Source organism: Streptomyces sp. NPDC006643 (assembly GCF_042870175.1).
In the GTDB taxonomy this organism is placed as follows: Bacteria; Actinomycetota; Actinomycetes; order Streptomycetales; family Streptomycetaceae; genus Streptomyces.
In genome coordinates, this window is sequence record NZ_JBIAHA010000032.1 from 1 (window position 1) to 56,757 (window position 56,757).

Here is a 56,757-nt window from a genome sequence, read left to right on the forward strand (position 1 = left end):
GGGGGTTGGGGGGGGGGGGGGGGGGGGGGGGGGGGGGGGGGGGGGGGGGGGCCGGGGGGGGGGGGGGGGGGCCCCCCCCCCCCCGGGGGGGGGGGGGGGGGGGGGGGGGGGGGGGGGGGGCGGGGGCCCCCCGCCCCCGGGCGCGGGGGCCCCCCCGGGCGCGGAGATCGGACACGGTCCGGCGCAGGGAGGGGCACCGGTGGAACGCGTTCTGCCGGTCAGCGTTTCTTCGGCGGAGGGATCGTGGTTACCAGCTCCGCGGGAGAATCCGTCAGCCGATGTTCACGTCGATGCACGTGTAGAACGCGTTCACGGTGTCCGCGATGTTCCAGACCGCGAGAACCTTCTGCTTGCCCGAGATACCGCCGAAGTTGACGTTGTGGGTGACCGTCGCCCCGGGCTGCGCGCCGCCGTCGTTGAATTCGGCGACCTTCTGACCGCCCACGAAGTACTGCCAGGTGCTGGTGGCGTGCCGCGCGGTGATCTTCCAGTTGAAGTTCTGGCTGGAGCCGATCGGGGTCACCGCCCAGCCCTTGTTGTCGTCGTCCAGTTCGCCGAAGCGGGAGTTCCCGCCGCTGCAACTGGTCAGACCCTTGGGGCCTTCGACGCTCTGGGGCTCGTACTTGATGTCACCGCAGCTGACGGTTCCGGCGGCGCACTGGGCCTGCCGGCTCGGCGGGTCGGAGATATATCCGTGGGCGCTCGCGGAACCCGCCGGAAGGCTTATCGCGACGATCGGCGCGATCACCGCACCGAGGGCGACGGCCATCTTCCTTTTCGAGTGCATGCGTTACTCCTTCACATCAGGTCTTCCCGTGCCGCAGCAGTCCGTGGGGGACATGAATACGGCCCGGGCGGGCCTCTCAGGTGTGGGGCCAAGAGGCGCGAAGGGCGGTGGTGGGCGGCCTTGTCCGAAGGCGGTCATTGGCGCCCGCATTCGGCAAAGGTCTTTACCACTTGGCCTAGACCATACAGGCCGCCGCGTTCACGTCAATAGCCCTGTGTGAAAGATCAGTTGGGCCGCAGGTACGTCACGGCCCTACCCGGTCGCACGGGTGAGGGGGTACGGCGAGGGGTACTGCGACACGACCGTCCCCCGCTCGTGGCCGGTGACAGACCGCGAACGGGGGACGGGGTGTGAGGTGCGGATTCTCAGGCGTCGTTGGCGATGCCCGCCGATCGCGCCGGCCTCCGCAGCCCCTGCTGAATCGCCTTCTGGACCGCCTTCTGACGGAGCGTCAGGGCGATGCCGGAGAGCACCAGGGCGATCGCGGCGCAGCCCACCGCCACCGGACTCGCCCAGCCGAAGTCCGCGCCCAGACTGCTCCGGAGCAGATCGACGGTGCCGAGGCCCGACAGGGCGTGGGCCGCGATGATCCCGACGGCCGTGGCCGCGCCCGCCGCCCAGATCCGCGCCGAGTCGGCCACCGCGAGCCACACACCGAACACCAGGCAGAGCAACGTGACGACGAGCGAGACGGCGTCCGCGTAGCCACCGGACCGCAGACCGGCGAAGTCCGTCGGCAGATGGATCGCACCGCAGGCGAACAGCGCGGCGGCGGCGGGCCAGCGCAGCGGGGACCGCACGGAGGAGCGCAGGGTGAACGACTCCGTCGACTCCGTGCCGCGGTTTTTCGAATCCGTACGGCGGTTCCTCGGCCCGGCACCGGAACGGCCGCCGGCGGCCGGGGCCAGGCGCGGAACCTCGGGCGGCGGACCGGCCGGGGCGCTCGTCCACGGCGCGACGTGCTGAGGCGCGGGCTGCGGCTCGGCGGCGCGCGCCGCGTGGGCCGCGTGGTCGTCGAGGCTGTCGAGGTCCGCGCGGTCGTCGCGCTCGTCCCGCTCAGGGGGACCCGCGTACGCGTCACGCCGGTCCTGTTCGCCGCGCCGCCCGAACAGGGTCGGCGCCGGCTTCCCGCGCGCGGCGTCGCGGTGGGCGGTCGCGAACGGCGGCTCGTTCTCATGGGTGCCGAGGAACGACACCAGCTGGGCCACTTCCTCGATCGGCCGGCCGACGGCCGCCGCGCGCAGCGTCGTATCGGCCTCGTCGATCTCGTGCGGCGGCTCGTTCAGCATCGCGACGAGCTGCATGACCTCGTCTATCGGACGGGCCACGGCGGCGACCCGCAGGGCCTCGTCGCCGGGGTTGGGCACTTCGCCGGTCCGCTTGAGCAGCATCACCAGCGCGGCCACCTCCTCCAGCGGCCGGTAGGTGGCGGCCGTCCAGAGCAGCGTGCGTATGGGCTCCTCGCCGGCCTCGTCGACCGGGTCCCGCGATCCGGTGCGCCTCTCGGCGTCCGGGTGGATCGGCTCCTCGTAGTGGTGGTCGTTGTTGGTCGGGGTGGTGGGGTCGAGCGGCATGGCGCGGCTCCCTTGCGTCGAACTTCACGGGTGGGCACACACCGTGTAGGTCACGGTGCGTGATCAGCACGCACGCGTTGCTACAACAAACCCACACCTGTCCGTGTTGCGCCATTCGGAACGCGGATATGTGCGGCATAAGAGGGGTCCCCGGCCGCACACCCGCCCCCGCCGTCCCCCGACGGCACGCTCAGTACGCGGAGACCGAGGCGAACAGGGCCTCGGCCTCGGCGACCGAACCGGCCAGCTCCCCGGGGTCCGCGCTCAGCTCCGACGTGATCATGTCGACGTCCCGCAGTCCCGCCCGCCGCAGCAGCGTCTTCTCGTTCGTCACCCACTCGCCGCGCGCCGCCAGTACGGCGTGCGCCGTCTGCGTCGCCGCGATGGCGAGATTCCCGACGACCTCGGTGAGCCGGCCGTACGGGACATGGTTGGCCTTCGTGTACGCGAGCGTCATACGCGCGTTTCCGAGCCAGCGCTCCGGTGCGGTCCGGCGCAGCGCCGGCGGATAGTCGGGGCGGGGGAGTTCACCCCGTAGCACCCGGTTGATGCCCAGCTCGGCGACGACCAGATAGCTGGGGATACCCGCGAGATGGAACATCAGCGGCTCCAGATGGAAGCGCCCCTCCCGCGCCTCGGCCAGTTCGTGCTCGACGACGGCGAGATCGCGGTAGTGCACGTCGACGCTCCGGCCCTCGACCGTCAGCCACGCCCCGCCGTTGAACACCCCGCCGCCCCAGCCACCGATCTCGGAGACCTCGCCGGGCCAGCCGACGGCCCGCAGATCGGCGGGGTCGAAGTCCCCCTCGTCCCCGCCCTCGTAGTAGACGGCCATGTCCCAGTCGCTGTCGGGGCGTTCGGTGCCCTGGGCACGCGAGCCGCCGAGCGTCACGGCTTTGACGGCGGGCAGCGCGGCGAGGACGTCCGCGGTGCGGTCGAGGAAGGCGCTGTCGCTGTCGCCGGCGGTGGCACTGACTGCGTTCATGAGGCGGGGAACCTATCCGTGGTGCGTGCGAAGGAGCGGAGGGGCGGTCGGGGTTGAGTGATCGATCCGGGCATCCTTACGTTCTACACGGCGTACGTGGGTGGGTGGGCCGTTCTCGCAGATCAGCGGGCGGCACGCGAAAATGGTTCGGGCCGTCGCCGTCGCGATGGTCCACGGCCCGGCCGCCGGCCTCGACCTGCTGGCGACCCCCGCGAGCGCCTACCGCGAGGCGGCCCGGCGCACGACCGGCGGCCCCGAGTGCCGCCATCTCACCGAACCGGCCCACCGGTTGGAGTCCGGGCCTGACCGCGTCCGTATGTGTGTTTCCGCGCGGGCCGGACAGCGTGGAACAGAGCGCGGCAGAACGATCCGTCGATGATCGAGGTCCGGCCCCGGGCTCTTCGGGGCCCGACCGGGAAGGACGGCCATGAGCGACGCGACCGGCGCGAAGGAAGCCAACGGGGCGGACGGCAGGGGGACGGACGGCAAGGGCAAGGACAGCAAGGGGACGGAAGGAAATGCCGAGTACGGCAGGAAGCCCTTCAAGCGGTCCAGGAGTCATTTCGCCGACCGCGTCACCGCCGACGGCCGGGACGGCTGGCCGGTGGAGGCGGGCCGCTATCGCCTGGTGGTCAGTCGCGCCTGCCCCTGGGCGAGCCGCGCCGTCGTGTCACGGCGGCTGCTCGGCCTGGAGGACGCGCTCTCCCTCGCGATCGCCGACCCGATCCAGGACGACCGCAGCTGGCGCTTCACCCTGGACCCCGACGGCCGCGACCCGGTCCTGGGCATCCGCTTCCTCGCCGAGGCGTACGACGCGCGCGAGACGGGCTACCCCGGTGGTGTCAGCGTGCCGGCGATCGTCGACGTACCGAGCGGGCAGCTCGTCACCAACGACTACCAGCAGATCACACTCGACCTCGCGACCGAGTGGACCGCCCTGCACCGCCCCGGCGCGCCGGATCTGTACCCGCAGCCGCTGCGGGACGAGATCGACGAGGTGATGGAGGGCATCTACCGGGACGTCAACAACGGTGTCTACCGGGCCGGTTTCGCCACCGAGCAGAAGGAGTACGAGCGCGCCTACCGGGATGTGTTCCGGCGGCTCGATCTGGTGTCGGAGCGGCTGGCGGGCCGGCGCTATCTCGTCGGGGACACCATCACCGAGGCCGACATCCGGCTGTTCACGACGCTGGTGCGCTTCGACGCCGTCTACCACGGGCACTTCAAGTGCAACCGCGCCAAGCTGACCGAGGACCCGGTGCTCCAGGCGTACGCGAAGGATCTCTACCAGACGCCCGGTTTCGGTGACACCGTCGACTTCGATCACATCAAGCGGCATTACTACCAGGTCCACACCGGTGTGAACCCCACCGGCATCGTCCCCCTGGGGCCCGACCTCTCCGACTGGCTCACCCTCCACCACCGCGAGGAGCTGGGCGGCCGGCCCTTCGGGGACGGGACCCCGCCGGGGCCGGTGCCGGCGGGCGAGGAGGTCCCGCCGACGGGACGCCCTTGACGGCGGTACGCCGTGGGCCTGCCGCGCCCCCCGTGGGCGCGGCAAACCGGGTCGCCCGTTCCTAGGGCGTGTCCTTCTGAGCCGCGACGATCGCCGCCAGCGCCTCCGAGACGAACGCCTCGGCTGTCGCCTTGTCGATACCGAGCCCGCTGAGCACCCCCTCGCCGTCCTCCAGTTCCAGCAGGGCGAGCAGGATGTGCTCGGTCCCGATGTAGTTGTGCCCCATGCGCAGGGCCTCGCGGAAGGTGAGCTCCAGGGCCTTCTTCCCGCCCGCGTCGTACGGGATGAGGTCGGGCACGTCCGGCACGGCGGGCGGCAGGACCGCCTCCACCGCGTCGCGTACGGCTTCCACGGTCACACCCTGCGCGGTGATGGCCAGCACGCCGATGCTCTTGGGCTCGCTCAGCAGCCCCAGCACGAGGTGTTCCGGCCGGGTCCGGTCGTTGCCCGCCGCGCGGGACTCCTCCTGGGCGGCCGTCACCACCTGCCTGGCCCGGTCGGTGAAGCGGCTGAACTCCTGGCCGGCGTCGAAGTCCGCCCCCTCGCCCGGCTTCGCGACGAACCGCTTCTGGGCGGCCTGCCGGGTGACCCCCATGCTGCGGCCGATGTCGGTCCATGAGGCGCCGGAGCGTCGTGCCTGATCCACGAAGTGACCGATCAGATGATCGGCCACATCGCCCAGATGATCCGCGGCGATGACCGCGTCTGAGAGCTGGTCGAGAGCGTCGGTGTGAACCTTCTTGATGGCGTCGATCAGATCGTCGAGCCGGATGGGATGCGTCATGTGTCAACCATAGGTTGACAACATCGGAGGCGTCAACCCGAAGTTGACGCTTGCGTGGGTTGGCGGAACCGGCGGAAGAACGCGCGTACGTCATCGGTGAACAGTCCGGGCTCCTCCAGTGCGGCGAAGTGGCCGCCACGGTCGAACTCCGACCAGTGCACGATGGTGTTGTCACGCTCGGCGAGCCGCCGTACGGGGCGGGCCTGATCGGCGGCGAAGACCGCCACTCCGGTGGGTGTCGTGAGCCGTCCGCCGCGTGGCGGGCGGGACGGGTGCGCGGCCTCCCAGTAGTGACGGGCGGACGATCCGGCGGTCGCGGTCAGCCAGTAGAGCATCACGTTGGTGAGCAGCCGGTCACGTGGCACCGCGTCCCGTGGCACCCCGTCGAGCGGCCTCCGCCTGGAGTCCGTCCACTCCGTGAACTTCTCCGCGATCCAGGCGAGTTGACCGACGGGGGAGTCCGTCAGGCCGTACGCGAGAGTCTGCGGCCGGGTCCCCTGGATCTTCGCGTAGCCCGACATCTCCGGCTCCGCGGCCAGCAGTTGGTCCAGTCGCGCGCGGTCCTCGGCGGTGAGGGCGGCTGCCTCGGCGGGGTCGTCCGGCGGAAGGGTGAGCAGCGTGTTGAGGTGGATGCCGACGACATGGTCACCGTCGACCGCGGCCAGTTCGCGGGTGATCGCGTGCCCCCAGTCACCGCCTTGCGCGCCGTAACGGCCGTACCCCAGCCGCCGCATCAACTCGGCCCAGGCCGCGGCCACTCGGTGCACGTCCCAGCCGCCCTCGCGGGTCGGTCCGGACAGGCCGTAGCCCGGAATGGACGGGATGACGAGGTCGAACGCGTCGGCCGCGTCGCCGCCGTGCGCGCCGGGGTCGGTCAGGGGGCCGATGACGTCGAGGAATTCGACGACGGATCCGGGCCAGCCGTGGGTGATCAGCAGCGGCAGAGCGTCGGTGGCGGCGGCGGAACGGATGTGCAGGAAGTGGACCGTGGCGCCGTCGATGACGGTCGTGAACTGCGGGAACCGGTTGAGGTGTGCCTCCTGTGCCCGCCAGTCGTACTCCGTACGCCAGTACTCGGCGAGCGCCTGGAGGTAGCGCAGCGGCACCCCCTGGGACCAGTCGGCGCCCGGGAGTTCGTCGGGCCAACGGGTGGCGGCGAGGCGGGCGGCCAGATCGTCCAGGTCGGCCTGCGGCACGTCGACGACGAACGGTTCGATCGCGGCCGTGGCGGGCGTGACCGCCGTGCGGGGACGGCTCATCGGGTGCCCTCGCCGTCCGGCTCGCCGGCCAGTTCGCGGGCGGCTGTCACCTCGTCCGCGTCCCAGCCCCAGTGGCCGGCGTCGGACTCCCGGGCCTGTTCGTCGATCCACCGGTTGTGCGCCTCCCAGGCGGCCTGCTTGCTGGTGCCGAGGGCCGCGCCGATCTGGGACCACGAGGCGCCGGCCCGGCGGGCGGAGCGTACGGAGAGCTGTCGTCCGTACCCCGCCTTGCGGGCGATCACCTCCCCGAGCGCGAGCAGTTCCAGCGACTCGCCGCGGGTGAGCGCGTCCGCGTCCGGGGGCGCGGAGTCGTCCTCGTCGGCGGGGGACGACAGGGCGTCGCGTGTCCGCAGCGCGTCGTAGCGCGCGACGGCGCCGGGCAGCGTGTACCGGCGTTCCAACTCGTCAGGTGTGGACATGGCCCCATCCTTTTCGTCAGGCAGCCTTGACGTCAAGACTGCCTGACGAAAAGGAACGGGATCCGAGCCCTCCGCTCAGCCGTCCAGGACCGTCAGATCGAGCCGGTCCAGCCGCTCGGGATCGTTGAGGATCGCGATGGACGCGATCCTGCCGTCCGTGATCGTGAACGCCATGACCGAGATCGGCCGCCCCTCCGCCGTCGCGACCACCCCCGCCGCGCCGTTGACGAGCGCGGGCCGCGACACCTCGGCGAACCGGGCCGCGAAGATGGCCCCGCCCGCGACCGCCGCCGCGCCGCGCACCAGCCCTCCCGGACGCAGTGCGCCGCCGTCCGAGCGCACCACGATGTCCGGGTCGAGCAGGGCGACGAGCGCGTCGAAGTCGCCGTCCCGCGCCGCCGCGAGGAACGCGTCCACGACCTCGCGCTGCTTGGTGATGTCCGGGTCGGGGGCCGGCGCCGCGCCCTGGACCCGCCGCCGGGCCCGGCTGGCGAGCTGACGCGTGGCGGCCGGGGAGCGGCCGACGACGGGGGCGATCTCCTCGAAGGGCACGGCGAACAGGTCGTGCAGGACGAAGGCCAGCCGCTCGGCGGGAGCCAGCGCTTCGAGCACCACGAGCAGCGCGAGGCCGACCGAGTCCGCCAGCAGCGCCTCCTGCTCCGGATCCACGCCGTCCACGCCGCTGATGATCGGATCGGGCAGCCGTACGCGCTCCTCCAGCGGGTCCTCACGCCGTGCGGTGCGCGAGCGCAGCATGTCCAGGCAGACGCGGCCCACGACCGTCGTCAGCCAGCCGGCCAGATTCTCGACCTCGCGCGTGTCGGAGCGGTGGAGCTTGAACCACGCCTCCTGGACCGCGTCGTCGGCCTCGCTCACCGAACCGAGCATCCGGTAGGCCACCGCCCGCAGATGGGCGCGGTGCGCCTCGAAGCGCCCCGCCAGGAACTCGTTCTCGTCCATCGTCGTACCTCTCGACCCGTCCCGTCGTTGCGTCCCTCACCGTGATGACGGAAGGAACGCGGTCGATGTGACGAGAGGGCGCCCGATCATCTCCGCCGGTTCACCGGCCGTCGCCGCGCGACAGCCGGGCGAGCCAGGGATGTGCGCCGTACGCCAGGGAGATCGCCCCCGCGAGCCAGTCACGCCGGTCGCCGGTCAGCAGCGGCAGTACGGCGGTGAAGTCCTCCTCGTCCTTGGGGCGCGGCGCCTTCGCCTTGTAGTAGAGCTGCACCTCGGGTGTCAGATACGGCACACCGTCGGCGGAGGCCGTGCCCAGCTCATGGACGGGCCGGCGCACCCGTGGATCACGGCGCGAGATCCATTCGCCGTCCTGCGATTCGTCGAGCATCAGCTGGATACGCCAGGGGGCGCCGGGCCCGGGGCGGCACCAGATGTCATGGACACCGGCCGGCAGCAACTCGCCCGCGGCCCACGGGCGCAGCGTCCCGGGCGGATCGGCGGCCCACCACTCCCACCCGGCCAGCACCCGTTGCGCCGCGAGCTGGTCGCGGCGCAGCAGCAGGACGTCGATGTCCCCGTGCGGCCGGAAGACATGGCCCACGGCCAGCTCGATCGCGTGCCCGCCCGCGATCCACCACGGGCACCGCAGGCCGGAGAAGAGCCGCACCACCTCGGCGAGCGGCGCGGGTTCCCAGATGCCGAGCGATGTGCCGGGGCCGGAGCCGTGCTCCGGGCCGGGATGCGCCACGGCGGTCAGTCCTCCGGGCTCGGCGGCAGCCCCATCGCGTCGGCGAGGGCGTCGATCTCGGACCTGAGCAGGGTGCTGCCACGGTGGCCCATGCCCGTGAACTGCCCCTGGATCTCCAGGCTGACCGCCCCGTGCATCCGCGACCAGACGGTGACCGCGCCGGCGAGGGCCGGGCCGGGATCGGCGCCGGGGGCGTACGCCCGTACCCATTCGGCGACCGCGGGGTTGTCCTCGTCCCAGGCGCCCAGCTCGGACTCCAGTGCCCCGGCCGCTGACCTGGGCGCCCCCTGCGCGAGCACCGTCAGGAACGGGCCGAGGACGGCCCGCGCACTGTCGACCGTCTCGCTCGGGGCCTCGTAACCGGGCGACGGCGAGCCCGCCAGCAGCTGATAGAGATGCGGGGCCTTGACGGCCCAGTTCCGGTACGTGGCGGCCAGGGCGTGCAGCCGCTCCCGGGCCGGCCGGTCGGCGGTGCGGGCGGCCTCGGCCCGCACCGCGCCGGCGACGTCCTCGTAACCCTCGATGATCAACTCGGTGAGCAGGGCGTCCCGGCTGCCGAAGTACTTGTACAGCGCCGGGCCGGTGACCCCCAGCTCCTTGGCGATCGCGTTGAGGCTCAGCGACGCCGGGCCGCCGTCCCCGATCTGCCGCAGCGCGGCCTGCTTGATCTCCGCGCGTACATGATCGCGGTAGCGCTGGCGAGGGGTGTCCTTGCCGACCGGCACGGGAGCGGCCTTTCGTTACTTAGAGGCTATAGCTTTTCATTGCAACTGTAGCTTTTGTGAGTCGGACTGGACAATCCCGGCCATCAGGCGGGAGACACCGGCCGTCGCCAGGGCGAGAACCATGAGCGCCGCGCTCACCCACACCGGGGACCGGAAACCGAGACCCGCGTCGATGGTGAGGCCGCCGAGCCACGGGCCGGCCGCGGCCCCGACGTTGAACGCGGCCGTCGCGAAGGAACCGGCCAACGTCGGCGCGCCGGGCGCCAGTTGGAACACCTGCGAGATCATCGCCGAACCGGTGCCGAACGCGAGCATCCCCTGGACGAGGACAAGCGCGATCACGGCCGGGGGACTCGCCGCGCTCAGCGCCAGCGCGGCCCAGCCGAGCACGAGGGACACCATGCCGGCCACCACGAACGTGCTCCTTCGCGCGTCCGCGACGCGGCCCGAGAGGGTGACGCCGACCAGTGATCCCACGCCGAAGAGGGCGAGCAGGGCGGGCACCCAGCCGGCGCCGAGCCCGGTGACACGGGTGGCCAGCGGTTCGAGATACGAGAAGGCACAGAAGGTCGCGCCCTGGACGAGCGCCATCGTCAGCAGCGTGAGCAGTACGCGGCGCCCGGTGAGAGCGCGCACCTCCTCGCGCACGGTGGGCGATCCGGTGTCCCTCGCGTTCGTCGAGTTCATCGCTTTCGCCCGGTTGGCCGCGGGCCGCTCACCCGGGACCGACAGCACGATGGCGACGAGCGCGGGCAGCGATACGAGGGCCACCGCCCAGAACGCGGCCCGCCACCCCAGGTGTTCACCCAGGAGTGCCCCGGCGGGTACGCCCACCACACAGGCGATGGTCACACCGCCGACCACGACGGACGTGGCGCGCGCACGCGCGGCCGGCTCGACCATCGCGATGGCCGCGACCAGGGCGACCGCCCAGAATCCGGCGTTGGCCAGCGCCCCGACGATCCGGGTCGCCAGTAGTACCTCGTAGCCGGGGGTGACGGCGCCGACGACATGCGCGGCGATGAAGGCGGACAGGAAGACCAACAGGGCGCGGCGGCGCGGCCACTTACGGCTGAACAGCGCCATCAGCGGGGCGCCGATCACCATCCCCACGGCGAACGCCGAGGTCAGAAGACCGGCGGCGGGGATGGACACCTGTAGATCCTCGGCGATGCCCGAGACGAGCCCGGAGAGCATGAATTCGGAGGTGCCTTGGGCGAAGACGGCGAGCCCGAGCACATAGACGGCGAATGGCATGAAGGAACCCCAAGGAAGACAGCGGGAGTTGACGGACGGTGCGGTGGTGCGGAGGGGGAGGTGGGCCGCGCCCGTACGGCATGACGGTTCGTCACGGCGCGGGGCGACGCGGCGGAGACCGCCGACCGGCGCATCGTCCGGAGAGTTCACGGACGCGGTGGCACAGGACCGGTCGGGCGGATCAGAGACGCGGAGAGAAGCGGCCCACACGACGGTGGACCGGCGGCAACGGCCGTACCGAGCACTCGCCCACGACCCACACGGCCGTACGGCGTCAACTCGACAGCGGATCAGCCACCGGGCGACCGGCGGCTAGAGTCTGTCGGACTCGGGGCTGCTCATGATCGGCAAACTACCAGCCGCGGCTCGCGCCCTCCACCCGTTTAACGAAGTGCGGGTACGGCGGCGAGCCACTACCTTCGCGGGCATGGAAGAACGACCCGCGGGAATCCAGGACTCCGAGGTGCGCCACGCGCTCAAGGCGTGGGGGATCGACCCCGTCAGCTGGGAGTACGCCCCCGTCGGCTTCGGCGACTACCACTGGACCACCACCGACACCCGGGAGCGCCGGTGGTTCGTGACCGTGGCCGACCTGGCTGCCAAGAGCTGGTACGGGGACGGGCCGGAGGCCGCCTTCCACGGTCTGCGGGACGCCATGGACACGGCGGTGGCCCTGCGCGGCACGGACCCGGACGGCCTGGACTTCGTCGTGGCGCCGGTGCGGACGGCCGAGGGCGAGACGGTACGCGAGGTGGGCGCCGGACACGCGGTCAGTGTGTTCCCGCTCGTCCCGGGCACACCGGGCCACTTCGGCGAACCCCTCACCGCGCGCGACCGCGGCCTGGTGCTGGACCTGCTCGCGAGGCTGCACCGAACCACTCCGCCGGCCTCGGCCCGCGTTCTGCCGCCCGAGTTCGCGACGCGCCCCCAACTGGAGGGCGCGCTGCGGGAGATGAACCGTCCCTGGGACGGCTTCGGGCCCTACGCCGAACCCGCCAGGCAACTCCTCGCGATCCACGGCGACGCCCTGCGCGGGCGGCTCGACGAATTCGACCGGCGGGCGGGGGAGTTGAGGGCGAGCGACGCGCCGCTCGTCGTCACGCACGGGGAACCGCACCCCGGCAATCTGCTGCGGGCGGGGGAGCGGCGGCTGCTGCTCGACTGGGACACGGTGGGCCTCGCGGTGCCCGAGCGCGACCTCTGGCTGGTCGCGGGGAGCACGGGGAGCACGGAGAGTACCGAGGGCGCGGACGGCGCGGACGGCGCGGACGGCCTCGTACGGTACGAGGAGGCCACCGGCCGGAAACCGGACCCCTCCGCCCTGGCCCTCTACCGCCTCCGCTGGGCCCTGAACGACGTCGCCGAATTCCTCACCTGGCTCCGCGCACCGCACGCCGCGACCCCGGACGCCCGGCAGGCGTGGGACGCCCTGACCAGCACGGTGGAGAGCCTCGCCGCCGAGGCGTAGGCACCGGCCGACGCGCATGGGCCGATCCGGTGAGCGCGTCGGCGTGGGCGCCGCCGGCCCCGTCCCGAGCGGCTATAACCGCCTCATGCTCTATCACTTCGCCGTACTGGAAAACTGGCTGGCCGAACCGGACCGGCCCTACGCGCCGCCGTCACTGGCCCGCGACGGCTCCGTCCACGCGTCCCCGACACGGGAAGCGGTCCTCAAGGCCGTCGCGCGCTTCCACCAGGACACGGCCGGTCTCGTCCTGGTCATCGACGAGACCAGGCTCGACGTCCCCGTCGAGTGGGTGACCCCGCCGCCCGACTCGCCCATGGCCCAGGAGCCCGGATTCCGGACGGCACGGCTCCGGGGGCCCCTCAACCGCGACGCCGTGGTTCAGCTGTTGGACATCGTCCGCCCGGAGGCCGGCCGGGACTGGGGACTGATCGCGCGGGACGCCTCCTCGGCGCACTGACGACCGGCGCGCGCCGGCCCGGTGGGGGGACGGAATCTCGCTGGTGGGGCCTTCGGCGGCGCACCTAGTATCGACCGATGACGTCCAGGGACGAAGTACTCGACGACGCGCTCCGCCGGGCCGGCGTCCGTCGGCCGGCCAGGCTCCTGGACCCCGCCGACTGCGCGCCGGACGTCTTCGAGCGGCTGCTGCGGCACGAGGACGCGCGCGTACGGTCGCTGGGGCTGACGCTCCTCGGCGAGCGCGTCGCGGACGGCCGATCGGCAACGCTCGCCGCCCTGTTGCCCGCCGCCCTGTCGGCCGCGGGTGACGGGGCGACGGCGGAGGACGCGCTCGTCGCGGCCGATCTGTACGCGCGGCTCGGACCATGGGTGCCAAAGCCGTACGCCGTGGCCGGCCATGCCCCGCCCTGGCGTACGGCCGGGTTCCCCGTACGCGTACAGATCGCCTTGCTGCGCGCTGAGATCGCCAACGACCCGACGACCGTCCGCCGGGAGCCCGCCTCCGAACTGCTCCACCAGGCCGTACGTGAGACGGGCATCGGCCTCGCCGCTCGGCCGGACCGGCTGGTGGCGGAGCTGGCGGACAGCGGCGACCGGGTGCTCGTGGACGAGTCGTTGAGACTGGCGCGGGAGGGGCTGCACGCGGGAGTTCTGACGGCAGGCCTTGTCCGCGCCCATCTGTCGCGGCTTCTCGATCTCGATCTCGACTGCGGCTCCGACTCCGGCTCCGACGGCGGCTTCAACAGCGACTCCGACGGCGCCGTGGCGGCCCGGACCGTCGCCGCCGCACTGGACGAACTCGCCGAGCCCTGGGCGGCGTTGGAGCCGCTGCCGCCCGGCCGGCTCGACGCCCGGCTGACCGCCGCCGCGGTCGCCGCACGACCCGAGGTGGCGGAGGCCGCGCTCACCACCCTCGCCCGGCACGGTCACAGCGGCGTACTGCGGCGCGTCATCGACGACCAGGACCTGCCGCCCCGGCTGCGACGCCGTGCGCTGGAACTGCTCGGATCGCTCGCCACACGCCACGACATCGGCGAACTGACCGCCGTCGCCGCGCGCGACCCGCTGCTGTTCGGCGAGCCTGCCGTGGCCTGCCTGCGCGGGCTCCACCGGCGCGGACACTTCGTGACCGGCGCCGACGTCCCCGCCGTCCTCGCACTCGCGCTGGCCGACCACGCCGTCGCGCCGCGTGACGTCGCGACCGTTCTGTTCACCTGCCGCCAGGACATGTTCCGGCTGCTGACCGATGCCCCCGCCGACGATCCGGGCTGGCCACGCAGGCTCGCCCTCCTGGTCGCGCTGGCCGCACAGGGCACGGGCGGCCCGGGCGAACTCCCCGTAGGAGACGCCATCACCCGTGCGCTGGTGGCGACTTCCGCGCCCCGGCCCTTCCTCGACGCACTGCGCGCGCTCCGGCACACGGCTGCCGAGGAGGCCGTACTTGCACATCTGGTGACCGAGCCCGCCGCCGCGCTCGACACCCTGGAGGCCATCGGCGGCCGGCCGACGGTCCAGGCCCTGCGGCACGGGCTCGGTCTCACGTCACCGGACCCCGAGAGTGTGATCGCACCGCATCTGCGCGCCGTACGGCACCGGGCACTCGAACTGCTCTGGCAGCTCGCCGACGACCCGGCGGAGCGGCGCGACCTCCTCGCACGCCTGGACCCCGCCGACCTGCCCGCGCGGACAGCCGCCGATCTCGGCGGCCCCGACGAGGCCGAACTGGCCCTGCTCGGCGCGCGCGTCGACCGAGGTGCGCCGGTGGCCGCGCTCTGCGCGCTGGCCGCCCACGGCGGTGTGGGCACACTCCCGGTCATCGCCGATCTGCTGCTGGAGGTCGTCGCCGAACTGGCGCTGCCGGAACGGCGGTTGACCGAACGGCCCGCTGTCGCGCGGTGGGACGGCCCGGCGATCACCGGTGAGCCCGTCGTGCCCGGTGAAGTCCTCGCAGCCGTACGGGACATGGGCCGGCGGCTGCACGCGCGCCGCAGGATCCGGCCGTCCTGTCTGCTCGACGCCCCCGACGCCGACGCGGCCGGCGACGCACTCGCCGCGACCGTGGTGCTCGACCTGCTCGACCGCCCGGGGCCCGCCGACGGCGAACGGGTGATCCTCCTCGAACTGCTGACCAGGATCCCGTACCCGCACATCCGGCCCCGGGTGCACCGGCTGCTCCGCCACCGTGACCCCCACGTGCGTAAACACGTGATCGCCCTGCTCGCCAAGGACACCGACGGAGACGACGCGCAGGCCCTCTCGGCGAGCCTCATCACCCTCACGACCGCCGACGACATCCCGACCGTACGGCAGGCGCTGCTCGCCCTCGGCCACGCGCGGGCCCGCTGGGCGGCGGACGCCGTCGCCGCCTGCCTCGACCACCCGAACATGAACATCAAGAAGACCGCGGCGGCGGTGCTCGCCCGCGCGGGCACCGCCGCCGCGGTACCCCAGCTCCTCAACTGGCTCGGCCGCCACGACAATCCGGGATTCAGGGCCGCACTCGTGGAGGCGCTGCGCGCCATTCTCGGGCCCGCTCACGAGGCGACCGTGCGCGCCGCCCTCGCCCGCGCGGACGAGCCACGCGCCCGTGAACTGCTGGGCGCATGCCTCGCGGTGCGCCCGCACACCGGGGACGCCACGCTCGCCGACATCGACGCGCTGGAGACCGGCGGTTGGCGTCCCGCGCTCGCACTGCGCATCGCCGAACGCCCCGAACCGCCCGCGGGTCACCTGCTGCACGGGCTGCGGCCGACGCTCGCGGACTGGCTCGCCCTGGCCGACTCGCTGCCGGACGCGATGTCCGCCACCCGGGTGCGGCTGGTGCGGCTGGCGGCGCGCATCTGCCCGAGCAGGCTGACCGGTGAGGAGAAGAGGACCTACGCGCGGCACCTCCGGGCCCTGCTCGACTGCTTCACGGACCGGGCGACTTGGGATGAGGACAGAAGGGGCGTCCTGCGCGTGCTCCAGGAGCTGGCACCCACGCTGCCGACGGTGGACAAGCGGGCCGTCGCCGCCGCCGTCCGCGCGCTGCCCGGCACCGCGCCCGCTCCGACGCTGACCCTGCTGCGGGGCTGTGACGCGGTACTGGTGCGCGCCGATCTGGACCAGGCGCTCGCGGCTGCGGCCGGCCCGCGCTCCGAAGGAGCCGTACTGCGCGAGGCGTTCGGGATTCCGGACGGAGCTGCCGGCACGTCCGGCTCGCTCAACTCCCGTGACCGGCTTGCCGCGTTGGCCGACGACTACCCGGCCGCCGACCCCGTGACCCGGTCCGCCCTCCTCGACCGGATGTGCGCGCTCCAGCCCCTGGACGCGCCGCCGTGGACTCTCGGCGAGAGCGCCTGCGACACGCCGGCGGAGCGGGCAGCGCCCCGTACGGTACGGGCGGACGATCTGGACCAGCCGCGTTCGGCGGCGCTGCGCGCCCGGCTGCTGGACATGCTCGGCGCACCCGACGCGGACCGGCGCCGTACGGCCGCCCTCGCACTGCTCAAGTGGCCCGATCCCGACGTCCGTTCGGCGGTCCTGCGTGCGTATCTCACCGGCCGGGTCGACGTCCACGTCCCTGCCGACGCGCTCCCAGCCGACCCGCTCCCCGCGGACGCGCTCCCGGCCGGCGCGCTCGCCGCACCGGGGAGCGGGGAGTTCCGGTACGACCGGCTCGCCCGGGTGGCCCCGCGCCTCGACCCGGCCGCCCTGGAAGCGCTCGTACCCGCCCTCCTGGAACGGTGGCAACAGGCGCCGGACGCCGTCCGCCCCGTCCTGAGCGCCGTGCCGGCGGACACGCTCGCCGTCCACATCGGCGACCGTCTGGCGGCGGGTGCTTGGGGATTCCTCGGTCTGCTCGCCGGCCGTCCGCTGCTCCGTACCCCCGCGCTCACGGAGATCTGCCGCCGACTGCGCGCCGAGGGCCAAGGCCGGCTCGCCGACCGTCTCGTCCTGGTCGGCGGGCCGCTGCGGGACCCGGCAGCCGAACGCGAGCGTACGGGCACACGGACGCGCTCGGACGAGTCGGCCGAGCCCGCCGCCGAACCTTCCCGGCACGACCTGCTGCGTCTGGCCCGTACCGGCGGCCCCGATCAGATCCGCCGGGCACTCGCCCGTCTCACCGAGGCGGACGATCCCGAACTCCCCACGCTGATAGGCGAGTTGCTGCACCACCCCCGCCCCCGGGTCCGCCTGCACGCGCACCGGACAGCCCGGGAACTGTTCGACCGGGAGACCTATCTGCGCCACACGTCGGCGCTGCTGAACGATCCGCAGCCGGACCTCGTGCGCTCGGCGGTCCGCACACTCACCCACGCGGGCTGGGAGCCCGCCGTACCCGCGATCGTCACCCTCCTCGACCACCCCCACCCGGCCGTACGGGGCGCGGCGACGGACGGTCTGCTGCTCCTCGGTCGACGGGCGGTCCCCGCGCTCCGGCACACGGCCGATCACGCACGCCCCGACAAACGGTCGCTCTATCTGTCCGTGCTCGACCGGATCACGGCCACCACCGTCGAAGAGGAGAGAGCGGGATGATCGTCTGGATCAACGGGTCCTTCGGCGCGGGCAAGACGACCCTGGTCGCCGAACTGCGCAGCCGCCGGCCCGACGCGCTCGTGTACGACCCGGAGCAGGTCGGCCTCCTCCTGCGGGACATCGTGGACGTCACGATCGAGGACTTCCAGGATCTCCCGCTGTGGCGCAGCCAGTTGGTCTCGCTGGCACTGGCGCTGCTCAAGGAGTACGAGCGGCCGATCCTGGTGCCGATGACGCTCGTGAACCCGCTCTACCTGACCGAGGTCTTCGGTGCCCTGGCCGCCGCCGACGTCACCGTGCACCACTTCTTCCTCAAGGTCCCTGCGCCGGTGCTGGAGCGCCGTCTCAGGGCACGGGGCAGCGCACTGGGCGACCCCGAGCGCGAGGCCGCCGGGCTGAGGTGGGTCATGGAGCGGATGGTGCGCTGCGTGGCGGCGGCGGACACCATGCCGGACGGGACCGTGTTCCTCGACGGCGAGCGGCCGACGGCGGAGCTGGCGGACGACGTACTGAGGCGCGTCGGCGCCACGATGTGACACCGGGCGCGCGTCCGCACGGGCGCGCGCCTCTTCCCCCGCCCGGCTCCGGGCCCCGCGTTCACCCCTCCTGCCCGCCCCGCTTGACATCGCCGTGCAACGGTCTGACACTTCAGTTATAGCTTCTAACTGAAGCGAGAACGACATTGAGGGGATTTGAGCGTCATGAGCGATCTGCCAGAGGCCGGTGACCGCACGGTGATGACCGAGATCGTGCTGCCGGGCGTCGTCGAACCGGCCGGGCTTCAGGTGCGTCAGCAGCCCGTACCCGCTCCCGGACCCGGTCAAGTCCTGCTGGTGATGGAGGCGTCCGGCGTCTCCTTCGCCGAGCAGCAGATGCGGCGCGGCAAGTACTACGACCAGCCGCCGTACCCGTTCACCCCCGGCTACGACGTCGTGGGCACCGTCGCCGCGGTCGGGACCGGCGAAGACGCCTCGCTCGTCGGGCGCCGGTTCGCCGTGCTCACCAAGACCGGCGGCTGGGCCAGCCATCTGCTCGTCCAGGCCGCCGAACTCGTCGAGGTGCCCGCCGGTGTCGACGCGGCCGAGGCCGAGACCCTGGTGGTGAACGGCATCACCGCGATGCAGATGCTGCACCGCGTCGCGCGCGTGCGGGCCGGCCAGACCGTGCTCGTACTCGGCGCGAACGGCGGCGTAGGCTCCACCCTCGTCCAGCTCGCCCGCCGCGCGGGCGCCCGAGTCATCGGCACGGCGTCCGCCCGCCACCAGGAGACCGTCCGGGAGCTGGGCGCCGTCCCCGTCGACTACCGCACGCCCGACCTCACCGCCGCGGTCCGCGAGATCGCCCCGGACGGCGTGGACGCGGTCTTCGACCACATCGGCGGCGAGGGGATCGTCACGTCGTTCCGGCTGCTCGCTCCCGGCGGGACACTCGTCTCGTACGGCACGGCCTCGACCCGCGACGCGGTGGGCTCGTCCAAACTGCCCGTCCTGAAGCTCATCGCCCGGCTCCAGCTCTGGAACGCGCTGCCCAACGGCAGGAGCGCCCACTTCTTCAACATCTGGGCGGGCAAGCGGCGCGGCGACGCCTTCCAGGCGCGGCTCGCCGCCGACCTCACCGAGGTGCTGGGCCTGCTCGCCGACGGGGAGATCAAGCCGCAGGTCGCCGCGCGTCTGCCGCTGTCGCGGGCCGCCGACGCGCTGAGCCTGGCCGAATCCAGCACGGTGACCGGAAAGGTCGTCCTGGTCCCGGACATCGCGGCGGACGGGGGCGGCGGCAGCGACATCAAGCACGCGGGACGCTGACTCGCCGCCAAGGCCGGGAACGCCGCCGCCGCCCGGCCGCCGCTCACTCTGCGGTGGCTCAGGCCAGGAACGCCGCCGTGGCCGCCACGAACCGGTCGCGGTCGTCGCGCCACGGGAAATGCCCGGCACCGGGCTGGACGACGAGTTCGGCGTTCGGGAACAGCCCCGCGAACTCCTTCACGACGACCGGCGGAGCCCCGGGGTCGACCTCGCCCGCGACCAGCAGCACCGGTCCGTCGAACCGGCCGAGCGCCGTACGCGTGGCACCCGGGTCGAAGGCGCCCTCCCCGCCGAACACACCCGCCGCCTCGTCGTTGCGCTGCGCCTCCCCGGCGGCCTCGAACGCCCGCGCCTCCTCGTCCCAACGGCCGTAGGAGAACGGCGTGATGGCCTGCCAGGCGTCCGCCGTCGCACGGCCCTCGGTGATCGCCTCCAGCGCCGCGTACGCCGCCGGGAACCACGGCTCGTCCCGGCGCGCTCGCACCGTCTCCCGCCGCACCTCCCCGGGGATCGGGATGCCGACCGCCCACACGCTCGGTGTGATCAGCGCCAGCCTGCCGACGCGTTCCGGGTGCCGGCCCACGTACAGCGCCGCCAGATTCGCCCCGCCGGAGTGAGCGAGCAGATCGATCCGCTCCAGACCGAGACGCACGCGCAGTGCCTCGACGTCGTCGACGAGCCGGTCGCAGCGGTACGAGGCCGGATCCCGGGGCACGGCGGACCCGCCGGTGCCCCGGGGATCGAGCATGATCAGCTGTCGGTGCGCCGAGAGACCGCCCAACTCGCCGAGGTAGTCGGAGGATTGCATGGGTCCGCCCGGCAGGCAGATCAGGGGAGGGCCCTCGCCGAAGACGTGATAGGCGAGCTGTGTGTCGTCGGGCGCTGAGTAGGTAGGCATCGCGCAGACCCTGTCAGGGGCGCCGACCAGCGGCAACCGGGTTTCGCCCGCTCGTCGGCACCGGCCCCGTCTCACGCCGAATCGCGCACCACCAGCGTCGTCGGCACCTCCCCGTCTCACGCCGAGTCGCGCACCACCAGCGTCGTCGGCAGCACGAGCTGGCGGTGGGCGGTCGAGGGATCGGCGATCTCCGCCAGGAGCAGCCGGGTGATCGAGCGCCCGATCGCCTCGATGGGCTGTCGCACACTGGTCAGCGCCGGCGTCGTGTGCCGGGCGATGACCGAGTCGTCGAAGCCGATGACCGCCACGTCGTCGGGCACCCGCCGCCCCCGCTCGCGCAGTTCGGTCAGCGCCCCCACCGCCATCACGTCCGACGCGGCGAAGACGGCGTCGATCCCCGGGGCGCGGTCGAGCAGCTCGCGCATCGCCGTACGCCCGCCCTCCTCGGTGAAGTCCGAGACCGCGACGAGGCGTTCGTCCACCGGCGTGCCCCGCTCGGCCAGCGCCTCGCGCCAGCCCCGGAGCCGGCTGTTGCCGACGTCCATGTCGAGCGGCCCGGTGATCGTCGCGATCGTGGTGCGCCCGCCGTCGATCAGATGGCGTACGGCTGTCGCGGCGCCTCCGACGTTGTCGGAGTGGACATGGCTCAGCGACTCGTCGGGGGAGCGCCGGCCCGCCAGGACGGTCGGCATCCGCATCTCCTCCAGCAGGCCGGGCAGCGGATCGTCGTCGTGGATCGACACCAGCAGTACACCGTCCACCCGGCGCGCCGCCGCGAAGCGCGTCAGCCGGTCCAGCTCGCGCCGGTCGCGCACCAGGATCAGCAGCAACTGCATCTCGGTGTCGGCCAGTTCCGTGCTGACGCCCCGGATCACGGCGGAGAAGTACGGCTCCGCCGCCAGCCGGCTCTCGGACTCGGGGATCACCAGGGCGACGCAGTCCGTCCGGCTCGTGACAAGGCTGCGGGCCGCCGGGTTGGGTATGTAGTTCAGCTGCGTGATGGCCGTCTCGACCGCGGCGCGGGCCTTCGCGCTGACGCCGGGCGCACCGTTGACGACCCGCGAGACCGTCCCGCGCCCCACCCCCGCCAGCGCGGCGACGGCTTCAAGAGTTGGCCGCTGACCTCGGTGTTCGGGGCTGCTCATCGATTCTCCTGACTTCCGCCCCGCAGGGCTGTCCGGTACCCGCCTGCGCAGGGCACTTGACCCGCGAGGTGCCGCTCCGGCCCGCTCGGCGCCGGACATCTCCGGGCAACGGAAACGTCTTCAACTCTTGACACGGTGCGACGTTCTCCGCAGAGTCTTCCACAACCGACTGGGAGCGCTCCCACTTTCCCGTTCACCGGATGACGGGCCCGCCTCCGGTGTGTTCATCGAGTCATTTCCCGGCGCGTCGCGCCCCGCAAGGAGGAAGCACATGGGCATCGCCCGTCATCGCTTCGGATCCAGAGCCCTCTCCGCTCGTCCGTCCCGTTTTCCGGCCCGCGCCGTCGTCGTGGCGGCCGGTCTGTCCCTCGTTCTCGTCGCCGGCTGCGGAGGCGGCGGTGACACGGGCAAGGCGAAGACCAAGGACGGCAAGACCGTCGTCAGCATGGGGCTGTTCGGCGTCATGGGGTTCAAGGAGTCGGGGCTCCTGGACCGGTACATGGAGGAGAACCCCGACATCGTCATCGAGGCCGACGTGTCCGGCGACGAGCAGACGTACTACACGGCGCTCCAGACCCATCTGGCCGCCGGCAGCGGTCTCAAGGACATCCAGGGCATAGAGATAGGCCGGGCCAAGGAGCTGGTCGACACCCAGGCCGGCAGGTTCGCCGACCTGTCCAAGACGCCCGGACTCGACCACTATCTGCCGTGGAAGTCGAACCAGGTCAGCACGGACGACGGCAAGCTGCTGGGACTCGGCACCGACATCGGCCCGATGGCCGTCTGCTACCGCAAGGATCTGTTCGAGCAGGCGGGACTGCCGACCGAGCGCGCCGAGGTCGAGAAGCTGTGGGCGGGGGACTGGTCCAAGTACGTCGACGTCGGGCGGGACTTCAAGAGCGGGACCAAGAACAAGAAGCTCGCCTTCATGGACAGCTCCAGCGGTCTGTTCAACGCCATGATCTACGGCGCGGAGCAGCAGTTCTACGACGGGAGCGGCGAGCTGATCTACGCGGACAACCCCGTCGTGCGGGACGCCTGGGATCTCGCGGCCGACGCCGCGAAGTCCGGACTGACCGCCAAGCTGCGGCAGTTCCAGCCCGGCTGGGACCCGGGACTGGCCAACGGCACGTTCGCCACGGCGGTCTGTCCCGCGTGGATGCTCTCGCACATCAGCGAGAAGGCGGGACCGGCGAACAAGGGCAAGTGGGATGTCGCCAAGGCACCCAAGGGCGCCAACTGGGGCGGCTCGTTCCTCGGGGTGATGGAGAACAGCCCCGTGAAGAAGGAGGCGTCCGATCTCGTCGCCTGGCTGACCGCGCCCGAGCAGCAGGCGTACATCTTCGAGAAGCTCGGCAACTTCCCGTCCTCGAAGACCGCGCTCGACATGCCGGCCGTCGCGAACGGCACCTCCGCGTACTTCAGCGACGCGCCGATCGGCCGGATCTTCGGTGACGCCGCCAAGGAGATCCCGGACAAGCAGGTGCTCGGGCGCAAGGACGGCACGATCAAGGACGCCTTCTCGGCCGGTCTCCAGCTGATCGAGGCGCAGGGCAAGAGCGCCGACGAGGCGTGGAAGACGACGGACGAGCGCATCGAGAAGGCCACGCGCTGACCGGTGGGGCGCTCCCGGCGGCCGGTGTCACCTGACCGGCCCGGCCGCCGGGACGCGCCCCCGCCCGCCATCGCCCGCCGCGCGTCCGCCCTCTCGACCGTTGTCCACCGAACCGCATCCCCGAACGCCCCCATCTCGCCGAACGCTCCCACCGACATCGAGGAAGGACGCCCGCGTGGCCACCTCCACCCCGGCAGCCCACACCGACGGGCAGCCGCATCCGACCCCGGACGGCTCCGCCGGAAAGGACGGCGCCGGCCGCGACGGGTCCGCCGGTCAGTCGCGGCGCACCATCCTGCACCGGCTCGACGTGCGGGCGGTGCCGTACGCCTTCATCGCCCCGTTCTTCCTTGTCTTCGGGGCCTTCGGCCTCTACCCGCTCATCTACACCTTCTGGATCTCGCTGCACCGCGTCGAGCTGTCCACCATGGACATGATGGAGTGGCGCGGCCTCGCCAACTTCACCGAACTCATCGACGACGACCGGTTCTGGAACGCGCTGACCAACACCTTCACCATCGGCGTCATCTCCACCGTCCCGCAGCTCCTCATGGCGCTCGGCCTCGCCCACCTCCTCAACTACCGGCTCCGTGGCTCGACGTTCTTCCGGGTCGCCGTACTCACCCCGTACGCCACCTCCATCGCCGCCGCCGCGCTCGTCTTCACCATGCTCTTCGAGCGCGACTTCGGCATGATCAACTGGGGTCTGGGCTTCTTCGGGATCGACAACATCGACTGGGAGAGCCAGAAATGGCCCGCCCAGTTCGCCATCTCCGCCATCGTCATCTGGCGCTGGACCGGCTACAACGCGCTGCTCTACCTGGCGGCGATGCAGGCGATACCCAGGGACCTGTACGAGGCGGCGGCCATCGACGGCGCGTCGCGCTGGCAGCAGTTCCGCCAGGTCACCGTCCCCGGCATCAGCGCCACGATCGTCTTCACCATCGTGCTGTCCACGATCGGCGCGACCCAGCTCTTCGGCGAACCGCTGATCTTCGGCCAGGGGCCGAACGGCATCAGCGGGGGCGCCGACAACCAGTACCAGACGCTGGGCCTGCTCCTCTACGAAGAGGGCTGGAAGAACTACCAGATGGGCCGGGCCGCGACGATCGCCTGGGCGATGTTCCTGATCCTCGTGCTCGTCTTCGTCCTCCAGCGCGTCCTCGCGCGGGTCAAGGCGCGCCGACCGGCACGGGCCGCCACACCCCCGGGGGCCACCGGGGACACGAAGAAGGCCAAGTCCACGCCGTCCGCCACGTCCTGACCAGGGAGCAGCAGCCGTATGACCATCGACACCGCACCCGTCCGGGCGGACGCGCGCGACCACGCGCCCGAAGCGGCGGCGCCCTTCGGCCGCCGCCGGATCCGCCGCGCGCTGCGCCCCGGCGCCGGCCGCACCCACCACGCCGGACCACTCGCCTATCTCCTGCTCGGCATCGCCGCGCTCGTCTCGCTCTTCCCGCTGTACTGGACGGTGGTGGCCGCTTCCACCGACAACACCCGCGTGGCACAGACCCCGCCGCCCTTCCTGCCCGGTCCGAACCTCCTGAAGAACCTCGGGATCGCCTGGCAGGACGCCGCGCTGGGCAAGGCGATGCTCAACAGCCTGATCGTGGCCGGCGCCATCGCGCTGTCGACGGTCTTCTTCGCCACCCTGGCCGGCTTCGCCTTCGCCAAACTGCGCTTCCGGGGGCGCAACCTCCTGCTGCTGCTGGTCATCGGGACGATGATGGTGCCGCCGCAGCTCGGAGTCGTACCCCTATTCATGATGATGGCCGACCTGGGCTGGGGGCAGACACTCCCGTCGGTCATCTTCCCGACACTGGTCAGTGCCGTCGGGGTGTTCTTCATGCGGCAGTACCTCAAGGAGGCGCTGCCCGACGAACTCATCGAGGCGGGGCGCCTGGACGGCGCGCACTCGCTCCGTATCTTCTGGAGCATCGTGCTGCCGATCGCCCGGCCGCCCATGGCCGTCCTCTTCATGATCACGTTCGTGCACGCGTGGAACGACTTCTTCTGGCCGTTCATCGCGCTGGACATGACCAACCCCACGGTTCCCGTCGCCCTCACCCAGCTCAGCGCGGGCTATGTGCGCGACCAGTCCGTGATCATGGCGGGCGCGTTGCTCGGCACCCTGCCGCTGCTGGCGATGTTCATCGTCTTCGGCCGCCAGATAGTCGGCGGAATCATGCAGGGAGCGGTCAAGGGCTGACCGCCGACCGCCTCCTCCGCCCCGCACTCTCCCCGTCAACACCCGTCACACGGCACACAGTTCAACTCCTGAAAGGGACCCGCGTGAGCACATCCCCCTCCGTACGAGTCTTTCCGCCCGAGTTCCTCTGGGGCACCGCGACGGCCGCCTACCAGATCGAGGGCGCCGCACAGGAGGCCGGCCGTACCCCCTCCATCTGGGACGTCTACTCCCGCACCCCCGGCAAGGTCCGCAACGGCGACACCGGCGACATCGCCGCCGACCACTACCACCGCTGGCGCGAGGACACCGCCCTCCTGTCCGACCTCGGCGTCGGCGCCTACCGCTTCTCCGTGTCCTGGCCGCGGGTGCGGCCCACCGGCAGCGGCCCCGTCTCCCAGGAAGGGCTCGACTTCTACCGCCGCCTCACCGACGACCTGCTCGCCAAGGGCATCGAACCGGTCGTCACCCTCTACCACTGGGACCTTCCGCAGCAGCTGGAGGAGGCGGGCGGCTGGCCCGAGCGCCGCACGGCGGAGCACTTCGCCGAGTACGCGGGGCTCGTCGCCGACGCGCTCGGCGACCGCGTCAAGACATGGACCACGCTCAACGAGCCCTGGTGCAGCGCGTTCCTGGGCTACGGCTCCGGGGTGCACGCCCCCGGCCGTACCGACCCCGTCGACGCCCTGCGCGCCGCCCACCATCTCAACCTCGGCCACGGACTCGCCGTCCAGGCGCTGCGCGAGCGGCTCCCGGCGGACGCGCGGCTGTCCGTCACGCTCAACCTCCACCAGGTACGGCCCCTGACCGACAGCGCGGCGGACCACGACGCGGTCCGCCGGATCGACGGGCTCGCCAACCGCGTCTTCACCGGACCGATGCTGGACGGCGCGTACCCCGAGGACGTCATGGCCGACACCTCCTCGCTCACCGACTGGTCCTTCGTACGGGACGGCGACCTGGCGCTCATCAACCGCCCGCTGGACTTCCTGGGCGTCAACTACTACTCGCCGACGCTCGTCTCGCACCATGACGGGCCGCCCGCCCACGGTTCGGACGGCCACGGCGTGAGCGACCACAGCCCCTGGCCGGCCGCCGACCAGGTCGCCTTCCACCAGACGCCGGGCCCCCGGACGGCGATGGGCTGGACGGTCGATCCGCAGGGCCTGTACGAGCTGCTGACGCGGGTGCACCGGGACCACCCGGGACTGCCGCTGATGATCACCGAGAACGGCGCGGCGTTCGACGACTACGCCAACCCCGACGGCGAGGTCCACGACCCGGAGCGGATCGACTATCTGCGCGGCCATCTCGCCGCCGTGCACCGCGCGATCGAGTCGGGGGCCGACGTGCGCGGTTACTTCCTGTGGTCGCTGCTCGACAACTACGAGTGGGGCTACGGCTACAGCAGGCGCTTCGGCGCGGTGTACGTCGACTACGCCACCCAGCGGCGTATCCCCAAGGCCAGCGCGCACTGGTACGCCAAGCTGACGCGCAGCGGCAGTCTGGACGTCCCCGCCGGGCGGTAGCAGCCGCCCGGCGGCGGGGTTCACGACGGCAGGGTGGTGGTCTTCTCGATGGTGGCCGTCTCCGTGGTGGCCGGCACCGGTGACACAGCCGGCGCCGGCGGCACGGGGGACGGTGTGCGGTAGGCGCGGAGGGGGCCGTTGACCGCCGCCACGACGGCGATCACCACCGTGGCGGCCAGGCCCCCGGAGACCAGCGAGAAGGGGGCGGAGGTCGCCGAAGCGACCAGCCCGCCACGGAAGTTGCCGAGTTCCGGACCCGCGACGCCGATGACATGCTCCACGGAGGAGACCCGCCCCCGGTACGCGTCCGGGGTCTCCAACTGGACCAGTGCGCTGCGGGTGATCACCGACACCGTGTCGGCGGCCCCGGCCACGGCCAGACAGCCGAGCGCCAGCCACAGCGGCCCGGCCAGACCGAACCCGGCCAGCGACAGGCCCCAGACGCCGGCGGCGACCAGCTGCACGAGGCCGGCGCCGCGCCGCCGTGTCACCGTGCCGGAGAGCAGGCCGGCCATGATCCCGCCGACCGCGACGGCGGAGAGGAAGAGACCGAGGGTCCGCGGATCGCCCCCGAAACGGGCCTCGTTGACCAGCGGGAACAGCGAGACCGGCATGGCGAGCAGCGTCGCGGCCAGATCGGTGGCCATCGCCCCCCACAGCGTGGGGCGTCGCAGCACGATCCGCCAGCCGCCGCGCTGCGCCCCGCGCCTGCCGCCCGCTGCGCCGGTGCGCTCGGGGCGCATGGACGGGAGCCGGATCACCGAGACCATCGAGATCGCGACGGCCACGGCCTGCGCGGCGTACGCGGCGGGGAAGTCCCAGCGGGCGATGACCAGTCCGGCCAGCGCGGGGCCCGCCAGCATCGCCGCCTGGAAGGAGATGTTGCTCAGCGCGAGCCCGGCCGCGACCTGGTCGGGCGGCAGCAGCCGGACCGGGAAGGTCCGCCGGGCGGGCGCGCCGAGCGCGCCGCACGCCGCCCCCGTGGCGACGAGGGCCAGCAGCAGCACGACGTTCCGGTTGCCCGCCAGCGACTGGGCGCAGAGCCCCGCCGCGGCCAGCAACTGGCCCCCGGTGGCGACCCGTACGACCGTGCGGCGGTCGACGGCGTCCGCCAACGTCCCGCCGAGCAGCCCGAACAGCAGCGTGGCCACACCGGTGACCAGCCCGATCGCACCGGTGCCGACCGGGCTGCCGGTCAGCTCCCAGACCTGTGCCAGCACCGCCACCATGGCTATCTGGCCGCCGAGTTGGGAGGCCAGCGACCCGATCCACAGGTCCCGGAACGGCCGGCTGCCGCGCAGCGGCCGGGTGTCCAGGAATCCTCCGCGCCCCTTCACCGGGGCTCGACCAGATGATCGAGGATCCGCTGCCGCATCGACCGCCGATCGAGGGCCTGCCGCAGCTCCTCGACCACGGCGGTCAGCGCGTACGGGATCTCGGCGTCCAGCTCGGCGACCGTCGCGTGGGTGGCGCGCCACTCGGCTTCCAGGAACGGTACGAGCGACCGCCCGCGCTCCGTCAGGTCGATCCGCCGGGTACGGGCGTCGGGCCCCGGTTCGGAGGTGATCAGCCCCTCCTTGCGCATGGCGGTGAGGGTCTGGCTGAGGGCGGAGTGGGAGCGGTTCAGGGACTCGGCGAGTTCGCGGATGGTGAGCGGCCCGCTGTGCGCGAGCCGGATCAACGGATAGGCGAACCGGGGCCGCACGCCCTCGATGCCGCGGGAGACGTAGACCTGCTCGATCTCGGCGTCCATGGCGGCCAGCAGGGTGTGCAGCGGCTGCCAGGGGTCGGGCAGCGCGGTGGGGTCGGAAGATGTCACAGCGCTAATATAACAGCGCGGTGATAATCCGCGCGGTGATTATCCGGGCGGGTGCTCGTCGTCGCCGGTCAGTCCGGGATCGCGTCGGCGGACTCCGCGCTGCGCCGGCCCATCAGCCGGAAGCTCTGAGCAGCCTCCATACAGGGTCAGTTGTCGAACCCGGTGTCCCGGGCCACCTCCTCCCACGCCGCGATCTCCGCGCGTACGGCGTCGAGATGGCCCGTCACCGCGTCCACCGCGTCCGGGCCCAGGGGCAGTCGCAGCGGTGTCCTCCCGGCGGCCAGTGCCGTGAGGATCGCCGCCGCGGCCTTGGCCGGGTCGCCCGGCTGCGTACCGCCCACCGTCTCCGCCATACGGCGCGTCAGGCCCACCGTGTCCGCGTACGCCTCGATCTCCGTGCTCAGGCTCTTGCTGCCGAACAGCCCCGTACGGAACGCCCCCGGCTCCACCACCAGCACCTTGATGCCCAGCGGCGCGACCTCGGCGGCCAGCGCCTCGGACATGCCCTCCAGGGCGAACTTCGTGGCGCTGTAGGCCGCGAACCCCGCGAAGGACATCTGTCCGCCCATGCTGCTGAGCTGCACGATCGCCCCCGAGCGGCGGGCGCGCATATGCGGGAGTACGGCACGGGTCAGCGCCGCCGGGCCGAACACATGCACCTCGAACAGCGACCGCAGCTCCGCGTCCGTCGTCTCCTCCAGGGCGCCGACATGCGTCCGGCCCGCGTTGTTGACGAGGACGTCGATCCGGCCGTGCCGGGCGGCCACGTCCGCCACCACCGTGTCGATCCGCGCCGTGTCCGTCACGTCCAGCCGGGCCGCCTCCACCTGGTCCGGGTGGCGCGCGACCAGATCGTCCAGCGTCTCCGTACGACGGGCCGTCGCGACGACCGTGTCCCCGACGGCCACCGCCGCTTCGGTGATCGCCCGGCCGAAGCCGCTGTTCGCGCCGGTGACCAGCCATACCCTGCTCATGCCGTGCTCCTTCGTCGGTCGTGCCTCTACGTACGACCCTGCGCCCGGATCCCCTCGCGGGTCCAAGACCCTCCGTGATAACCATTGGTTATGGACGTGCACGGCCGGGATCTCCGCTACTTCGTCGCCGTGGCGGAGGAGCTTCACTTCACACGCGCCGCCGAGCGCCTCTTCGTCTCGCAGCCCGCCCTCAGCAAGCAGCTCCGGATGCTGGAGCGGACACTCGGCGCGCCGCTGTTCGACCGCGACCGGCACGGCGTACGGCTCACGAGCGCGGGCGCGGCGCTCCTGCCGCACGCCCGGCGCGTACTGGCCGACTGGGACACGGGCCTCGTCGCGTTCGAGGAGGCGAAGGCCGCACAGCGGGCGACACTGGCCGTCGGGATGAGCACCAGTCCGGGCCGGGGCGGCATGCTGCCCGCGATCAGGTCACGCTTCACCGCGACCCACCCGGCCACCACGCTGACGCTCCATCAGGTCAACTGGTCCGACACGACGGCCGGACTGGCCGACGGCGCGAGCGACGTGGCGTTCGTCTGGCTGCCGCTGCCCGACGCCGCCCGCTACCGCTGGCTCGTGATGGCCGAGGAGCCCCGGCTGGTGGCGATGGCCGAGTCGCATCGCCTCGCGGAGCGCGGGACCGTCGACCTCGGGGATCTGCTGGACGAGCCGTTCCTCGCGCTGCCCGAGAGCGCCGGGCCACTGCGCGACCACTGGCTCGCCGTCGACGCCCGGGACGGCCGGCCGCCGGTGATCGGCGCCGAGATCGCGAGCCCCGACGAGACGTACGAAGCCCTGGTGGACGGGCTCGGCGTCTGTCTGGTCGCCAGCGGGAACGCGCCGCTGGTGGCCCGCGCGGGCGTCGTCACCCGACCGGTCACCGGTCTCCCGCCCGCCCAACTCGCCCTGGCCTGGCGGGCGGACGACAACCGCCCGCTCGTACGCGCGTACGTGGAGGCGGCACGCTCGACGCACGCGCGCACCGCGTGACGGCGAACCCACGCGGTGTTCGGCCGCCGCCCTTCGACGCCGTGCTCTGCGACCTCGACGGCGTCATCCGTTTCTACGACATGTCCGAGGTGACACGGCTGGAACGGGCGGCGGGACTGCCCGAGGGCACCACGGCATCCGTCGGATACGCCCCGGAGAACGACCTGCCCCTGCTGCTCGGGCGGATCACCCGCGAACAGTGGGCGGACTCGATCGTCCGGGGGCTCCTGCCGCGCGTGCCGGTGTACGAGGCCGAAGCCCTGGCCCTGGCCTTCACCACGGCGGACTTCCGTGCCGACGGGACCGTGGTGGACCTGCTCCGGCGCGTCCGGGAGCACTGCCCGCTGGTGCTCGTCACCAACGCGACGCGATGGCTCGACGAGGACCTGGACCGACTCGGCCTGGCCGGCCTCGCGCACAGCGTCGTCAACAGCTCCCGTGTGGGCGTGGCCAAACCGGACCCGCGAATCTACGAGATCGCCGTCGAGCGGGCGGGTGTCTCCCCGGACCGCTGTCTCTTCGTGGACGACCGGCGGGAGAACGTGGACGCCGCCGTCGCGTTCGGTATGAGCGCTGTGCTCCACCGCGACGCCGCCGGCCTCCGGACGGCGCTCGCGGCGGCCCTCGGACACTGGGCGGGCTGACCGGCCCGCCCAGTGCCCTGGGGCACCGCGCCCGTCACACCGCGCGGCGGCGGACCTTCACGGCGTTGTCCGTACGCGTGCCCGGCTGCCCGTCGGGACGTATCTGGATCCGCTCGTGCTCCTCGCTGAGCAGCACCTCCCACTCCCCGTCGGGCAGTTGGAGCGATTCGACCACCTCGTCCGGCGTGGGGAGGTGCACCTCGGGGTGAGGGCGCGGTTCCCAGGACGGCAGCCCCGCGTGTCCGACGATCAGGAGCACCCCGCCCGGTGCGACGGCAGCCGCGGCGGTCCGCAGGATCTCCTCGCGCGGCATGTCGCCCGGTGTGTGCAGGAAGTGCGTGGAGACCAGATCGAACGTGCCGGCCGGGAAGGAGACCCCCAGGTCGTGCCGCTGCCAGTCGATACGGCTCGCGACGCCGTCGGGCGCCTCGGCCGCGTGCCGCCGCCCCTTGGCGAGGGCCACTCCGGAGATGTCGCTGGCGGTGACCTGCCAGCCCCGGGTGGCGAGCCAGATCGCGTCGGCCCCTTCGCCGCATCCCAGGTCCAGCGCCCGGCCGGGCGTGAGACCGGTGATCTCGCGGACGAGGACGGTGTTCGGGTTGCCGCTCCAGACGCGGTCGCTCTCGCCGTAACGCGAGTCCCAGAACTCCTCGTTCGTACCACCACCACCACCGCCGCCGTTCGCTTCGGTCGGGTCCGTCGTGCCGGTCGCGCCGGTCCCGTTGTCCGTCGAGGTGTGGCCGTGGCTCATCGCCGTTTCTCCTTCGCCGAGTTGATCCTGTGTGCCGTTCGTGCCGTTCGTGCTGTCCGTGCCGATCACGCCGATCACGCCGCGTTCCCCCGCCTCGCCGCGACCGCGCGCCGCGTGTCCTCGGCGGTCAGGTCCGCGTTGATCGCGGCTCCCGCCCGCAGCCCCGCCGCCGCCGAGCCGATCACGGTCTCCGTCGGATCGGCGACGTTGCCCGCCGCCCACACCCCCGGTACGGATGTCGCGCCGGCCGGGTCGGTGGGGATGTGGCTGCCGACCACCTGGCCGGCCATCTCCCGGTCGACGGCAGCCGCCCCCAGGTCCGCGAGGAGGCCCCCGCGCGCCGTGAACAGCGGCGCGACCACCATCGCGCGCACCGGGACCACCCGGCCGCCGGCCAGCGTGGCGCCGGTCAGCCGGTCGTCCGTCACCTCCAGGGCGGTGACCTCCCCGTCCACGACGGCGATGTCACGCGCGGCCAGTTGCTCGTACGCCTCGTCGTCGAAGTCGGGCGCGGTGTGCCGGAACAGCGTGATGTCATCGCTCCACTGCCGCCACATCTGTGCCTGGTGCACCGAGAGTGGCCCGGTCGCCAGAATGCCGATGGGCGTGTCGCGTACCTCCCAGCCGTGGCAGTACGGGCAGTGCAGCACCTCACGCCCGAAGCGCTCGGCGACACCGGGAACGGGCGGCAGTTCGTCGACGAGGCCCGTGGTCACCAGCAGCCTTCTCGCCGTAACCTCGGCCGCGGCCGAGCCCTCTTCCAGTACGACGCGGAACCCGTCGGCCGTCGAACCCTTGACCGTCGCCACCCGGCCGGCCATGAACTCGCCCCCGTAGCCCGCCACTTCCTCGCGTCCCACGGCGAGCAGTTCGCCGGGCGCGACACCCTCACGGCCCAGGTAGTTGTGGACATGGGCCGCCGGTGCGTTGCGCGGCTCGCCCGCGTCGACCACCAGCACCGAGCGGCGCGCCCGCGCGAGGGCCAGCGCCCCGCTCAGCCCGGCCGCTCCGCCGCCGATCACCACGACATCGAAGTCGACCTTCTGTGTCTTCATGGGAAGCACCTCCAACTTGTGCCTTCTGGATCTGCTGGAGATGGTGCGTCCCTGCCGCGCGGTTGACAAAAATACTTGCCGAGGTGGCAAATGGACCCATGGCTGACGACGACTTCACGACCGTCCTCAACGGTGTGGGACCACGCCTGCGCGCCCTGCGCCGCGATCGCGGTACGACCCTGGCCCTGCTGAGCGAGTCGACCGGGATCTCGGTGAGCACGCTGTCCCGCCTGGAGTCCGGCGGACGCAAACCGACCCTGGAACTGCTCCTTCCGCTCGCCAAGGCGTACGGCGTGCAGCTCGACGAACTGGTGGACGCGCCGCCGACCGGCGACCCCCGCGTCCATCTGCGGTCCTTCTCGCGCTACGGCATGACCTTCGTACCGCTGACCCGCCATCTCGGCGGGCTCCAGGCGTACAAGCAGATCGTGCCGGCGGGCCCGCAGCAGACCGGCGAACTGGAACAGCGCACGCACGAGGGCTACGAATGGCTCTACATCCTGGCCGGCCGGCTCCGGCTGCGCCTCGGCGAGCACGATCTGGTGCTGGGCGCGGGCGAGGCCGCCGAGTTCGACACGCGCACCCCGCACGGGTGGGCGAGGGCGGGCACGGAAGCGGTGGAATTCCTCACGATCTTCGGCCGGCAGGGGGAGAAGATGCACGTACGCGCGCGGCCCGCCGAGAAGTGAACACCGCCCCGGCCAGGGGTCTCACCAGGTGTTTGCCGACCCACAGCGCGTGCCGCGCCCCGGACGCGATCCGGTCGAGCGGCGGATCGGCGGCGGGAAGCGCCGTCGCCACCGCCGGTGCGGCGCCGCCCGCGCGAAGGACATCGCCGGCGAGCGCCGCGAGATAGCGGTGCCCCCGGCGGTTCGGGTGCAGCCGGTCCACGCAGACGATTCCGGCCCGCTCCGGGCGGCCCGCCGTACACGCGTCGATCAGCCACGCGCCGTGGCGCCGCGACACCCGCTCGATCACCTCGTTCGCCTCGGCGATCCGGCGCCGCAACTCCGCCCGCCGCGCACGCGGCAGGGGCAGCGCGGCCCCGACGTCGTGCAGCGTCATCGTCAGGACACCGACGCCCGCCGCGCCGCTCAGCGCGGCGACGACATGGGCGTAGTCCTCCTCGAAGCGCGCCACGTCGAAACGGCCGGCGATCACGTCGTTCACTCCGATCACACACGTAACGTACGCGGGCGCCAGGGCGACGGCACGCTCCAGCTGATCGCGGCGCAGCGCCGCGACCGTGGCGCCGCTGCGCGCCAGATTCGCGACGAGCTCCAGCCCGGACCGCCCGGCGGGATCCGTCTCCGTCTCCGCCTCCATCGTCAGATAGTGGATCCAGCCCCGCAGCGCGCCGCCCCGGCCGGGGTCGCCGACACCCTCGCTCACACTGTCGCCGACGGCGACCAGACCGCCCGTCTCCATACTCATATTCATGACTAATAATGTAGATGACTACAAGCGCTCCTGGCAGCCCCCGACGACCTGGATAGGCTGACGCCCATGTCTCTGCGGCACGCCGTCCTGGCCGCCCTGATCCAGGGCGAGGCCAGTGGCTACGAACTCACCAAGCGCTTCGACGTCGGGGTGGCCAACTTCTGGCACTCCCGCCCCCAGCAGCTCTACGCGGAGCTCACCCGGCTGCACACCGAAGGGCTCGTCCGGGCCACCGAAGTGGTGCAGGAGTCACGGCCGACGAAACGCCTGTACGCACTGACCGACACGGGTACGCAGGCGCTGGTCGACTTCGCCGCCGGGCCGCTGCGGCCGACGAATCCGCGCGACGAGCTGACCGTGGCGGTGCAGTGCGCCGACGTGGTCGAACCGGACGCGCTGCTCGCGCATCTCGGACGCCGCGCGGAGGAGGCCCGGCGGAAACTGGCCGCGCTGCGCCGGACGGAGGCCTCGATCCTGTCCGGCCGCGACGAGGAGGAGTTCGTACGCACCACGGGCCACCTCGGGCCGTATCTCACCTGCCGGCGCGGCATCCGGTACGAGGCCGAGACGGAGCGGTGGTGCGAGTGGGCGGCCGGGCTGATCCGGGCCAAGCGGCGGGCGGCGCGCACCGCCTGACGTCGGACGGGTCCGGCCGATCAGTCCTTCGCCGGCGCGATCGACGCCAGCAGCGACAGCACCACTCGCTCCGTCGACGCGGCCATGTCCACCGACTCCGGCGACAGCAGCCACTGCACCTGGAGTCCGTCCATCACCGCGATGATCGCGTTCGCCACGTTCTCGACGTCCAGGTCCTCGCGCGCCTCGCCCAGTTCGGCCGCCTCACGCAGCGCGTCGACCACGAAGGCCCGCAGCCCGGTGTACCGGTTGCGGAAGTACTCCTGCGCGGGGTGGCTGTCGGTGACGCTCTCCGCCGAGAGCACCGCGTAGAGCCGTACGATCCCCTCCCGCCCGGCGTTGCGGCGCGAGGTGTCGATCAGATGGCGCAGGAAGGCCAGACCACGGGGACGGTCGGGGCCGAGCTGTTCTATGTCGGTCTGGTCCCGCAGTTCGAGCACGCTCGTGAGCAGCAGTTCCTTGGACCGGAAGTAGTGCAGCACGCCCGCCTGTGTGAGGCCCGCGCGATCCGCGATCTCCGCCAGCGACGCGTTGTTGTAGCCGCGGGCGGCGAACGTCTCCATCGCGATCCGCAGGATCTCCTCGCGCCGCTGCCGCGCCCCCGGACTGCGTGGCGTACGCGGCTGGGCAGGCCCGGCCGCCGCGCCGCCCCGTTCCCCCGCTCGTCTGTTACTCACCGGGCGCAGTCTACGGCGCCACGGATCATGCCCACGGCCCGCGCGCCCCAAGGGACTTGTCTTCCGGAACAAGTTCGGCACGACTACTTACTAAGTACTTAGTAAGCGTGCTTTCATGTCGCCGACGCGCCACCCGGCCACGGCGCGGGACGCCCCGAGCCGCAGGCGATTCGTCTCCCACACGAACCGGCAGGAGCCCCCACGTATGCGAAGAGCCCCGCACACCCTGCACCGAACCGTCGTTCGTAAAGCCGTCGTCGCCCTCAGCGTGCTCACGCTGGGCGGCACCCTCGGACTCACGTCGTCCGGCACCGCGCAGGCCGCCGATCCCACCGCGCAGGTGTGGATCTCCACGGCCGACGGGAGCCGCAAGCTGGCATCGGACGGCCAGATCACCTTCAACTCCACGCCCCAGGCCATCGACATCAACGTCAACGCGGCCCAGCGCGAACAGCAGTTCACCGGCGCGGGTGCCTCGGTCACCGGCGCGGCCGGACATCTGATCAACCAGCTTCCGGCGGCCCAGAAGAACGCCCTGATGACCTCGCTCTTCTCCGCGCAGGGCGACGGCATCGGCATCAACTACCTGCGCCAGCCGCTCGGCGGCACCGACTTCAACCAGGGCGCCGCCTACACCTACGAGGACAACCAGGGCGACTTCAACCTCGGCCGCGACCACGAGGCGATCATCCCCGTCCTCAAGCAGGCCGTGTCGATCAACCCCGGCATCCGCTTCATGGGCAGCCCCTGGACACCGCCCGCGTGGATGAAGACCAACAACAGCCTCAACGGCGGCAGTCTGCGCACCGACCGCTACCAGAACTACGCCGACTATCTGGTGAAGGCGATCCAGGGATACCAGCAGCAGGGCCTGAAGCTCACCGACCTCACGGTGCAGAACGAGCCCGAGTTCGCCACGAGTTACCCCTCCATGAGCATGACCGCCTCCGAGCAGGCGGCCTTCTTCAAGGTGCTCGACCGCACCCTGACGGCGGCGAACCTGCCGACCAACCTCCTCGCGTACGACCACAACTGGGACCACCCCAACTACCCGCTCCAGGTCTTCTCCGAGACGCCGGGCATGAACCGGGTGATCGGCGCGGCGTTCCACTGCTACGGCGGGCAGCCCACCAGCCAGTCGCAGATCAGACAGGCCGGCAAGCGCGTCTTCTTCACCGAGTGCTCGGGCACCGACAGCGACAACCCGGCGAGCACCTTCGCCGACACGCTGAAGTGGCACGCGGAGAACCTCGTCGTGGCCAACATGCGCAACGGCGGCGAGACCACGATCATGTGGAACCTCGCACTGAACCAGAACGGCGGCCCCCACCAGGGCCACTGCACCACCCGCTGCAACGGCGTGGTCGAGATCAACGGCAGCACGGTCACCCGCAACGCCGAGTACTACGTCCTCGGTCATCTCACCAAGTTCGTCAAGCCCGGCGCCACCCGCATCGGCTCCACCAGCCAGGGCGCGGGCGGTGTGCAGAACGTCGTCTGGCACAACCCGGACGGCAGCAAGGCGGCGTACGTCGTCAACGGCGCGGGCGCGGCCCGGACCTTCTCGATCACGGACGCCGGACGGTCCGCCACGTACACGCTGCCGGCGGGCGCCGTCGCCACCCTCGTATGGACCGGGGCCGACACCGGCAACCCGGGCGACGGCTCCATCGACCCGGCGAAGTGGTACCAGGTCGTCAACAGCGGCAGCAACGCGTGCCTCGACGCGACCGGTTGGGGCACGGCGGACGGCACCGGCCTTCAGCAGTGGGCCTGCTCCGTCCCCGCGGCGAACAACCAGACCTGGCAGTTCAGACCCACCAGCAACGGCTACCACCAGGTCGTCAACCGGCACGCCGGCAAGGTGTGGGACGTCGACGGGGGAGTGGGCGCCACCGCCGACGGGGCCCGCGCGCATCTGTGGAGCTACACCGGCGCCACCAACCAGCAGTGGCAGGCGCAGCGGATCGGGACCACCGACCGCTACCGGTTCGCCGCCAGACACAGCAACAAGTGCCTGACGGTGAGCGGCGGTACGGCGAACGGGGCCACGCTCACACAGCAGCCCTGCACCGAAGCGGCGAGTCAGACCTTCCGGCTGGTCGCGCAGTAGCCATGGGCGGGAGCCGGTGAGCCCGACACGGGGCTCACCGGCTCGTACCCCGGTCCACTACAGGTCGAGCACCGCGCGCAGCGCCTGGCTGACGCGGTCCATCACCGCCGTGTCGACGGGCCCGAGCAGCTTAGCGCCGTCGAAGCGCGTGACCCTCAACTGCTGGAGGTTGACCGCCACGGCGGTCGACGGCAGCGGGTCCTCGATCACCACGGACATCGCGGTGTCCGGGTAGCGCCCGGCGTCGTGGAGGACGACGGTGAGCACCGCGCCGTACGCCTCCTCCAGACCGTCCAGCGAGACGATCAGGACACTGCGCCCGTCACCGAGCGCCCAAATCTCACCACGTTTCACAGGGCGTCGCCCTCGCCGCCCAGATCCTCGCCGAGACCGAGCGACGCGAGCCGGCGGGCGGAGTCGAGCACGGCCTGCCGCTGGGCGGCGCGCACGATGTAGGCGTTGAGGGACAGACCGGCTGCCGCCGCCCCCGCCTTGATCGATGCGTTGATCTCGTCCGGGATACGGAGCGTCATGGCGGTCATGCGACCGACCATAGCAACCGGGGTGTGGTTGCACCATGTGGTGTCACACGCCGAAGGGGTCCGGGACTCACGCAGCGGGCGGCAGCGCCGCGCACAGTGCCTGGAGCGCGCCGTTGAACGCGTGATCGGGCGGGGCGCCGAAGCCGATCACCAGACCTTCGCGCGGCTCCATGGCGCTGTCCGGGTGCCGGAAGGCGTCGAGCCCCTCCAGCGCCAGGCCCAGCCGCCCGGCGGCGCGCACCGTGTCCCGCTCGGTGCCCGGCGGGAGATCGAGCACCGCGTGCAGCCCGGCGGCGATACCACTGACCTCGATGTGCGGTGCCCGTTCGGCGAGGACCGCGACGAGCCGGTCGCGCCGCCGCCGGTAGGTGCGCCGCATGAGCCGCACATGCCGGTCGTAAGCGCCGCGGGCGACGAAGTCGGCGAGGGTCAGCTGGTCGGTGACGCCGGTCCACATCTCGCGGACACCCTTGACGGCCAGCACGTCGTCCACGAGCGCGTCCGGCAGCGCCATCCACCCCAGCCGCAGCGCGGGGGAGAGGCTCTTGCTCGTGGAGCCCAGATACACCACCCGGTCGGGATCGAGCCCCTGGACGGCGCCGACCGGCTCCCGGTCGTAGCGGAACTCACCGTCGTAGTCGTCCTCCAGCACCACCGCCCCGGTGGCCCGCGCCCAGTCGACGGCCGCCGTCCGCCGCTCCGGACGCAGCGGCCCTCCGGTCGGGAACTGGTGGGCGGGCGTGAGCAGTACCGCCCCCGCGTCGACCCCGTCCAGCTCGGCGGTCCGCGCACCGCCCGCGTCCACGGTCAGCGGCACGGTGCGCAGCCCGGCGCCCGTGAGCAGCGAACGGTGGAAGGCCAGCCCGTACGACTCGACGGCCACCGTCCCGGCCAGCACCTCCCCGAGGATCCGCAGGGCATGGGCGAAACCGGCGCAGACGACGATCCGGTGGGGCGCGGTCCGTACCCCACGGGCGCGCGCCAGATACTCGGTGAGCGCCGTACGCAGTTCGATCCGGCCCCGGGGGTCGCCGACGCCGAACGCGTCCCCCGGCGCGCCGCCCAGCGCCCGGCGCGCGGACGTGAGCCACGCCGAGCGCGGGAACGCGGTGGCGTCCGGCGACGTCGGCATGAAGTCGTACGCCACCGGACCCGCCGCGGGCGCGGCAGGCCGGGCGCGGTCCCTGGCGACCGGCAGCGGCGAGACGCGCGAGGCGACACGGGTGCCCGACCCCTGGCGAGCCGTGAGCCAGCCCTCGGCGACGAGTTCGGCGTACGCCTCGCCCACGGTGTTACGGGCGATGCCCAGATCCACGGCCAGCGTGCGGTACGGCGGCAGCCGGGTGCCCGGCGCCAGCCGGCCCGACGTGATGGCCTCCCGCAGGGCGAGCATCAACTGCTCCCGGCGCGATCCCCGTCCGCTCAGCTCCAGATGCAGATCCGTCCCCGCGGACGGGTCCGCCTCACCAGAATTGACCTGTCGATCCGCCATGGAAACGCACCCTACGCAAGGTCTCCACCCCCGGCGGAAGCCGGTCGGCCGGCCCGACCCGATTTGCCGACCCGGCAAGTTCTCTTGGTGCGGGCGCGCCGTCCGCCGAATCATGGTGAGCGGAAACGATCACCCCGAGGAGGACCCATGCCGGACCCCACGACCCCGTCCGAGCCAGCCACCCCCGTCACCCCGCCGGGCGCCCGGCACCGTCTGGTGGACGTTCCCGGCGGCCGTATCCACCTGGTCGAACAGGGCAGCGGCCCCCTCGTCCTGCTGGTCCACGGCTTTCCCGAATCCTGGTACTCCTGGCGCCACCAGCTCCCGGCACTCGCCGCCGCCGGATACCGCGCGGTGGCCGTCGACGTACGCGGCTACGGACGCTCCTCGAAGCCCCCGGCCGTCGAGGACTACCGGATGCTCGCCCACGTCGCCGACAACGTCGGCGTCGTACACGCCCTCGGGGAGAAGACCGCGACGATCGTCGGGCACGACTGGGGGTCGAACATCGCCGCCGACTCGGCGCTGCTGTGTCCCGACGTCTTCACCGCGGTGGCGCTCCTCGGCGTCCCGTACGCCCCGCGCGGCGGCCCCCGCCCGACCGAGGCGTTCGCGCGGATCGGCGGCGACGAGGAGTTCTACGTCAGCTACTTCCAGACCCCGGGCCGCGCCGAGGCCGAGATCGAGTCCGACGTCCGGGGCTGGCTGGCCGGCTTCTACGCCGGGATCTCCGGCGAGACCATGCCGCCGCCCGACGAGCCGAGCCTCTACTTCGTGCCGCCCGGCGGCAGGCTCCGCGACCGGTTCCCCACCGGCCCGCTGCCCGCCTGGCTCTCCGAGGCCGACCTCGACCACTACGCGGGCGAGTTCGAGCGCACCGGAGCGACCGGCGCGCTCAACCGCTACCGCAACGTCGACCGCGACTGGGCCGATCTGGCCGCCTGGCACGGCACCCCGCTCACCCAGCCCTCGCTCTTCATCGGCGGCGCGCTCGACGCCTCCCTCGCGTGGATGGCGGACGCCGTCAAGGCCTACCCGACCACCCTTCCCGGTCTCGTCTCGTCGCACATCATCGACGGCTGCGGGCACTGGGTGCAGCAGGAGCGCCCCGACGAGGTCAACGGTCTGCTGACCGAGTGGCTGGCCGCGCTCCCGGCACGCTGACCGCGGGCGGGCGACACGTGGACGGTCCGGGTGGTCCGGCCGGCGGCGGGCCGGACCACCCGAACGGCGGCATGTCCACACCGTCCCGCGACCGAAAGGGGGCGGGCCGCCGGGCGGGCCGGGAACGGGCGCCGCCGAGGGGCGGGCACGAGGCGCGAAGGGACGTTACCCACGGTCCGCCGACGTCACCGGCAGCCCGCCAGCGAAAGGGGACACACCGGGCAAAGCGGTGAGAATGGTCGAACCGAGCACGCTGATCAGTTCGATCAGGTCAAGGAGTGAAGTCAGTGGAGAACGCCGACGTCCGGCCGACCGGGCCCGCTCTGCCGACGGGCCGTGGCGACCTCAGCTACGGAGTCGTACGCGCCCTGCGTGGCCGCCCCGGTTCCGGCACCCCCCTGCCGCCGAGCGGGGCCGCCGACGACGCCGCCCCCTACGGCGAGGACCTGCACCTCGCGCTCTACCTCTGCTACGAACTGCACTACCGCGGATTCTGCGGCGTCGACCCCGCCTGGGAGTGGGATCCCGCGCTGCTCGCCTTCCGCGCCGACCTCGAACGCCGCTTCCTCGACGCGCTGCGCGCGGACACCAAACGCCGCACCGACATCGACGAGGCGCTCGCCGACCTGCTGGTCGAATCACCGGACGACGCGAGCACGTCCCACTACCTCCGCGACGAGGGCGAGCTGTGGCACCTGCGGGAGTACGCCGCCCAGCGCTCGGTCTACCACCTGAAGGAGGCCGACCCGCACGCCTGGGTGATCCCCCGGCTCCGGGGCCGCGCCAAGGCGGCCATGGTCGCGGCCGAGTTCGACGAGTTCGGCGCGGGCCACGCGGACCGGATGCACTCACGGCTCTTCGCGGGCCTCATGACGGACCTCGGGCTCGACACGACGTACGGCCGGTATGTCGACGTCGCCCCGGGGGAGATGCTGGCCTGCGTCAATCTGATGTCGCTGTTCGGCCTGCACCGCGCGCTCCGCGGCGCGCTGGTCGGGCACTTCGCCGCCGTCGAGGTCGTCGCCTCGCCCGCGTCCCGCCGGCTGGCGGAGGCGATGCGGCGCGTGGACGCGGGCGACGCGGCCGTGCACTTCTACGCCGAGCACGTGGCCGACGACGCCGCCCACGAGCGGCTCGTACGCCGCGAGGTCGTCGGCGGGCTGCTGGAGGAGGAGCCGTGGCTGGAGACGGACGTGGCCTTCGGCGCCGACGCCACCGGTGTACTGGACGCGCGTCTCGCCGAGCGACTGCTTCCCGCCTGGCGGGACGGCCTCTCCGGACTCCGTACGCCCCTGTGAACCCGGCAGCGTGAGAAAGCCCCGCCCCCACCGCTTGGCGAGGGGGACGGGGCCGGCTCGTTCCTGAGCCCGGATTCACGCGGTGTTCACGAGCCGAGCGACCGCGCCCGCACCGGCGTACTGAGCGCCTGCTGACCCCCACTGGCCAGCATCCGCACCTCGCCCCGGTCGCTGATCTCCGCGCGCACGATGCCCGTCTCGTCCTCGTACACCGGGAATCCGCCCGCCCCGGCCCGGCCGGTACGCCGGACCGTCACCGCGTCCCGTTCGACGCCCTCGCGTGGGGCGGTACTCGTCGGGTCCGCCGGGGTCGGTTCCTCGAAGGTCAGCTCGTAGCGTTCCGGGTACGCCATGGGGGGCCTCCTCCCGCGATAGGCACCACCCCCCATGGTCACCCAGTCAGGGCAGGCGGGCGACTCCGGCGTAGACGGCGTTCTCCTCGGCCTCCGGCGCGGCCGTGTCCTTGTACCACTCGGGCCCGGTGACGAGTCCGGGCTCGACGAGGTCGAGACCGTCGAAGAACCGCGCCACCTCGTCGCGGGTGCGGAAGCTCAGCTCGATCCCGCCCTTGCCGTAGGTCCCGGTGATCTGGGCCTTCAGCTCCTCGTGGAAGTCGAAGGTGCCGTGCGAGAGCACCAGATAACTGCCGGGCACGAACGCGTCGAGGAGGGTGCGGGTGATCTCGTACGGTCCGTCGCTGTCCGGGATGAAATGCATCAGCGCGATCAGCGACACCGCCACGGGCCGGTCGAAGTCCAGATGCCCGCGCGCGTGGTCGAGGATCGCCCCGGGATCGCGTACGTCCGCCTCGATGTAGTCGGTGCCGCCCTCCACCGTGCTGAACAGCAGCGCCTCGGCGTGCCGCAGCACGATCGGGTCGTTGTCCGTGTAGACGACCCGGGCCTTCGGATTGATCTCCTGGACTATCTGGTGGAGGTTCGGCGAGGTCGGGATACCGGTGCCGATGTCGAGGAACTGGTCGACGCCCTGGCGCGCCAGCCACGCGGACGCGCGGTGCATGAAGGCACGGTTCTGCCGGGCGCTGCGCTTGCCCAGCTCCGGAAGCTGCTCGCCGACGGCCCGGTCGACGGGGTAGTTGTCCTTGCCGCCCAGGAGCCAGTCGTACACCCGCGCCGGGTGCGGTCTGCTCGTGTCGACCTGGGACTTCGGTGAAGCTGCGTTCATGGGGCGCTCCGTTGACTGTCTGATCCGAACAGGGGGGTGGCGAGGGGGAGGAGCGCGGCACCGGCGACGGCCCGCGGCCGGATTCCGGCGGTCACAGCGTGTCGCGGAAGTCGGACAGCAACTGCCTCGTGCGGCCCGCGGACTCCGCGTGGGCCACCATCCGGTCCATGGCCTCCATGTGCTCGGAGACCTCGGCGTCCTCGTCGAGATAGAGCGCGCCGGTCAGATACTCGATGTAGACCATGTCGCGCACCTCGGGGATGCCGAAGCGGAACAGAACGAAGGGGCTGTACGTGCCGGGGTGGTGGCCGGCGCTGAACTCGGCGACCTGGAGCGTCACGTTCGGCAGTTCGCTCGCTTCGAGCAGCCGGTCGACCTGGGCGCGCATCACGGCCGGCGACCCGACGTGCCGGCGCAGCACGGTCTCGTCCAGTACGGCCCAGAAGACGGGCGCGTCGGTACGGGTCAGCAGCGCCTGGCGCTCCATCCGCAGCGCGACCTGGCGCTCGATCCGGGCGGAGCCGGCGAGCTGCTGGCCCAGGGCCCCGGCGGTCAGGATGTGCCGCGCGTACTCCTCGGTCTGGAGCAGTCCCGGCACGAAGTGCGGCTCGTAGCAGCGTATGGTCGTCGCGGCCTCTTCGAGGCTGACGTAGCCGCTGAACCAGTCGGGCAGCACGTCGTGGAACCGCTGCCACCAGCCGGGTCTGTTGGCCTCGTCGGCCAGCCGGAGGAAGACGTCTATCTCCTCGTCCGGCACGTTGTACGCGGGCAGAAGGATCTGGAGATAGGGGACTTTGAGCCCGACCTCCGCCATCTCCATCCGGCGGACGGTGGCCGCCGTGACACGCAGCAGCCGGCCGGACTGCTCCCGGCTGAGCCCCGCCTTCTCACGCAGCGCCAACAGCTGCCTGCTGAGCACGATCTGACCGATCGTCGGAGCCGACCGTGGCTCGCTCACTTCGCACCCCCGAGCACCACCGCAGCCATGGCGGACAGTCTGCCACAGCAACTCCCCTGTGCGGCAGTCCTGTTGATCTTTCCCGGCGTGCGGGCGGCGGGTCCGGCCGCCGTGCTCCGTGATCTCAAGTCCTCAGCTCGATCCAGGGTCTTGGCCGTCGGGGCGGCCGGTCGGGCTCGCATGCGCTCGTGCGTGCTGCCCTGGCCGAAAAGGTGCGGGCACGGGCGACAGCATGTCCTTCCGGAGCCCGTGCCACCAGAGGGCGGTGCTCCGGTCAGGCCCGCCGGAGAGAATTCCACACGGTCATCACGGTTTCCGTGCGCCCGGGTTACGCGGGCGTCAAACCCGGTCTGCCGGCCTCCGTGACGAAGGACGCCGCCCTGGTGAGCGCCGAGCCCGGCTTCGTCACGGCCGTCAGGGTGTTGAAGGTGACCGTCGCCCGGTCCGGCGTGAGCGTGAACGTCGTATAGCCCCGGCGCCCGTTGTAGTACTTCATATGCGGATTGGCGGAGGTGAGGTTGGTCCAGTTGGACGGCTTCTCCGCGCCGTCCATGCCGCTGCTGACCGAGGTCGTGGCGATCTCCGTCCCCACCACCCGGGACTTCGGGTCGTCGAAGTTCTCCTTGAGGTCGAAGCCGTAGCCCACGTGCACGTCGCCGGTCAGCACCATCAGATTGTCGACACCGGCCGTCTTCGCGCCGTCCAGAACCCGTTGGCGGGAGGCCGTGTACCCGTCCCACGCGTCCATCGACAGCTTGAAGTCGGCCCCCGGCCTGTCACGGCGCTGGGCGAACGTGACCTGCTGGGCCAGCAGATTCCATGTCGCGTTCGAGCTCTTCCAGCCGTCGAGCAGCCAGCGCTCCTGTGTCGCGCCGGTCATGGTGCGCTTCGGATCCTTCGACTCGGCGCCCGGGACCTGCCAGTTGGCTCCCTGCACCTGGTTGGAGCGGTACTGGCGGGTGTCGAGGATGTCGAACTGCGCGAGCTGTCCGAAGTGCAGCCGGCGGTAGAGCTGCATGTCGGGTCCCTCGGGCTGCTGCGGGGCGCGCAGCGGCTGGTTCTCCCAGTACGCGCGGTACGCGGCGGCCCGCCGGAGCAGGAACTCCTCCGGCGGTACGTCGTTCTCGGGTGTCTCGTCCGCGTAATTGTTCTCGGTCTCGTGGTCGTCCCAGGTGACGACGAAGGGGTGCGCGGCGTGCGCGGCCATCAGATCCGGGTCGGACTTGTAGAGCCCGTAGCGCAGCCGGTAGTCCTCCAGCGTCAGGGTCTCCGCGTTGTAGTGCGCGGGCAGCGTGCGGTCGGTGTACTTCCGCGAGCCGCCCTCCGCCGTCACCGCGTACTCGTACAGGTAGTCGCCGAGGTGCACGACGACATCGAGGTCCTCGGTCGCCAGATGCTGGTACGCCGTGAAATAGCCGTGGTAGTAGGCCTGGCAGGACAGTGTGGCGAAGCTGAGCCGGCTGGGCGAGGACCCGGCGGCGGGGGCGGTACGGGTGCGGCCGGCCGGACTGATCCACGTACCGACGCGGAAGCGGTAGAAGTAGTAGCGGTCGGCGGACAGCCCCGGCACCTCGACGCGCACGCTGTGGTGGAACTCCGGATGGGCGGTCGCGGTGCCGTTCTTGACGATCTGGGCGAACCGCTCGTCATGGGCCACCTCCCACTCCACCTCGACCCGCTCGGCGGGCAGACCGCTGTCCGCCGTGTACGGCTCGGGCGCCAGCCGGGTCCAGAGCAGAGCCGTGTCGGGCAGCGGGTCGCCCGATGCGACGCCCAGCGTGAAGGGGTTCTTGGTGATGTCCCTGGGGTTGAGCCGGCGGGCGCTCGCCGCCCCGGCGGTCGGCATGTTCGCCGCGAAGGCGAGCACGGCCGCGGCGCCGGTGCGGGTGACGAATTGACGGCGGTCGATACGGCGGGCGGCAGCGCGGAATTCCGGCAGATGATTTCCCATGGTGAGAACTCATATGCCCTGTTATGTACGTTTACTGACCCCGCATCAGAGTGATCTCTCCTCCTCCCGGCGCAGCCCGGCGTGCAGGGCGCGGGTGTGGTCCACCTCCCGTACGGGTCCGGTCAGCAGGGCCCGCGCGGTGAGCCGGGTGTCCGTGCTCGACGCGGCGAGCCGAAGCTCCAGCTCGCCCGGCTCCACGATCCGGCGCCCGTCCCGTCCGGTGAAGGAGGCGAGGTCGGCGGGGACGCTCGCGCTGATCCTCGCCGTCTCGCCCGGGGCGAGCGGCACCCGCAGATAGCCCACGAGCCGCTGGACCGGCTGGACGACGGAGGCGACCGGGTCGTGCAGATACAGCTGCACCACCTCCGTCCCCGGCCGGCCGCCGGTGTTGCGCACCGTGAAGGACAGCCGCAGCGTGCCGTCGGTCGGCGCGGCGCGGTCGGCGCTCAGCCCGGACCAGACGAAGGAGGTGTACGTCAGCCCGTGCCCGAATCCGAACGCGGGCGTCGGATCGACATTCGACGAGTCACCCGCCCGCGCCAGCCGCGAGGCCAGATAGGTGGACGGCTGACCGCCCGGCCGCCGGGGAACGCTCACCGGCAGCCGGCCCGAGGGCTCGACCCGGCCGCTCAGCACCCCGGCGATCGCCCGCGCACCCTCCTGCCCGGGGAAGAACGTCTGCACGATCGCCGCCGACGCCTCGACGGCGTCGTCGCCCAGCGCGTACGGCCGTCCGGCGAGCAGCGTGACCACCACCGGCGTCCCGGTGTCGAGCAGCGTGTCGAGCAACTGCTGCTGTACGCCGGGAAGGGCCAGCGACTCCGCGTCGCAGCCCTCACCACTCGTACCCCGGCCGAAGAGGCCCGCCCGGTCGCCGAGCGCCGCGACGATCACATCCGCCCCGCGCACCGCCCGCAGCGCCGCGGCGAAACCGTCGGTGACCGCGGAGTCGATGCCGCAGCCGGCCGCGGTGACGATCTCGCAGCCGGGGAACTCCGACAGCAACCCCTGGAGCAGCGTGGGCAGTTGCACCCCCGCCGGAGTCCCTGGGTGCTGGGATCCGACATGCACGGGGAAGGAGTAGCAGCCCAGGACCGCCATGGGTGTGTCGGCCTGGGGTCCGACCACCGCGATCCGGGCCGGCCGCGTCAGCGGCAGGACCCCGTCGTTCCGCAGCAGGATCACCGACCGCTCGGCGAGACGGCGGGAGATGTCCCGGTGGGCGGCGGTGTCCAGGTCCACCGTGCCGCGCAGTCGGCGGGGCGCGCCGGGATCGGCGTCCGCGAGGGTGTCCGCCAGCGCGGGCGGCAGCGGGCTCCAGTCCGGGTCGAGCAGGCCGAGCTGCGCCTTCTGTGTCAGCACCCGGCGCAGGGCCCGGTCGACCGTCGCCCGCGTCGGCTCGCCCGCGGCGACGGCCTCCCGCAGCGGCTGCCCGAACGTCTTCACGGTGGGCAGCTCGACATCGACACCGGCCGTCAGGGCGATGGCCGCCGCCTGGCCCCAGTCGGCGGCCACTCCGTGCAGGGACTTGAGGAACGCGATACCGAAGTAGTCGGCCACGACGGTGCCTTCGAAGCCCCAGGTGTCCCGCAGCAGCCCCGTCAGCGACTGCTCGTCGGCGGCGCCCGGTATGCCGTCGGTGTCGGTGTACGCGTGCATCACCGACCGCGCTCCGCTCTCCCTGACGGCCATCTCGAAGGGGAGCAGGATCACATCGGCGCGCTCCCGGAACCCCATGCTCACCGGGGCCAGATTGCGCCCGGCGCGGGAGGCCGAGTAGCCCGCGAAGTGCTTCAGCGTGGCGACGAGCCCGGTGGACTCCAGCCCCCGCACATACGCGGTGGCGATGGTCCCCACGAGATACGGGTCCTCGCCGATGGTCTCCTCCACCCGGCCCCATCGGGCGTCGCGCACCACGTCGAGCACGGGGGCCAGCCCCTGGTGCACGCCCACGGACCGCATGTCGCCGCCGATCGCCGCCGCCATCGTCCGGACCAGCTCCGGATCGAAGGAGGCGCCCCAGGACAGCGGCACCGGATACGTGGTGGCGCCCCAGGCGGCGAAGCCCGCCAGACACTCGTCGTGGGCCATCGCCGGGATGCCGAACCGGCCGCCCGCGATGATCCGTTCCTGCGTACGCATCAGGGACAGGGCGCCCAGGGCGGGATCGACGGGGACGGTCCCGAACGGTCGGGTCAGCTGGCCGAGTCCATAAGGGATCAGCTCCTCCAGGCCGGGCGGCTCGTCCATGTCGTGCTGGTGCGGGGCGACCTCGGCGCCGTCGGGGGAGGCGCCCGCCCACAGGCCGTACAGCTGGGCCAGTTTCTCCTCCAGGGTCATCGCGGCGATCAGTTCCTCGACGCGGGCGGCGCGGGCGGCCCGCAGCGCGTCCTTGGCGGCGGTCGCGCCCGAGGCGTCGGTGGTCACGTCGGCGGTCACTTTCCTCCCACCCCCATCAGCCCCTGGACCAGGGCCCGCCGGGCGAACAGGTAGACGAGCAGGACGGGCACGGTGGACAGCACCACGGCGGCCAGCAGGCCGGGGATGTCGACGCCGTACTGGGTCTGGAAGTTGTAGAGGCCCAGGGTGAGCACCTTGGTCTCCTCGGACTGGGTGAGCACGAGCGGGAAGAGGAACCCGTTCCACGCCTGGAGCGCCGCGAACACGACGACGGTGGACAGCCCGCTCCTCGACAGCGGGACGACGAGGCGGAAGAACACCCGCCGCGCGTCCGCGCCGTCGATGGCCATCGCCTCGAAGAGGTCGTCGGTGATGTCGCGCATGGTGCCGGTCAGGATGAGCACACAGACCGGCATACAGAACGCGGCCGTCGGCAGGATGACGCCGATGAGGTTGTCGTAGAGGCCCGCCTGGCTGATGACGTAGAACATCGGCACGATCACCGCCTGCGCGGGAATCGCCAGACCCAGCAGGAAGAGCCGGAAGACACCGGAGGTGGTCCGGCGCCGGTTGCGGACGATCGCGAAGGCCAGCGGCGGTACGAGCAGCACCACGATCGCCACCACACTGGCCGTCACGATCAGGGTGTTGACGAAGTACCGGCCGAAGCCGTTGGAGAGACTGTTCAGATAGTTGGCGAGGGTGAACTCGTCCGGGAGGCCCAGCGGACCGCCCGTGCCGTAGTCCGCGCGCGAGCGCACACCGGCGCCGAGCATGACGTACAGCGGCAGACCGACGACGAACAGCCAGAGCGTGACGCCCACGCCGGCCAGGTAGTTGGGGCGGCGCCGTCTCATATGCCCTCCTTGGTGCCGGCCATCTTGTCGAAGCCGGAGACCCGCACCACGACCAGCGAGACGGCGGTCGCCACCAGGACCAGCAGCAGCGCGATGGCGGCGCCGGCGCCGAACTCGAAGCCCTTGAAGGCCTTCTGGTACATGTAGTAGGCGCTGATGGTGGTGTCGGTGCCCGGCCCGCCCTGGGTGAGGATCAGCACGGTGTCGAAGGTGGTCAGACCCCCGACGACCATGAGGATCACCGAGGTGATGATCGAGTTGCGCAGCTGCGGCAGCGTGATGTGGAAGAACTGCCGCACCCGCCCGGCGCCGTCGATCTCCGCCGCCTGGTAGAGGACCACCGGGATCGCCCGCGCCGCGCCCTGATGGATGAGGGCGTGCAGCGGGGTGAACTGCCAGGTGCTCACCAGGACCAGTACGGCGATGGCTCCCGTACGGCTGCCGAGAAGGTTGCCGTCCCCGAAGAGCCAGGCGGCCTCCGAGGGGACCCCGAAGTTCGGGTCGAGCAGCGCCCGCCACAGCACCGACACGGCGGTGGCGGACAGCAGCAGCGGGACGAAGAAGACCGCCGACAGCACGGCCCGGTTGCGCTGCGGACCCGCCGCCCACACACCGAGCAGGACGCTCAGCGGGGTCTGGACCACCACCCCAAGGACGGTGAGCAGCACGCTCAGCCAGAGACTCTTGATCATCACCGGGTCGTGGAACAGCGTCACCCAGTTGTCGAAGCCGGCGAACTGCGGTGAGCCGAGCCCCGACCAGGTGGTGAAGGACAGGACGGCCACCAGCACCAGCGGCACGACGGCGAACAGGGCGAAGAACACGACGGCGGGCAGTGCCCAGCCGAGACCGGGCCGGTGCCCGTCCTGGACGGACCGGACGGACCGGACGGACCCGACGGAAGGGACGGGCCCGGCGGACCCGGCGGACTTCAGGGAAGGTGCGGGAGAGACCATGGACGACGTCACCCTCAGACGGTCGTGAGGGCTTGCATGGCCTTGATGAAGCCGTCCGCGTCGAGTTGCTTGTTGAAGAACTGCTGGACCGCCACATAGATGGGCGTCATGTTCTTCGGCGGATACGCCTGGTCCCACGAGAGCTGGAACGCGGGTGCCTTGTCCACCAGGTCGTACTGGTACTTCAGATACTCCGGGTTGTCCGCGGCGTCCAGGAACTTCGTGGTGTTCGTGGTGGTCGGCAGATTGCCGATCGCCAGGTGCGCCTCCACGAACTCGTCCGAGTACATGAGCTTCAGGAACTCGGCTATCGCGTCGGCGTGCTTCGTCGACTTGCGGACGGAGTAGAAGTTGTTGGTGTTGCCGACGAGGTCGGCGGCGTCGCCCTTGCCACCCTCGACGCTCGGGAAGGTCCCGTAACCGAGGTCGTTCCTGGCGAAGTCGGGGTCCGCCTCCTGCTGGGTGGAGTACGCCCAGGAGCCCATCAGTTCGAAGCCGGCCTTGCCGCTCGCCAGCAGGGCGGGGGAGCCCCCGTCGGTGAACTTGACCGAGTCGTAGTTGGTGCCGAAGGCGCCCGCGTCGATGAGCTGCCTCAGCATGTCCAGCGCCTTCCGGCTGTCGGCGCTCTCCCAGACGTCCTTCTCGCCGGCCAGCGCCTTCTTGAACAGCTCGGGGCCCGCCACACGGTCGTACAGATACTCGAACCACATCATCGTGGTCCACTTGTCGCCGCCGCCGAGGGCGATGGGGGTGACTCCCGCGTCCTTCAGGGACTTCACGGCGGCCAGCAGGTCGTCCCAGGTGCGGGGCGGCTCGATGCCGGCGTCGGCGAGCACCTTCTTGTTGTGGAACAGCAGCACCGGCTGGGTGCCGCGCATCGGCACGCCGTACGACTTCCCTTCGACCTGCGCGGTTTCGAAGACGGACGGCAGGAAGTTCGCCTTCAGCCCCGGATCCTTCTTGATCATGTCGTCCAGCGGCAACAGCAGATCCGCCGCCACGAACGGCTGGATGCTGCCGCCGCCCCAGTTGAAGAACACGTCCGGGGCCTGCGGGGTGTTGATGACCGTCTGGAGCTTCTGCTGGTAGTCGGCGCCCGGGACGGTGTCCAGGACCGCCTTGACCTCGGAGGTCTTGTTGAACGTCGCGACGAGTTGCTTCTCCACCCGGTTCCCGGCATCGCCGTAGACCAGTACGTGGAACTCGTCCGAACCACCGGAGGAGGAGCCGCCGCCACAGGCCACCAGGCCCAGACTCAGAGCCAGCGCCGCGCCGCCTGCGACGGCCCGACGGAACCGTACGCGTGTCTTCATCGGTCGACCTCTCGAAAGTATCGGGAATCTGCCCGAAAGTCTCTGTGGGGAGCGACCGTAAGGTCCTCTCAAGTGCCGGTCAACATCGATGTCATGGCTCGGCGAAACCGTTACACAAGGCCGTGCTTTATCCTTCAGCCCATGCGAGATGACAGGAGTGCGGGGCGAGTCACCCTCGCTCAGGTGGCCACCCAGGCAGGCGTTTCCCTTTCGACAGTTTCGAAGGTGCTCAACGGGCGCCCCGATGTCGCCGCCCCGACACGCGTCAAGGTCGAGGAACTGCTGGAGGCGCACGGCTACCGGCGCTCCTCCGCCGCCCTCCCCGAGGCGCCGCTCATCGAGATCGTCTTCCACGAGCTGGACAGCGCCTGGTCGATGGAGCTGATCCGGGGCATGCAGAACGTCGCCAAGTCCGCCGGCGTCAGCGTCGTCCTCACCGAGACCGGCACGCGGCACTCCCCGGGGGCCGACTGGGTGGCGGGAGTCCTGCGCCGCCGGCCGCTCGGCGTGGTGCTGGTCTTCTCCACGCTCCCCGACGAACTCAAGAAGAAGCTGTGGTCACGCGCCATCCCGTTCGTGATCATCGACCCGGCCGGCGACCCGGAACCCGACGTGCCCTCCGTCGGCTCCGCCAACTGGGCCGGCGGCCTGGCCGCCACCCGCCATCTGCTCGACCTCGGCCACCGCGCCATCGCGGTCGTCACCGGCCCCGAGGACATGCTGTGCTCCCTGGCGCGCCTCGACGGCTTCCGCTCCGCGATGGCGATGGCCGGAGTGGAGGTCGACCCCGGTCTCGTACGATTCGGCGACTTCCACGTCCAGGCCGGCTACGACCACGCGATGGAACTCCTGCGGCTCCCCGAGCGCCCGACCGCGATCTTCGCCGGGAGCGACCTCCAGGCGCTCGGCGTACTGGAGGCCGCCCGGGTGCTCGGCGTCCAGGTGCCCGAAGACCTCTCCGTGGTCGGGTACGACGACATCCCGCTCGCCCAGTGGTCGAGCCCCGCGCTCACCACTGTGCACCAGCCACTGGTCGAGATGGCCGAGGAGGCCGCGCGGATGCTGCTGCGGCTGCGGCGCGCCTACCAGAGCGGCGGGGACCGGTCGGAGGCTCCGATCGGCCAGGCCGACACCCGGCTCGAGTTCGCCACCCGGCTCGTCGTCCGGAACAGCACCGCGGTGGTGAAATCCGCGACGGAGTGAACCGGTCCGTGAGAGAAACCGGTCCCGGGGAAGGTGAAGGGCGACCCAGCACCACCGGGAAGGGATGGACACCGTGGCACGACCGAGGATTCTCGTAGTGGGCGCCGGCTTCGCGGGGGTGGCGTGCGTACGCCGTCTGGAGCGGAAGCTGGAGCCGGGAGGGGCGGAGATCTCTCTGGTCACGCCGTTCTCGTACCAGCTGTATCTGCCGCTGTTGCCGCAGGTGGCGTCGGGGGTGCTGACCCCGCAGTCGGTCGCCGTCTCGCTGCGCCGCAGCAGGAAGCACCGCACCCGGATCATCCCCGGCGGGGCCATCGGAGTGGATCCGAAGGCGAAGATCTGCGTCATCCGGAAGATCACCGGCGAGATCGTCGACCAGCCCTACGACTACATCGTGCTGGCCCCCGGCAGCGTCACCCGCACCTTCGACATCCCCGGACTCGTCGACAACGCGCGCGGAATGAAGACACTCGCCGAGGCCGCCTACGTACGCGACCACGTCATCGCGCAGCTCGACATCGCGGACGCCAGCCCGGACGAGAAGGAACGCGCGGGGCGCCTGCAATTCGTGGTCGTCGGCGGCGGCTACGCGGGCACGGAGACGGCCGCCTGTCTGCAACGCGTCACCACCAACGCCCTGCGGCGCTATCCCCGGCTGGACCCGAAGCAGATCAAGTGGCACCTCATCGACATCGCCCCCAAGCTCATGCCGGAACTCGGCGACAAACTCGGCGCCACCGCCCTGGACATCCTGCGGGCGCGCGGCATCGAGGTGTCGCTCGGGGTGTCGATCGCCAAGGCCGGCCCCGACGAGGTGACCTTCACCGACGGCCGCGTGCTGCCCTGCCGCACGCTCATCTGGACGGCGGGCGTCGTCGCCAGCCCGCTGGTCCGTACGTTCGACGCAGAGACGCTGCACGGCCGGCTCGTGGTCTCGCCCGAACTGCGCGTCGGCGGCCTCGACGGCGTGTTCGCGCTCGGCGACGCGGGAGCCGTGCCCGACCTGGCGAAGGGCGGCGACGCGATCTGCCCGCCGACCGCGCAGCACGCCATGCGGCAGGGCCGTACGGCCGCGGACAACGTCATCGCCTCGGTGCGGCGTCAGCCCCTCACGCGCTACGAGCACAAGGATCTGGGACTGGTCGTCGACCTCGGCGGCCGGGACGCGGTCTCCAAGCCGATGGGGGTCGAACTGCGCGGGCTGCCGGCCCAGGCCGTCGCCCGGGGCTACCACTGGTCGGCGCTGCGGACCAATGTCGCCAAGGCGCGGGTGCTGACCAACTGGGTGCTCAACGCCGTCGCCGGGGACGATTTCGTACGGACCGGGTTCCAGGCGCAGAAGCCGGCCTCGCTGCACGACTTCGAGTTCACCAACGAGTATCTGACGCCGGAGCAGGTGCGTGAACACACGGGGACGCTGACCGCGCGCCAGTGACCAACGTTTTCCGCCGATCGGGTAATCCGACCAATCCATGGCGTTGTTGACTCCGAAGACATGTCTGAATGGGCGTATCCGCGACTCGCGGAGACAAGACCAGAGGGGCATGCGGATTCAGTGGACGCACACAGAGACAGTGAGGCGGAGACGCGACAGGTGTTCGTCGACACCAGCGGTCGCCGGAGCCGGATGTTCCGGCGGTTCGGCTGGGCGGTCGCCATCGTCTGCGCCTGTTACGCGACGACCGTGGCTGCCTCGCTGGTCGGCGGCAGCTCCGGCGCACCGTTTCTCCGGATACCGGGCGTGACGGACGCGGTGGCCGAGGCCGCCGAGGTCGAGGGGGCAGGCGCCGAGGCCGAGCAGCCCAGCTGGGAGCCGACCATCCCGAACGGGACCCTGCCCGACGGCTGGGGCTGGGAGGAGGGCGTCGTACCTCCGTCGGCCACGGCGGCTCCCGCCGAAGCGGTCAGCGCGAGGGACAGGGGCGACGGGGCCGCAGCGCCGCGCGAGACCCCGGCGGGCGCGGCGGACACGGTCGCTTCCGGCTCCGGCTCCGGCTCCGGTTCGGACGCGGAGCCGGAAACAGGGACGGGGACGGGGACGGATCCCGGCGTGGACACCGCGCCGACGCCGTCGGACACCACCCCGCCCGCCGGCGACGACGCCGGTACGCCGCCGAAGGAGCCGCAGGAGGAGCCGGACCCGCCGGCCGACGAGCCCGAGGGCAACGGCAATCCGGTCGACGGCCTTCTCGGCGGTCTCCTCGGACTGCCGCCGCTGCTCGGCGGCTGAGCCGCGTCGACGGCCGGAGGCCGGGTACGGGAAGCCTCCCGTACCCGGCCGCCGTCGCGTGCGGTCAGGTGGTGAAGCGGTGGCGCCCCGAGCCCACCGCGTACACCGCGCACCCGTCCGCCATCCGCAGGAACTTCCCGCCCTTGTGCCTGACGTCGCCCGCCTTCCGCGCCGGCACCCATACCTCGGCGGTGGTGTTGGGCGGCACCGAGCACTCCAGCTCGAAACCGCCGGGCCCGGACTCCCAGCTCGTGGTGATCGGCCCGTGGACCGACGCGTACCGGCCCCCGGCCCGCTTCACCTCACCACCGGGACGCGGCCTGATGACGATCTCCTTGAATCCGGGCCGGCCCGGGGCGATCCCCGCGATGTTCGCGTACATCCACTCGCCCACCGATCCGTAGGCGTAGTGGTTGAAGGAGTTCATCCCGGCGTCCTGGAAACCGCCGTCCGGCCTGATCGAGTCCCAGCGCTCCCACATCGTCGTCGCGCCGTTCTCGATCTGATATCCCCAGCCGGGGAACGTACGCCGGTGCAGCAGGCGGTACGCGACATCGGTGTGGCCGGTGTCGGTGAGCACCGGCAGCAGCCGGGGCGTGCCGAGGAAGCCGGTCGACAGATGCCAGTCCTTCGCCTCGATCAGCTCCACCAGCCGGGCGGCGGCGGGCCCCCGGGCCGCCTCGGGCAGCAGATCCATCGACAGGGCGAGCACATAGGCCGTCTGCGTGTCGCCCTTCACCCGGCCGCCGTCGCTCACGTACGCCGCCCGGAACGCGTCGCGGACCTGGCCGAACAGCGTCTCGTACGGCGCGGGGTCCTTGCCCAGCACCCGGGCCGTCCGCGCGGTGAGATCGGCGACGTGCGCGAAGTAGGCGGTGCCGATGACGTTCTTCGGCGTCTCGTCCTCGATGTTCAGCCAGTCGCCGAAACCGTCCGCCGGGCGCAGGAAGCCGGTGCTGTGCGCCCGCAGATAGTCCAGCCACTTGACCATCGAGTCCCACGACACGTCGAGTATCCGCGTGTCGCCGTACGCCTGGTACAGCGCCCACGGCACCGTGACCCCGGCGTCGCCCCAGCCGGCCGAGCCGTCACCGACGCCCGCGATGTCGGGGGCGACATGGGTGAAGGAGCCGGCGTCGGTCTGCGCGTCACGCAGGTCCTGGAGCCACTTGGTCAGGAAGCGCGCGGACTCCATGACATAGGCGGCGGTGGGGGCGAAGACATTGATGTCACCGGTCCAGCCGAGCCGTTCGTCCCGCGCGGGCGTATCGGTCGGGATGGAGAGGAAGTTGCCGCGCTGGCCCCAACTGATGTTGCTGTGCAGCTGGTTGAGCATGGGGACGTCGGAGTCGAACTCGAAGGTGAACGGCGCCGACGTGTGCATGACCCGGCCGGTGATCGCGCTCGCGCGCGGTGTGCCGGGGAAGCCGGTGACCTCGACGTAGCGGAAACCGTGGAAGGTGAAGC

General features: G+C 71.7%; 51 protein-coding genes (1 of these 51 only partly in view). 20 read left to right on the forward strand and 31 right to left on the reverse strand.

The annotated features are described in order from the left end of the window. Positions 1-271: 271 nt before the first annotated feature. From ACFYNU_RS33890 to ACFYNU_RS33900, 3 genes are all read right to left on the reverse strand, one after another. Complete coding sequence (locus ACFYNU_RS33890) at positions 272-787, reverse strand: lytic polysaccharide monooxygenase auxiliary activity family 9 protein (RefSeq protein ID WP_356588961.1); 516 nt, start codon at positions 785-787, stop codon at positions 272-274. A 365-nt stretch (positions 788-1,152) separates the two neighbouring features. Next, complete coding sequence (locus ACFYNU_RS33895) at positions 1,153-2,361, reverse strand: hypothetical protein (RefSeq protein ID WP_356588963.1); 1,209 nt, start codon at positions 2,359-2,361, stop codon at positions 1,153-1,155. 190 nt (positions 2,362-2,551) lie between these two features. After that, a complete protein-coding gene (locus tag ACFYNU_RS33900; protein WP_356588965.1) occupies positions 2,552-3,346 on the reverse strand; it encodes a nucleotidyltransferase domain-containing protein in 795 nt (264 codons plus the stop codon). A 427-nt stretch (positions 3,347-3,773) separates the two neighbouring features. Between ACFYNU_RS33900 and ACFYNU_RS33905 the strand changes: the two genes are divergently transcribed. After that, complete coding sequence (locus ACFYNU_RS33905) at positions 3,774-4,862, forward strand: glutathione S-transferase C-terminal domain-containing protein (RefSeq protein WP_356588967.1); 1,089 nt, start codon at positions 3,774-3,776, stop codon at positions 4,860-4,862. Positions 4,863-4,923: 61 nt separating this feature from the next. Here ACFYNU_RS33905 and ACFYNU_RS33910 read toward each other — a convergent pair whose 3' ends face one another. The 7 genes from ACFYNU_RS33910 to ACFYNU_RS33940 all read right to left on the reverse strand — a co-directional run bounded on the left by ACFYNU_RS33910 (position 4,924) and on the right by ACFYNU_RS33940 (position 11,014). Then, positions 4,924-5,646 carry a Clp protease N-terminal domain-containing protein gene (locus ACFYNU_RS33910; protein WP_356588969.1) on the reverse strand — a complete coding sequence of 241 codons (723 nt, stop codon included), beginning with the start codon at positions 5,644-5,646 and terminating at the stop codon, positions 4,924-4,926. Positions 5,647-5,678: 32 nt separating this feature from the next. Continuing rightward, positions 5,679-6,905, reverse strand: coding sequence for an epoxide hydrolase family protein (locus ACFYNU_RS33915; protein WP_356588971.1), 1,227 nt, complete (start codon positions 6,903-6,905; stop codon positions 5,679-5,681). After that, a complete protein-coding gene (locus tag ACFYNU_RS33920) occupies positions 6,902-7,324 on the reverse strand; it encodes a hypothetical protein (RefSeq protein ID WP_356588973.1) in 423 nt (140 codons plus the stop codon). Before ACFYNU_RS33920 ends, ACFYNU_RS33915 begins: the two co-directional genes overlap by 4 nt. A 75-nt stretch (positions 7,325-7,399) precedes the next feature. Further along, a complete protein-coding gene (locus ACFYNU_RS33925; RefSeq protein WP_356588975.1) occupies positions 7,400-8,284 on the reverse strand; it encodes a sigma-70 family RNA polymerase sigma factor in 885 nt (294 codons plus the stop codon). Between the two features lie 100 nt (positions 8,285-8,384). Next, entirely contained in the window at positions 8,385-9,032 is a 648-nt protein-coding gene (locus tag ACFYNU_RS33930; RefSeq protein ID WP_356588977.1) for a nucleotidyltransferase domain-containing protein, read from the reverse strand. A 5-nt stretch (positions 9,033-9,037) separates the two neighbouring features. Next, positions 9,038-9,757 (reverse strand): TetR/AcrR family transcriptional regulator, encoded by a 720-nt coding sequence (locus tag ACFYNU_RS33935; RefSeq protein ID WP_356588979.1) that lies wholly within the window; start codon positions 9,755-9,757, stop codon positions 9,038-9,040. A gap of 36 nt (positions 9,758-9,793) precedes the next feature. Further along, the gene (locus tag ACFYNU_RS33940; protein ID WP_356588981.1) at positions 9,794-11,014 is read right to left on the reverse strand and encodes a Cmx/CmrA family chloramphenicol efflux MFS transporter; all 1,221 of its coding nucleotides are present in this window, start codon (positions 11,012-11,014) and stop codon (positions 9,794-9,796) included. Between the two features lie 427 nt (positions 11,015-11,441). Between ACFYNU_RS33940 and ACFYNU_RS33945 the strand changes: the two genes are divergently transcribed. The 5 genes from ACFYNU_RS33945 to ACFYNU_RS33965 all read left to right on the forward strand — a co-directional run bounded on the left by ACFYNU_RS33945 (position 11,442) and on the right by ACFYNU_RS33965 (position 19,264). Then, the gene (locus ACFYNU_RS33945) at positions 11,442-12,482 is read left to right on the forward strand and encodes an aminoglycoside phosphotransferase family protein (protein WP_356588983.1); all 1,041 of its coding nucleotides are present in this window, start codon (positions 11,442-11,444) and stop codon (positions 12,480-12,482) included. A gap of 85 nt (positions 12,483-12,567) precedes the next feature. Then, complete coding sequence (locus ACFYNU_RS33950; protein WP_356588985.1) at positions 12,568-12,939, forward strand: DUF952 domain-containing protein; 372 nt, start codon at positions 12,568-12,570, stop codon at positions 12,937-12,939. Positions 12,940-13,016: 77 nt separating this feature from the next. Further along, positions 13,017-17,462, forward strand: a complete 4,446-nt coding sequence (locus ACFYNU_RS33955; protein WP_356588987.1) for a HEAT repeat domain-containing protein — start codon at positions 13,017-13,019, stop codon at positions 17,460-17,462. Then, complete coding sequence (locus tag ACFYNU_RS33960; RefSeq protein ID WP_356588989.1) at positions 17,459-17,998, forward strand: AAA family ATPase; 540 nt, start codon at positions 17,459-17,461, stop codon at positions 17,996-17,998. Before ACFYNU_RS33955 ends, ACFYNU_RS33960 begins: the two co-directional genes overlap by 4 nt. A gap of 165 nt (positions 17,999-18,163) precedes the next feature. Continuing rightward, a complete protein-coding gene (locus ACFYNU_RS33965; RefSeq protein WP_356588991.1) occupies positions 18,164-19,264 on the forward strand; it encodes a medium chain dehydrogenase/reductase family protein in 1,101 nt (366 codons plus the stop codon). Between the two features lie 58 nt (positions 19,265-19,322). On the opposite strand, the gene ACFYNU_RS33970 is transcribed toward ACFYNU_RS33965, so the two are convergent. Together ACFYNU_RS33970 and ACFYNU_RS33975 are read right to left on the reverse strand one after the other, a co-directional pair. After that, positions 19,323-20,162, reverse strand: a complete 840-nt coding sequence (locus ACFYNU_RS33970) for an alpha/beta hydrolase (RefSeq protein ID WP_356588993.1) — start codon at positions 20,160-20,162, stop codon at positions 19,323-19,325. Between the two features lie 116 nt (positions 20,163-20,278). Further along, a complete protein-coding gene (locus ACFYNU_RS33975) occupies positions 20,279-21,307 on the reverse strand; it encodes a LacI family DNA-binding transcriptional regulator (RefSeq protein WP_356588995.1) in 1,029 nt (342 codons plus the stop codon). Between the two features lie 271 nt (positions 21,308-21,578). On the opposite strand from ACFYNU_RS33975, the gene ACFYNU_RS33980 reads away from it, so the two are divergent. The 4 genes from ACFYNU_RS33980 (at position 21,579) to ACFYNU_RS33995 (ending at position 26,642) form a co-directional block, all read left to right on the forward strand. After that, the gene (locus ACFYNU_RS33980; protein WP_356588997.1) at positions 21,579-22,922 is read left to right on the forward strand and encodes an extracellular solute-binding protein; all 1,344 of its coding nucleotides are present in this window, start codon (positions 21,579-21,581) and stop codon (positions 22,920-22,922) included. 175 nt (positions 22,923-23,097) lie between these two features. Further along, positions 23,098-24,186 (forward strand): sugar ABC transporter permease, encoded by a 1,089-nt coding sequence (locus tag ACFYNU_RS33985; RefSeq protein ID WP_356588999.1) that lies wholly within the window; start codon positions 23,098-23,100, stop codon positions 24,184-24,186. A gap of 18 nt (positions 24,187-24,204) precedes the next feature. Then, positions 24,205-25,134, forward strand: coding sequence for a carbohydrate ABC transporter permease (locus tag ACFYNU_RS33990; RefSeq protein WP_356589001.1), 930 nt, complete (start codon positions 24,205-24,207; stop codon positions 25,132-25,134). Positions 25,135-25,217: 83 nt separating this feature from the next. After that, positions 25,218-26,642 (forward strand): GH1 family beta-glucosidase, encoded by a 1,425-nt coding sequence (locus ACFYNU_RS33995; protein WP_356589003.1) that lies wholly within the window; start codon positions 25,218-25,220, stop codon positions 26,640-26,642. A gap of 20 nt (positions 26,643-26,662) precedes the next feature. Here the strand turns inward: ACFYNU_RS33995 and ACFYNU_RS34000 are convergent, their stop codons facing one another. The 3 genes from ACFYNU_RS34000 to ACFYNU_RS34010 form a co-directional block, all read right to left on the reverse strand. After that, positions 26,663-27,979 (reverse strand): MFS transporter, encoded by a 1,317-nt coding sequence (locus tag ACFYNU_RS34000; protein ID WP_356589005.1) that lies wholly within the window; start codon positions 27,977-27,979, stop codon positions 26,663-26,665. Continuing rightward, positions 27,976-28,461 (reverse strand): MarR family transcriptional regulator, encoded by a 486-nt coding sequence (locus ACFYNU_RS34005; protein ID WP_356589007.1) that lies wholly within the window; start codon positions 28,459-28,461, stop codon positions 27,976-27,978. The genes ACFYNU_RS34000 and ACFYNU_RS34005 overlap by 4 nt, the downstream gene beginning before the upstream one ends. 146 nt (positions 28,462-28,607) lie before the next feature. Next, positions 28,608-29,435 carry an oxidoreductase gene (locus ACFYNU_RS34010; RefSeq protein ID WP_356589009.1) on the reverse strand — a complete coding sequence of 276 codons (828 nt, stop codon included), beginning with the start codon at positions 29,433-29,435 and terminating at the stop codon, positions 28,608-28,610. 90 nt (positions 29,436-29,525) lie between these two features. Between ACFYNU_RS34010 and ACFYNU_RS34015 the strand changes: the two genes are divergently transcribed. Continuing rightward, the gene (locus tag ACFYNU_RS34015) at positions 29,526-30,425 is read left to right on the forward strand and encodes a LysR substrate-binding domain-containing protein (RefSeq protein WP_356589011.1); all 900 of its coding nucleotides are present in this window, start codon (positions 29,526-29,528) and stop codon (positions 30,423-30,425) included. Then, positions 30,422-31,069 (forward strand): HAD-IA family hydrolase, encoded by a 648-nt coding sequence (locus ACFYNU_RS34020; RefSeq protein ID WP_356589013.1) that lies wholly within the window; start codon positions 30,422-30,424, stop codon positions 31,067-31,069. Before ACFYNU_RS34015 ends, ACFYNU_RS34020 begins: the two co-directional genes overlap by 4 nt. Before the next feature lie 34 nt (positions 31,070-31,103). On the opposite strand, the gene ACFYNU_RS34025 is transcribed toward ACFYNU_RS34020, so the two are convergent. Together ACFYNU_RS34025 and ACFYNU_RS34030 are read right to left on the reverse strand one after the other, a co-directional pair. Further along, the gene (locus ACFYNU_RS34025; protein WP_356589015.1) at positions 31,104-31,898 is read right to left on the reverse strand and encodes a class I SAM-dependent methyltransferase; all 795 of its coding nucleotides are present in this window, start codon (positions 31,896-31,898) and stop codon (positions 31,104-31,106) included. Continuing rightward, positions 31,895-32,875, reverse strand: a complete 981-nt coding sequence (locus tag ACFYNU_RS34030; protein ID WP_356589017.1) for an NAD(P)/FAD-dependent oxidoreductase — start codon at positions 32,873-32,875, stop codon at positions 31,895-31,897. Before ACFYNU_RS34030 ends, ACFYNU_RS34025 begins: the two co-directional genes overlap by 4 nt. Before the next feature lie 98 nt (positions 32,876-32,973). Between ACFYNU_RS34030 and ACFYNU_RS34035 the strand changes: the two genes are divergently transcribed. Beyond that, entirely contained in the window at positions 32,974-33,564 is a 591-nt protein-coding gene (locus ACFYNU_RS34035) for an XRE family transcriptional regulator (RefSeq protein ID WP_356589019.1), read from the forward strand. On the opposite strand, the gene ACFYNU_RS34040 is transcribed toward ACFYNU_RS34035, so the two are convergent. Beyond that, on the reverse strand, positions 33,503-34,315 hold the full coding sequence (locus tag ACFYNU_RS34040; RefSeq protein WP_356589021.1) for an SGNH/GDSL hydrolase family protein: 813 nt from the start codon (positions 34,313-34,315) through the stop codon (positions 33,503-33,505). The two genes, ACFYNU_RS34035 and ACFYNU_RS34040, sit on opposite strands and share 62 nt — an antisense overlap. A gap of 66 nt (positions 34,316-34,381) precedes the next feature. Here ACFYNU_RS34040 and ACFYNU_RS34045 point away from each other — a divergent pair, with 66 nt between their 5' ends. Next, positions 34,382-34,951, forward strand: a complete 570-nt coding sequence (locus ACFYNU_RS34045) for a PadR family transcriptional regulator (RefSeq protein ID WP_356589023.1) — start codon at positions 34,382-34,384, stop codon at positions 34,949-34,951. Between the two features lie 20 nt (positions 34,952-34,971). Here the strand turns inward: ACFYNU_RS34045 and ACFYNU_RS34050 are convergent, their stop codons facing one another. After that, entirely contained in the window at positions 34,972-35,628 is a 657-nt protein-coding gene (locus ACFYNU_RS34050) for a TetR family transcriptional regulator C-terminal domain-containing protein (protein ID WP_388768310.1), read from the reverse strand. Between the two features lie 205 nt (positions 35,629-35,833). Here ACFYNU_RS34050 and ACFYNU_RS34055 point away from each other — a divergent pair, with 205 nt between their 5' ends. Then, positions 35,834-37,741 (forward strand): RICIN domain-containing protein, encoded by a 1,908-nt coding sequence (locus tag ACFYNU_RS34055; RefSeq protein ID WP_356589025.1) that lies wholly within the window; start codon positions 35,834-35,836, stop codon positions 37,739-37,741. Positions 37,742-37,798: 57 nt separating this feature from the next. Here the strand turns inward: ACFYNU_RS34055 and ACFYNU_RS34060 are convergent, their stop codons facing one another. The 3 genes from ACFYNU_RS34060 to ACFYNU_RS34070 form a co-directional block, all read right to left on the reverse strand. Further along, positions 37,799-38,095: a hypothetical protein gene (locus tag ACFYNU_RS34060; RefSeq protein WP_356589027.1), complete on the reverse strand. Its 297-nt coding sequence runs from the start codon at positions 38,093-38,095 to the stop codon at positions 37,799-37,801. Beyond that, entirely contained in the window at positions 38,092-38,283 is a 192-nt protein-coding gene (locus ACFYNU_RS34065) for a toxin-antitoxin system HicB family antitoxin (RefSeq protein ID WP_229701224.1), read from the reverse strand. Before ACFYNU_RS34065 ends, ACFYNU_RS34060 begins: the two co-directional genes overlap by 4 nt. A gap of 67 nt (positions 38,284-38,350) precedes the next feature. Beyond that, positions 38,351-39,775 carry a PLP-dependent aminotransferase family protein gene (locus ACFYNU_RS34070; RefSeq protein ID WP_356589029.1) on the reverse strand — a complete coding sequence of 475 codons (1,425 nt, stop codon included), beginning with the start codon at positions 39,773-39,775 and terminating at the stop codon, positions 38,351-38,353. A 147-nt stretch (positions 39,776-39,922) separates the two neighbouring features. Between ACFYNU_RS34070 and ACFYNU_RS34075 the strand changes: the two genes are divergently transcribed. After that, complete coding sequence (locus tag ACFYNU_RS34075) at positions 39,923-40,939, forward strand: alpha/beta hydrolase (RefSeq protein WP_356589031.1); 1,017 nt, start codon at positions 39,923-39,925, stop codon at positions 40,937-40,939. A gap of 287 nt (positions 40,940-41,226) precedes the next feature. After that, complete coding sequence (locus ACFYNU_RS34080) at positions 41,227-42,237, forward strand: iron-containing redox enzyme family protein (protein ID WP_356589033.1); 1,011 nt, start codon at positions 41,227-41,229, stop codon at positions 42,235-42,237. Positions 42,238-42,323: 86 nt separating this feature from the next. Here ACFYNU_RS34080 and ACFYNU_RS34085 read toward each other — a convergent pair whose 3' ends face one another. From ACFYNU_RS34085 to ACFYNU_RS34120, 8 genes are all read right to left on the reverse strand, one after another. Then, complete coding sequence (locus tag ACFYNU_RS34085) at positions 42,324-42,590, reverse strand: DUF6296 family protein (RefSeq protein ID WP_356589035.1); 267 nt, start codon at positions 42,588-42,590, stop codon at positions 42,324-42,326. A 46-nt stretch (positions 42,591-42,636) separates the two neighbouring features. Then, positions 42,637-43,422 (reverse strand): SAM-dependent methyltransferase, encoded by a 786-nt coding sequence (locus ACFYNU_RS34090; RefSeq protein ID WP_356589037.1) that lies wholly within the window; start codon positions 43,420-43,422, stop codon positions 42,637-42,639. Positions 43,423-43,513: 91 nt separating this feature from the next. Continuing rightward, the gene (locus ACFYNU_RS34095) at positions 43,514-44,380 is read right to left on the reverse strand and encodes a helix-turn-helix transcriptional regulator (protein ID WP_356589039.1); all 867 of its coding nucleotides are present in this window, start codon (positions 44,378-44,380) and stop codon (positions 43,514-43,516) included. A 328-nt stretch (positions 44,381-44,708) separates the two neighbouring features. Beyond that, a complete protein-coding gene (locus ACFYNU_RS34100; protein WP_356589041.1) occupies positions 44,709-46,331 on the reverse strand; it encodes an alkaline phosphatase D family protein in 1,623 nt (540 codons plus the stop codon). A gap of 45 nt (positions 46,332-46,376) precedes the next feature. Beyond that, the gene (locus ACFYNU_RS34105; protein ID WP_388768317.1) at positions 46,377-48,770 is read right to left on the reverse strand and encodes a glycoside hydrolase family 3 N-terminal domain-containing protein; all 2,394 of its coding nucleotides are present in this window, start codon (positions 48,768-48,770) and stop codon (positions 46,377-46,379) included. Then, complete coding sequence (locus ACFYNU_RS34110; RefSeq protein ID WP_356589043.1) at positions 48,767-49,588, reverse strand: carbohydrate ABC transporter permease; 822 nt, start codon at positions 49,586-49,588, stop codon at positions 48,767-48,769. The genes ACFYNU_RS34105 and ACFYNU_RS34110 overlap by 4 nt, the downstream gene beginning before the upstream one ends. After that, the gene (locus tag ACFYNU_RS34115) at positions 49,585-50,544 is read right to left on the reverse strand and encodes a sugar ABC transporter permease (RefSeq protein ID WP_356589045.1); all 960 of its coding nucleotides are present in this window, start codon (positions 50,542-50,544) and stop codon (positions 49,585-49,587) included. The genes ACFYNU_RS34110 and ACFYNU_RS34115 overlap by 4 nt, the downstream gene beginning before the upstream one ends. A gap of 14 nt (positions 50,545-50,558) precedes the next feature. Then, positions 50,559-51,857, reverse strand: a complete 1,299-nt coding sequence (locus ACFYNU_RS34120) for an extracellular solute-binding protein (protein ID WP_356589047.1) — start codon at positions 51,855-51,857, stop codon at positions 50,559-50,561. A 129-nt stretch (positions 51,858-51,986) separates the two neighbouring features. Here ACFYNU_RS34120 and ACFYNU_RS34125 point away from each other — a divergent pair, with 129 nt between their 5' ends. The 3 genes from ACFYNU_RS34125 (at position 51,987) to ACFYNU_RS34135 (ending at position 55,290) form a co-directional block, all read left to right on the forward strand. Next, positions 51,987-53,060, forward strand: coding sequence for a LacI family DNA-binding transcriptional regulator (locus ACFYNU_RS34125; RefSeq protein ID WP_388768338.1), 1,074 nt, complete (start codon positions 51,987-51,989; stop codon positions 53,058-53,060). Positions 53,061-53,133: 73 nt separating this feature from the next. After that, positions 53,134-54,495 carry an NAD(P)/FAD-dependent oxidoreductase gene (locus tag ACFYNU_RS34130; RefSeq protein WP_356589051.1) on the forward strand — a complete coding sequence of 454 codons (1,362 nt, stop codon included), beginning with the start codon at positions 53,134-53,136 and terminating at the stop codon, positions 54,493-54,495. A gap of 120 nt (positions 54,496-54,615) precedes the next feature. Continuing rightward, positions 54,616-55,290 (forward strand): hypothetical protein, encoded by a 675-nt coding sequence (locus ACFYNU_RS34135; RefSeq protein WP_356589053.1) that lies wholly within the window; start codon positions 54,616-54,618, stop codon positions 55,288-55,290. A gap of 64 nt (positions 55,291-55,354) precedes the next feature. Here the strand turns inward: ACFYNU_RS34135 and ACFYNU_RS34140 are convergent, their stop codons facing one another. Then, on the reverse strand, positions 55,355-56,757 hold the 3' portion of the coding sequence (locus ACFYNU_RS34140) for an alpha-L-rhamnosidase (RefSeq protein ID WP_356589055.1). Its footprint extends 1,813 nt past the window's final position; only the last 1,403 of its 3,216 coding nucleotides appear in the window; its start codon lies off the right edge, out of view — the gene reads right to left on this strand; its stop codon occupies positions 55,355-55,357.

Bases quoted from the DNA above. Each gene is read 5' to 3' on its own strand.
- ACFYNU_RS33890 (WP_356588961.1), bottom strand. From the start codon at position 787: ATGCACTCGAAAAGGAAGATGGCCGTCGCCCTCGGTGCGGTGATCGCG.
- ACFYNU_RS33895 (WP_356588963.1), bottom strand. From the start codon at position 2,361: ATGCCGCTCGACCCCACCACCCCGACCAACAACGACCACCACTACGAG.
- ACFYNU_RS33900 (WP_356588965.1), bottom strand. From the start codon at position 3,346: ATGAACGCAGTCAGTGCCACCGCCGGCGACAGCGACAGCGCCTTCCTC.
- ACFYNU_RS33905 (WP_356588967.1), top strand. From the start codon at position 3,774: ATGAGCGACGCGACCGGCGCGAAGGAAGCCAACGGGGCGGACGGCAGG.
- ACFYNU_RS33910 (WP_356588969.1), bottom strand. From the start codon at position 5,646: ATGACGCATCCCATCCGGCTCGACGATCTGATCGACGCCATCAAGAAG.
- ACFYNU_RS33915 (WP_356588971.1), bottom strand. From the start codon at position 6,905: ATGAGCCGTCCCCGCACGGCGGTCACGCCCGCCACGGCCGCGATCGAA.
- ACFYNU_RS33920 (WP_356588973.1), bottom strand. From the start codon at position 7,324: ATGTCCACACCTGACGAGTTGGAACGCCGGTACACGCTGCCCGGCGCC.
- ACFYNU_RS33925 (WP_356588975.1), bottom strand. From the start codon at position 8,284: ATGGACGAGAACGAGTTCCTGGCGGGGCGCTTCGAGGCGCACCGCGCC.
- ACFYNU_RS33940 (WP_356588981.1), bottom strand. From the start codon at position 11,014: ATGCCATTCGCCGTCTATGTGCTCGGGCTCGCCGTCTTCGCCCAAGGC.
- ACFYNU_RS33945 (WP_356588983.1), top strand. From the start codon at position 11,442: ATGGAAGAACGACCCGCGGGAATCCAGGACTCCGAGGTGCGCCACGCG.
- ACFYNU_RS33950 (WP_356588985.1), top strand. From the start codon at position 12,568: ATGCTCTATCACTTCGCCGTACTGGAAAACTGGCTGGCCGAACCGGAC.
- ACFYNU_RS33955 (WP_356588987.1), top strand. From the start codon at position 13,017: ATGACGTCCAGGGACGAAGTACTCGACGACGCGCTCCGCCGGGCCGGC.
- ACFYNU_RS33960 (WP_356588989.1), top strand. From the start codon at position 17,459: ATGATCGTCTGGATCAACGGGTCCTTCGGCGCGGGCAAGACGACCCTG.
- ACFYNU_RS33965 (WP_356588991.1), top strand. From the start codon at position 18,164: ATGAGCGATCTGCCAGAGGCCGGTGACCGCACGGTGATGACCGAGATC.
- ACFYNU_RS33970 (WP_356588993.1), bottom strand. From the start codon at position 20,162: ATGCCTACCTACTCAGCGCCCGACGACACACAGCTCGCCTATCACGTC.
- ACFYNU_RS33975 (WP_356588995.1), bottom strand. From the start codon at position 21,307: ATGAGCAGCCCCGAACACCGAGGTCAGCGGCCAACTCTTGAAGCCGTC.
- ACFYNU_RS33980 (WP_356588997.1), top strand. From the start codon at position 21,579: ATGGGCATCGCCCGTCATCGCTTCGGATCCAGAGCCCTCTCCGCTCGT.
- ACFYNU_RS33990 (WP_356589001.1), top strand. From the start codon at position 24,205: ATGACCATCGACACCGCACCCGTCCGGGCGGACGCGCGCGACCACGCG.
- ACFYNU_RS34010 (WP_356589009.1), bottom strand. From the start codon at position 29,435: ATGAGCAGGGTATGGCTGGTCACCGGCGCGAACAGCGGCTTCGGCCGG.
- ACFYNU_RS34015 (WP_356589011.1), top strand. From the start codon at position 29,526: ATGGACGTGCACGGCCGGGATCTCCGCTACTTCGTCGCCGTGGCGGAG.
- ACFYNU_RS34030 (WP_356589017.1), bottom strand. From the start codon at position 32,875: ATGAAGACACAGAAGGTCGACTTCGATGTCGTGGTGATCGGCGGCGGA.
- ACFYNU_RS34035 (WP_356589019.1), top strand. From the start codon at position 32,974: ATGGCTGACGACGACTTCACGACCGTCCTCAACGGTGTGGGACCACGC.
- ACFYNU_RS34040 (WP_356589021.1), bottom strand. From the start codon at position 34,315: ATGAATATGAGTATGGAGACGGGCGGTCTGGTCGCCGTCGGCGACAGT.
- ACFYNU_RS34045 (WP_356589023.1), top strand. From the start codon at position 34,382: ATGTCTCTGCGGCACGCCGTCCTGGCCGCCCTGATCCAGGGCGAGGCC.
- ACFYNU_RS34055 (WP_356589025.1), top strand. From the start codon at position 35,834: ATGCGAAGAGCCCCGCACACCCTGCACCGAACCGTCGTTCGTAAAGCC.
- ACFYNU_RS34065 (WP_229701224.1), bottom strand. From the start codon at position 38,283: ATGACCGCCATGACGCTCCGTATCCCGGACGAGATCAACGCATCGATC.
- ACFYNU_RS34070 (WP_356589029.1), bottom strand. From the start codon at position 39,775: ATGGCGGATCGACAGGTCAATTCTGGTGAGGCGGACCCGTCCGCGGGG.
- ACFYNU_RS34075 (WP_356589031.1), top strand. From the start codon at position 39,923: ATGCCGGACCCCACGACCCCGTCCGAGCCAGCCACCCCCGTCACCCCG.
- ACFYNU_RS34085 (WP_356589035.1), bottom strand. From the start codon at position 42,590: ATGGCGTACCCGGAACGCTACGAGCTGACCTTCGAGGAACCGACCCCG.
- ACFYNU_RS34090 (WP_356589037.1), bottom strand. From the start codon at position 43,422: ATGAACGCAGCTTCACCGAAGTCCCAGGTCGACACGAGCAGACCGCAC.
- ACFYNU_RS34100 (WP_356589041.1), bottom strand. From the start codon at position 46,331: ATGGGAAATCATCTGCCGGAATTCCGCGCTGCCGCCCGCCGTATCGAC.
- ACFYNU_RS34110 (WP_356589043.1), bottom strand. From the start codon at position 49,588: ATGAGACGGCGCCGCCCCAACTACCTGGCCGGCGTGGGCGTCACGCTC.
- ACFYNU_RS34115 (WP_356589045.1), bottom strand. From the start codon at position 50,544: ATGGTCTCTCCCGCACCTTCCCTGAAGTCCGCCGGGTCCGCCGGGCCC.
- ACFYNU_RS34120 (WP_356589047.1), bottom strand. From the start codon at position 51,857: ATGAAGACACGCGTACGGTTCCGTCGGGCCGTCGCAGGCGGCGCGGCG.